The sequence below is a fragment of the Mycobacterium sp. ML4 genome, from assembly GCF_054515735.1.
Map to the genome: position 1 here is coordinate 1 of NZ_JBTNSY010000005.1, position 57671 is coordinate 57671.

Consider the following 57671-nt stretch of genomic DNA (forward strand, 5'->3'; position numbering starts at 1 on the left):
AGCGCGGCGCAGCCGGGCGCTGCGGGTCATCACCATCCGACCTGATGTTCGCCAATATCGGTTGGGGGGAGATGCTCGTCCTCGTCGTGGTCGGGCTGGTAGTGCTCGGACCCGAGCGGCTTCCCGGTGCAATTCGCTGGACGGCAGGCGCGCTGCGGCAGGCGCGGGATTACCTCAGCGGCGTGACGAGCCAGCTCCGCGAGGACATCGGTCCTGAGTTCGACGACATCCGCGGCCAGCTGAGCGAACTGCAGAAGTTGCGCGGGATGACGCCGCGGGCCGCGCTGACCAAGCACCTGCTCGACGGCGACGACTCGATCTTCACCGGCAACTTCGATACGCCCGCCGCCGAACCGCCGGTCAGCAAGCCGCCGGAGCCGCCGAGCGCCCCTGAGCGCACCCCATTCGACACCGACGCCACCTGAGTTCGGGACCTCAGGCTGGCTGAGCAGACACGAAATCGCGGTGGAGCAGCTGCTCCGGTGCGATTTTGTGTCTGCCCGCGGGGGGACCTCAGCGGCGGGTCGGGTCCAGACCCAGCGACATGCCCGCTAGCCCGCGTCGACGCGACGACAGACCGTCGGCGATGCGACGCAGCTCCTTACCCACCGCGGAGTCCGGTGTGCTCAGCACCACGGGTACGCCCGCATCACCGGCGGCTACCAGTGCCGGGTCCAGCGGAATCTGACCCAGTAGCGGCACGTCGGCGCCCACGGCACGCGACAGTCGCTCGGCGACTTGACGGCCGCCGCCCTCGCCGAACACCTGCATGGTGGTGCCGTCCGGCAGCGTGAGACCGGACATGTTCTCGACCACGCCCGCGAGGCGCTGACGTGTCTGTAACGCGATACTGCCGGCTCGTTCGGCCACCTCCGCCGCGGCCAGCTGAGGTGTCGTCACCACCAGAATTTCGGCGTTGGGCAGCAGTTGCGCCAGCGAGATGGCAACGTCGCCGGTGCCTGGCGGCAAATCGAGCAACAGTACGTCCAGGTCGCCCCAGTACACGTCCGCCAGGAACTGCTGCAGCGCGCGGTGCAGCATTGGCCCGCGCCACACCACCGGGGTGTTGTCCTTGGTGAACTGCGCGATGGAGATGACCTTCACCTCATGAGCGATGGGCGGCAGGATCATCGACTCGACCTGGGTGGGCCGGTCGGTGGTGCCCATCATGCGGGGAATGGAATGACCGTGGATGTCGGCGTCCAGCAGTCCCACGGACAGGCCCCGCGCGGCCATCGCCGCGGCCAGGTTGACCGTGACAGTGGACTTTCCGACGCCACCTTTGCCGGATGCGACCGCGTAGACCCGGGTCAATGAGCTCGGTTGGGCGAATGGAATGACCGGTTCAGCGGCGTCGCCGCGCAGCTTCTTGCGGAGCTCGGTGCGTTGCTCGTCGCTCATCACATCCAGGCTGACCCGCACTGCGCCGGTGCCGGGGACGTCGGCGACGGCCTGGGTCACCCGGGCGCTGATCTCGGACTTCTTCGGGCAGGCGGCGGTGGTCAGGTAGATCTCGACATGCACGCTGTTGTCGGAACTAACGTCAATGTTCTTGATCATCCCGAGCTCGGTGATCGGGCGCCGTAATTCGGGGTCGATCACTTTGGCCAGCGCGGAGCGGATAGCCGTGGTCAGTTCGGTTGCGTCATCTGGCGTTGCGGACATCAACGCCGAGTGTAGGCGGCGTGGACGCCAGTGGACCGAACGGTCAGCTGACCGGAGTGAGCGCGGGTTCGCCGGGCGCGGGCGGGCTGGGTTGCTGCGGACCCGCAGGCTTGGGCGCGGGGGCAGTGGGAGCGCGCGAGGCCGGGGCTGCCGGGGCCGCCGGGGCGGGGGCGGCCGGGGGCGCGGGCAGAGCCGGCGGGGCCGCCGGGGGCGCAGCGAAGGGGTCGGGGAATGCCGGCGCGGCGGGCGGAGCCGGGGGCGCTGCGGGGGCAATGACGATCCCGCCGTTGGGGATGGGTCCGGCCCCCGGCGGCACGGAGTCAGGGGTCTGTGAGCTGATGCAGATCAGCGTGCACCCCGGCGTCGCTACCGGCGCGGGCTGCTGCAGCTGAGCCGGTGGCAACCACGGCCACATCGACGTCTGAGGGTTAGGTAGCAGTGAGTTGGGGAACTGGGAGATGATCTGCGGCTGCCCGAAGTCGATCAGCGGCATGTGTTGCCCCATCGGGTCGCCGACACCCAGGCCGGTGACATTGAGTGGCAAATTGGGCCCGAGCCCCTCTGGGTGTTCGAGGTGCGCGTCGCCGATCGGAGGCGGTGGGCCGGTGATCGGCGGCAGGTCGACGGGAACGACGCCGGTGGCGTACGCGGCGGCCCAACCCAGTACGTTCTGTGCGTACGACATCGAGTTGTTGTACCGCAGGATCGACGCCATCACCTGCGACGGGTCCCGCAGGTTGAGTCCGCCGCTGCATAGGTACCGGGCGGCGGCCAGCGTGGCGTCGAACAGGTTCTGCGGGTCGGGTATGCCGTCGCCGTCACCATCGACGGCATAGCGCGCCCAGGTGCCGGGCAGGAACTGCATAGGGCCCATGGCGCGCGCGTATGTCACGCGGTTGCCCTGGTCCCTCTGCATGATGACCTCGTTGCCAGGCAGCGTGCCGTCCAGGGCCGGACCGTAGATCGGATTGGTCGCGGTGCCGCGGGCATCGACAGCACCGCCGCCCGCATGCCCGGACTCGATGCGCCCGATGCCGGCCAGCAGGTTCCAGCTGACCCCGCAGGCCGGTTGCGCAACGGCCATCTTCTGCTCGGCGTTCCGGTAGGCCGACAGCGCCATGAGCGGAATCCCCAGCGCGCCCGGCGTATTCACGACGGTCGGGGGCGGGGGCGCGGAACTTGTCGCCGCAGCGACGTGGAAGCTGGTGGGCACACGCTGGATGGAGATGACCGTAGGACCGGACAGATCGATGTGGGGCGTCGGACCGATCGCGGCGACCGGTGTGATGGCGGCGCGTAACGGTTGGTGTTTTCCATGAAGCGAGGGCGCCGCGGCGCCGACCGCACTGGCGAAGATCAACGGGGAGATCATGACGACGCCGAAGACCGGAGCCCGTGTGACGCGAAGTGCCGTCTGCCGCACCTTCGCGACGGCCGGGTAGTCGCCCCAGCCTGCCCCTATGCGCACCTCGACCGTCCTCGAATGATGTGAGCCGCCGGGAAACTGACATTGTTAGCTTCGTGAACTAGATCACCATACATAACTCTCGTCACGGGAGTAGCGCAATGCCCGGTTTCATTCTCAGCCGGATTTCTTAGTGCGGCGTTCAGTGCCGTCCGAAGCCCGGGTCCCGGTTTCTGCAGCGGCCGGCTGCCATTCCGCCAGCAGCGTGCGCAGGCTTTCCAGCTCGTGTCGCAGGTAGTCGCGAGTCGCGACCTCACCTATCGCCAGGCGCAGTGCTGCCAGCTCGCGGGCGAGGTACTCGGTGTCGGCCTTGGTTTGTGCCGCGCGGCGACGATCCTCTTCGAGCGCGACCCGGTCACGGTTCTCCTGCCGATTCTGGGCGAGCAGGATCAGTGGTGCTGCGTACGCGGCCTGGGTTGAGAACGCCAGGTTGAGCAGGATGAAGGGATAGGGATCCCATTGCCACTGGATGGCGATCATGTTGATCGCGATCCACACGATTACTACGAGCGTCTGCATCAGCAGGTAGCGGCCCGTTCCGAAAAATCTGGCGATGGATTCGGTGATCTGCCCCACCGTTTCGGGGTCCACGCGCGGCGTGTAGCGGCGCGAAGTCCGCGGGGTGTACAGCCGCCGCGGTGTCTGTGACTTGCTCACGAGGAATCTCCGGTCCTGGGGGGCCTGCCGGCGGGATCAAGCTGCTGGACATCCACGCGCCAGTCGTGCGGCAGCAGATGGTCCAGCAGGTCATCCACCGTCACTGCGCCCAAGAGGTGGTTCTGATCGTCGACCACCGGACCGCACACCAGGTTGTAGGCAGCGAAATACCGGGTGACCGCGCCCAACTGGGTCTCCGGCGACAGGGTGAGCAGATCGGTGTCGACGAGGCCGCCGACCAGCTCGGCCGGCGGGTCGCGAAGCAGCCGCTGCAGGTGCACGCAACCCAGGTAGTGGCCGGTGGGGGTGGCTGTCGGTGGGCGCGCCACGAACACCATCGACGCGAGCGCGGGGGTCAGGTCGGGATCGCGGAGCCGGGCCAGCGCCTCGGCGACCGAGGTGTCCGGGGTGAGCACGACCGGATCGGACGTCATCAAACCGCCGGCCGTGTCCGGAGAGTGCGTCAGCAGCCGTCGCACCGGGTCGGAGTCGTCGGGATCCATTCGAGTCAGCAGCATCTCGGCGTCGGTCGGATTGAGCACACCCAGTACATCGGCGGCGTCGTCGGGATCCATCTCCTCGAGCACGTCGGCCGCGCGCTCGGTACCCAGATGCGTCAGGACCTCGGCCTGGTCGAGTTCCGGCAGCTCCTGCAGGATGTCGGCCAGGCGGTTGTCGTCGAGTGCCTTGAACACCTCATAGCGGCGCTTGGTCGGCAGACCGCGGATGGCGTCGGCGACATCGACCGCGCGACGTCCCTCAAACTGATCGAGCAGCTGCGCCACGCCTTGACCCGGCATGGCCAGGGCCGACGGAGTCAGCCCCTGTACGTTCTGCCAGTCCACGACGTGCACCGGTCCGCGCCGTCCCAGCCGCCGCTGCGTGCGAACCGCCACCCTGGTCACCACCCAATCGCGGGTACGCGTTTGCTCTATGCCCAGATCGGTGACGACGACATCCACACCCGCCAGGTCAGGCAGGTCGGGGTCATTGACCCTGACCTGTGTGTCGAGCACCTGGCCCATCGCCAGTACCTCGCCAGGGCGCTGCTCGAAGTGGCGCAGCGACACGTTGCCGCTGCTCAGCGTCACGGCATCGGGCTCGATCGCCGCGACCCGCAAGATCGGTATAAAGATGCTGCGCCGCGTCGCGAGATCGACGACGAGGCCCAGCACGCGAGGTTGCTGGCGGACGATGCTGATGCTGATCACCACGTCGCGGACGCGCCCGAAGGATTCGCCGAGTGGCCCGAGCACCATCATCCGCGGCAGCCGTGCCACGTACACCCTGTTGACCGAGCCCATAGGACAGAGCGTAGGCAGGGCACCGCGGAGCGGCGGGTGGGGGCGGTGGCTTGCGGCGCTCGCCGCTGTCATGTCCGGTGGCGTGTGCCGGGCGCGACGGGTCGCCACCGAAACGCCCTAGTGCGAGCCGATGCTGAACATGACCGCGATGAAATACACCAACATGGTTGCCACACTGATCACGATGCCGGCCACGGCGAGACCGAAGCCTTCTTCGTGGGTCTGCTTGATCTGGTTGATTCCGACGATCCCGCACACGACGCCCACGATCGCACCGATACAGCAGAAGACGCCGACGATGGCCGAGACCAGCGAAACGATCGCCATGGTGTTGGTGCCGGCCTGCATCGCGCCGTAGCCGCCGCCATAGCTCAGGTCCGGGTAGTACCCAACAGGCGGTGAGCCGTAAGGGCCCGGCATCGGTGCGGGCGGCGGATAGGCGGCGGCGTTGCCGTAGCCGGGGAGACCCGGGGGTGTGACGCCGTATGGCTGGTATCCCGGGGGCGTGTAGCCCAACGGCGGATTCGGCGGTGGGTAGCCGGCCGCGGGGGAAGGTGGGTAGCCGGCCGGGGGCGGCGCCTGGGAGGGTTGATAGCCGGGCAGGGGCGCTGCCTGGGTGGGTGGGTAGTCCACCGCAGGCGGGTAGTCCTCCATCGGAGCCGACGACGGCGATGCCCACGGAGCTTCGGAAACCGGCTGCTCAGGGGGCTGCCCGTCGCCGGGCGGAGCTGCGGGTGAGCGATCGCTGTCCTCGCCGGAGGAGTCGCCGGGAGCTGTCATGGTGATGAACGTAGCGTATGGGAGGACAACGGGCCGGACAGCGCGGTCGGCCGTTTCGGCGGGACGGGCCAGGCCGGGGGTTGCGGTTCGCGTGGCGGGGGAACAGCTTGCGGGACCGCGAATAGTGCGTCCCGACTGCCGAGATGGAACGATGGCTTCCGTAGAGGCGGGCAGGAGGAGAATGAGGACCGATGACTAGCCCATTCCAACCCGGACAACCACCCGCCGGTGGCGCCGCGGGCCGGCGTAATGTGCCCCCCTTGCCGACTCCGCCCAAAGGTTGGCCGGTCGGCTCGTATCCCACCTATGCCGAGGCCCAGCGAGCCGTGGACTACCTTTCCGATCAGCAGTTCCCGGTTCAGCAGGTGACCATCGTCGGCGTAGACCTGATGCAGGTGGAACGCGTGACCGGCCGGTTGACCTGGGGCAAGGTGCTCGGGGGCGGAGTGCTCAGCGGCGCTTGGCTGGGCTTGTTCATCGGCCTGGTTCTCGGCTTTTTCAGTCCCAACCCGTGGGGTGCGCTGATCACCGGACTGGTCGCCGGAGTTTTCTTCGGCCTGATCACCTCGGCCGTACCGTACGCGATGGCACGTGGTACCAGGGACTTCAGTTCCACCATGCAATTGGTGGCAGGCCGATACGACGTGCTCTGCGACCCGCAGAACGCCGAGAAAGCGCGAGATTTGTTGGCGCGTCTGGCGATCTGACCGGTGAACCGTCGCGTGCGGCGGTGGGCGGCGGCCATGCTGGCGGCGTTGACCACCGGGTCACTGCTCTCGGCCTGCGGTTCGGGCGGGCAGAAGCTGGTCATCAGTTTCTATACGCCGGCCACGGATGGGGCGACATTCAGCGCCGTGGCCCAGCGCTGCACGCAACAGGCCGGTGGCCGCTACAGCATCGGGCACGTGAGCCTGGCCAGATCCCCCGATCAGCAACGACTGCAACTGTCCCGGCGATTGACCGGGCACGATGACACGTTGGACGTGATGGCGCTCGATGTGGTGTGGACCGCGGAGTTCGCCGAAGCAGGGTGGGCGCTCCCGTTGTCCGACGACCCGTCCGGACTGAGCGAGTCCGACGCTACCGTTGATACCCTGCCCGGTCCGCTCATGACGGCCACCTGGAAGCACCGGCTATACGGTGCGCCCATCACCACCAACACCCAAATGCTCTGGTATCGGGCTGATTTGGTACGTCAACCACCGCGTGACTGGGCTGCCATGGTGGCTGAGGCGGCCCGCTTGCAGGCGGCCGGGGAGCCGAGCTGGATCGCCGTGCAGGCCAATGAGGCCGAAGGGCTGGTGGTGTGGTTCAACACGCTGCTGGTCAGCGCGGGAGGTCAGGTGCTCTCCGAGGACGGCAAGCGTGTCACCCTGACCGATACCCCACAACATCGCGCGGCGACCGTTGCGGCGTTGACGATCTTGAGATCGGTGGCGACCGCACCCGGGGCCGACCCGTCGATCACCCGCAGCGACGAAGGATCCGCCCGCTTGGCGCTCGAGCAGGGTAAGTCGGCGCTTGAGGTGAATTGGCCCTATGTGTTCGCATCCATGCTGGAGAACGCGGTCAAAGGCGGTGTGGCGTTTTTGCCGCTGAATCGGGAGCCGGAACTGGCAGGAAGCATCAACAGCATTGGCACGTTCGCGCCGACCGATGAGCAGTTCAGCCGTGCGTACGCAGCCAGCCAGCAAGTGTTCGGTTTCGCACGCTACCCCGGCGTGGTGGCCGGGCAGCCGGCCAAGGTGACGATCGGTGGGCTGAATCTCGCGGTGGCCAGCACGACCCGTCATCGCCGCGAAGCGTTCGAAGCGGTCCGTTGCCTGCGTAATCTGCAGAACCAGAAGTACGTCGCCATCGAAGGCGGACTGCCGCCGGTGCGGACTTCGCTCTATTCCGATCCTCAATTCCAGGCCAAGTATCCGATGTATGGCACCATCCGTCAGCAACTCACCGATGCCGCGGTTCGACCCGCGACCCCGGCCTATCAGGCGCTGTCCATTCGGCTGGCCTCAGCGCTGAGCCCGATCACCGCGATAGACCCCGAACACACGGCCGACGAGCTCGCGGTACAGGCCCAAAAGGCCATTGACGGCAAGGGGTTGCTGCCGTGACCGAGCGGCGACTGGCCTACCTTCTCGTCGCGCCCGCGGTGACGTTGATGCTGGCGGTGACCGCCTATCCGATCGGGTACGCCATGTGGTTGAGCATGCAGCGCAACAACCTCGCCTCTCCCAACGACTCCGCCTTCATCGGACTGGGCAACTACCAAACGATTCTGAACGACCGTTACTGGTGGACGGCATTGGCCGTGACGACCGGGATCACGGTGGTATCGGTGACCATCGAGTTCGTGCTCGGCCTGTCACTGGCTTTGGTGATGCACCGCACCATGATCGGCCGCGGACTGGTACGCACCGCGGTGCTTATCCCGTACGGAATCGTCACGGTTGTCGCCTCGTACAGCTGGTACTACGCCTGGACGCCGGGCACCGGGTATCTGGCCAACCTGCTGCCCGACGGGAGCGCGCCACTGACGCAACAGATTCCGTCGCTGGGTGTGGTGGTGCTGGCCGAGGTTTGGAAGACCACACCATTCATGGCGTTGCTGCTGCTGGCCGGACTCGCGCTGGTCCCGGAGGATCTGCTGAAAGCGGCGCAGGTCGACGGTGCGGATGCCTGGCGGCGATTGATCAGGGTCACGCTGCCGATCATCAAGCCGGCGGTGGTGGTGGCGTTGCTGTTCCGGACCCTGGACACGTTCCGTGTCTTTGACAACATCTACGTGCTGACCGCCGGCGCCAACAACACCGGCTCGGTGTCGATCCTGGGCTACGACAACCTGTTCAAAGGCTTCAACCTGGGTCTGGGCTCGGCGATCAGCGTGCTGATCTTCCTGTGCGTGGGCATGATCGCGCTTGTCTTCATCAAGGTGTTCGGCGTATCGGCGCCCGGGAGTGACATCGATGCCGGGTGACCCGATGAGGCGCGCGATGTTCTGGGTTGTGATCGACATTCTGGTGATCGGGTATGCGTTGCTGCCGGTGCTGTGGATCCTCAGCCTGTCGCTCAAGCCGCCGTCAATGGTCAAGGACGGCAGGCTTATTCCCTCGTCGGTGACGCTGGACAACTATCGCGGCATCTTCCGCGGTGATTTCTTCAGCTCGGCGCTGATCAACTCCATCGGAATCGGGTTGACCACCACCGTGATCGCGGTGGTGTTCGGTGCCATGGCCGCCTATGCGGTAGCGCGGCTGAGCTTTCCGGGTAAGCGGGTCCTGGTCGGTATGACCCTGTTGATCTCAATGTTTCCCGCCATCTCCATGGTTTCGCCGCTGTTCGACATCGAACGCGCCGTCGGATTGTTCGATACCTGGCCCGGGCTGATTCTGCCTTACATCGCCTTCGCGCTGCCGCTGGCCATCTACACACTCTCGGCGTTCTTTCGAGAAATCCCCTGGGATCTGGAGAAGGCGGCCAAGATGGACGGCGCCACACCGGCTCAAGCGTTTGCCAAAGTCATTGTTCCTCTGGCGGCTCCGGGTTTGGTGACGGCGGCGATTCTGGTGTTCATCTTCGCCTGGAACGACCTGCTGCTGGCGCTGTCGTTGACCGCTACCCAGGCGGCGATCACCGCGCCGGTCGCGATCGCGAATTTCACTGGCAGTTCGCAATTCGAGGAGCCGACCGGATCCATCGCCGCCGGCGCGATCGTGATCACCATTCCGATCATCGTTTTTGTTCTCATCTTCCAACGACGCATCGTCGCGGGGTTGACTTCTGGGGCTGTGAAGGGATAACGCGATGGCCGATATTGTGCTGGAACACGTCAACAAGAGTTATCCCGACGGTCACCCGGCGGTGCAGGATCTGAGTATCACCATCGCCGACGGTGAGTTCCTGATCCTGGTGGGCCCGTCCGGCTGCGGCAAGACCACCACGCTGAACATGATTGCCGGCCTTGAAAGCATCTCGTCGGGCGAGCTGCGCATCGGTGGCGAACGCGTCAACGAGAAGGCGCCCAAGGACCGCGACATCGCGATGGTCTTCCAGTCTTATGCTCTCTACCCGCACATGACGGTTCGGCAGAACATCGCATTCCCGCTGACGCTGGCAAAGATGAAGAAAGCCGACATCGCCAAGAAGGTCGAGGAGACCGCGAAGATCCTGGACCTGACCGAACTGCTGGAACGTCGCCCGTCCCAGCTGTCGGGCGGTCAGCGCCAGCGGGTGGCGATGGGCAGGGCAATTGTGCGACAGCCCAAGGCATTTCTGATGGACGAGCCGCTGTCGAACCTGGACGCGAAACTGCGGGTGCAGATGCGGGGCGAGATCGCACGCCTGCAGAAGCGACTGGGCACCACCACCGTCTACGTCACACATGACCAGACCGAGGCCATGACGCTGGGTGACCGGGTGGTGGTGATGCATGGCGGCGTTGCGCAACAGATCGGCACTCCCACCGAGCTTTACGAGCGACCCGCGAATCTCTTTGTGGCGGGCTTCATCGGTTCGCCGGCGATGAACTTCTTCCCGGCCACTCCGACGTCATTCGGACTGACCCTTTCGTTCGGTGAGGTGACGTTGACCCAGGAGGTGCAGCAGGTGATCGCCGGACACCCTAAACCGGAGAACATCATCGTGGGTCTGCGGCCCGAGCACATCCACGATGCGGCGTTACTCGACGGCTACCAGCGGATCAGCTCGTTGGTATTCGAAGTCACGGTCGACCTGGTGGAATCGTTGGGCTCCGACAAGTATGTGTATTTCACCACGACGGGGCCCGAGGTGCACTCGGCTCGTCTGGACGAGGTGGCAGCGGAATCGGAAGTGAATGAAAACCGCTTCGTGGCACGTGTTCCCACCGAGTGCCAGGCGGTGACCGGGCAACCGATCGAGTTCGCTTTCGACCCGGGCAAACTCGCGGTCTTCGATGCCGACTCCGGTGTGAACCTCACGGTGCCGGCGGCGCAGTGATTCTCGACAGCGTCCGCGCGTACCTGCGCGGCCATTTCGGTATTGAGCCTGACTCGGCGAGTGTGACCTTTCTCGGCGCAGAACCGATCGAGGTGTTGCGATTCCGGAATCAGCCGGTGGTGCACTATGTTTCGCTGGGCTGCTCGCGCTATCCGATGACCGATCCGACCGAGATGGTCACCGATCACCTACGCGGGCCGCGCGCCGAAGTGGTTCTCGCCCTGCGTGATCCCGGTCCCATCGCCGGTTTGGCACGCACCATGGCAATCCTGGCGGCCACGCCCGCGGTGGACGGTCTGGTGCTGGTCCCCGACGCGCTGATCGACGTGGGCGCGCCGCTGTGGAAACCGGCTCCGTTCACGGCCGTGTTGTTGGGGCACAGCGACATTCCCGACCTGCCACTGGACGCGCCGCGCGACCCCGTACGGTTTCTGTCCGCCACACCCATCACGGCCAACGAGGCGGCCTGGGTGCGGCTCAAGGGGGCCGAGGCGATGCGGGAGGCATGGCTCAATGACGGGGTGGACGTCCTGGACCCGAATCGGCCGGCGGCGCAACCGAGTTGAGTGGGGGGGTAGTGCCGAGTGTGGATTTCACGACGCGACACGCCGCCGGAGCGTCGTGAGATCCACACTCGCCGGGCTGGGAGCCGGCCTCGCCCGGCGGGTCGGGAGCCAGGCCGGGCCGCGCCGGGAGCTACAGCCAGTCGCGGCGGCGGAAACTGAAGTAGAGGGCGACACAGATCACCACCATGGCGGCGATCACCGTGGGATAGCCCCACCGCGAATCGAGTTCCGGCATGAAGTGGAAGTTCATGCCGTAGATTCCGGCCACCATCGTGGGCACGGCGATGATACCGGCCCACGCCGAGATCTTGCGCATGTCCATGTTCTGCTGCATCCCCACCCGGGCCAGCGCGGCCTGCACCAGGGAGTTGAGCATGTCGTCGTAGCTGGCGATCTGTTCGGCGGCCTGGGTCTGGTGGTCGGCGACGTCGCGCAGATAGCGGCGCACTTCTTTGTTGATCAGGTCCTTGTTCTCAACCTGCATCCGGTGGAACGCACCCGAAAGCGGCGCCACACACCGGCGCAATTCCACCACTTCACGCTTGAGCAGATAGATCGGTTCGACGTCGATCTTTCTTCCGGGTGCGAAGGCGACCACCTCGATGGCGTCGACGTCGTCTTCCATCAGGCCGGTGACGCCGAGGTAGTGGTCCACCACGTAGTCGGCGATGGCGTGCATCACCGCGTAGGGCCCCAGCCGCAGATGATCGGGATTGCAGTCCATCCGCTTACGGACCTCGTGCAGCCCGCCGTGCTCGCCGTGTCGGACCGTGACGACGAAGTCGGCGCCGACGAAGATCATGATCTCCCCGGTTTCGACGAGCTCGCGGGCCAACACCACCGACTCGTGCGGAACGTAGTTGACCGTCTTGAGCACCAGGAACAGCGAGTCGTCGTAGCGTTCCAGCTTGGGCCGCTGATGGGCGACCACGGCGTCCTCCACCGCCAGGGGGTGCAGACCGTAGGCGTCGGCAACCTCTTGCATCTGCGTCTCGCCGGGCTCGTGCAGCCCAATCCAGGCGAACGCCTCCTGCCCGTTCTGCTCGATGTCGCGGACCTTGGCCAGCGCGTCGTTGGGGGTGTATTTGCCGGGCAGTCGATGTCCGTCGACATAGACACCGCAATCCACCAGCGTCTGGTCCGGCGGGTTGGGAACGGGGTGTACGTGCTGCTGGCGTGCCCGCGCGACGGGTCGAAGAGCTTCCGGCAATGCGTCAAACCCTGGGAACATCTCCACCTCCAATCGCGGCGCCGGTCTGCAGGCGGTGTCATGGTACGCGTCCCTGCCTAACAAAAAGAGACGTAACGACGCTGTCAGCAGCTAATTCCCAGCTGCGCGCCGGACCGGCGGTCCCGCAACTCCGGCGGTGCGCTAGTTTCGACGCGAACCCGTCTTACTAAGGAGCAGAACCGACGTGAGCGCAAGTCCTCTCAAGGTCGCCGTCACAGGTGCCGCCGGGCAGATCGGCTACAGCCTGTTGTTCCGCCTGGCCAGCGGCTCGCTGCTGGGACCCGACCACCCGATCGAACTGCGTCTACTGGAGATCGAGCCGGCACTCAAGGCGCTCGAAGGCGTCGTGATGGAGCTCGATGACTGCGCGTTCCCGCTGCTGGCCGGCGTGGAAATCGGCGCGGACGCCAACAAGATCTTCGACGGCGTGAACCTGGCCCTGCTGGTCGGCGCCCGGCCGCGTGGCCCGGGCATGGAGCGCGGCGACCTGCTGGAGGCCAACGGCGCGATTTTCACCGCTCAGGGCAAGGCGTTGAACTCGGTTGCCGCCGACGACGTGCGCATCGGCGTCACCGGTAATCCGGCCAACACGAACGCGCTGATCGCGATGACCAACGCCCCCGACATCCCCAAGGAGCGGTTCTCCGCGCTGACCCGCCTCGACCACAACCGGGCGATCTCCCAGCTGGCCCGGAAGACGGGCGCCAAGGTCACCGACATCAAGAAGATGACCATCTGGGGTAATCACTCCGCCACCCAGTACCCGGACATCTTCCATGCCGAAGTCGGCGGCAAGAACGCCGCCGAGGTCGTCAACGACCAGGACTGGATCGAGAACGACTTCATCCCGACCGTCGCCAAACGCGGCGCGGCGATCATCGATGCCCGTGGCGCCTCGTCGGCAGCATCGGCCGCCTCGGCGACCATCGACGCGGCGCGGTCGTGGCTGCAGGGCACCCCGGACGGTGACTGGGTCTCGATGGCCGTCATCTCCGACGGTTCCTACGGCGTGCCGGACGGCCTGATCTCGTCGTTCCCGGTCACCACCAAGGACGGCAACTGGTCGATCGTGCAGGGCCTGGAGATCGATGACTTCTCCCGTGCCCGGATCGACAAGTCCACCGCGGAGCTGGCCGACGAGCGCAACGCCGTCACCGAGCTCAAGCTGATCTAGCGGTCTCGCAATTAGGGCCAGCAGGGGCCGCGCAGTACCCTGAGGGCCGTGTCCGAAACGCTTGACATGGTGAAAAGCCTTCCCGAGCAGAGCCCCAACGTCGTCATCACCGACGAGGAAATATTCGAGGCACACGTCGGCGGCAAGCTGTCGGTAGATCTGACAGCGCCGCTGGATAGCCAGCGTTCGCTGTCGATCGCGTATACCCCGGGTGTGGCGCAGGTCAGCCGGGCTATCGCCACCGATCGCACCCTGGCCGCCCGCTACACCTGGGCCAGCCGGCTGGTCGCGGTGGTCAGCGACGGCACCGCGGTACTCGGCCTCGGCGACATCGGCCCGGCCGCTTCGCTGCCGGTGATGGAAGGCAAATGCGCGCTGTTCAAGGAATACGGCGGCTTGAACGCGATCCCGATCGTGCTGGACACCAAGGACCCCGACGAGATCGTGGAAACCCTGGTCCGGCTGCGGCCGACGTTCGGCGCCGTCAACCTCGAGGACATCTCGGCCCCGCGCTGCTTCGAGATCGAACGGCGCGTCGTCGAAGCGCTGGACTGCCCGGTGATGCACGACGACCAGCACGGCACCGCGGTGGTGTCGCTGGCGGCGTTGATGGGTGCCACCAAGGTGCTGGGCCGGGACATGACCTCGCTGCGCGTGGTGGTCTCGGGCGCCGGAGCGGCAGGCATCGCATGCACGAATCTGCTTCTGGCCATGGGTGTTTCAGACATCACCGTGCTGGACTCGCGGGGCATCGTGCACAGCGGACGTGACGACATGAACAGCGTCAAGGTGGAGTTGTCGCGGCGCACCAATCCCGGCGGTCGCACCGGCGGATTGGTCGAAGCGCTCGATGGCGCCGACGTCTTCCTCGGGGTGTCCGGCGGCCTGGTGCCAGAAGAGCTGATCGCGACCATGGCGCCCGACGGGATTGTGTTCGCGCTGTCCAATCCGGACCCGGAGATTCATCCAGACGTCGCGGCCAAGTACGCGGCGATCGTGGCCACCGGTCGCAGTGACTTCCCGAACCAGATCAACAATGTGCTGGCGTTCCCCGGGATCTTCCGCGGTGCCTTGGACGTCGGGGCGCGGCGGATCACCGAGAAGATGATGGTGGCCGCGGCCGAGGCGATCTATTCGGTGGCCAGCGAAGACCTTGCGGTCGACCGGATCGTACCGAGCCCGCTGGACCGTCGCGTCGGGGAAGCCGTCGCTACCGCGGTCGCGCTGGCCGCAGAAGACTCCAACTGGGTGTGAGCATCAGCAGGCTGGCCACGCTGCTGCTCGGCCTGGTGTTGATCGTTGCCGGCTGTTCGGGCCGTGACGGCCCCCGGCACCCTGATCTGGTAGTCGGATCGGCCCTGGACGGCGACTCGAAACTGCTTGCGGCGCTCTATGTTTCGGCATTGCGTTCGTACGGCTTCGCCTCGCACTCCGAGGCTGCCGCCGACCCGATGGCCAAGTTGGACGCCGGCGCGTTCACCGTCGTTCCCGGCTACACCGGACGGGTGTTGCGGAGCCTGCAGCCCAGCGCCTCGGAGCTGTCGGACAAGCGCGTGTACCAGGCCATGAACGCTGCACTGCCCGAAGGGGTGGCAGCCGGCGACTACGCCACCGCGGCCGAGGACAAACCGACGCTGATCGTGACGCCGGCGACATCAGCGGCATGGGGCGGCAGCGATCTGACTTTATTGCTCAGGCACTGCGAGGGACTCGCGGTCGGCGCTGTCACCGGACGGTCGGTGCCCTCGTCGGTGGGCACGTGCAAGTTGCCGCGCCCCCGCGAATTCCCGGACGACGCAACGATGTTCGCGGCACTGCGGACTGGCGAGGCGACGGCCGCGTGGGCCACCTCCGCCGATCCCAGCATTCCGGCGGACCTGATCGCATTGGCCGACAGCAGCAAAGACTCGCTGATTCAGGCCGAGAACGTCGTGCCGTTGTATCGGCGCAACGCGTTGAACACCCGACAGTTGTTGGCGGTCAACGAAATTGCCGGGGTGCTCGACACCGCCGCGCTGGCCGACATGCGCCGCAGAGTGGCCGCCGGCGCCGACCCGCAGGCGGTGGCCGACGGGTGGTTGGGGGAGCACCCGCTGGGGCGCTGAGCTTCACCACGGTGGCTTCGACAGGTCGGCGGTGGGGCAAGTTTGCGCACGGAGTTCCAGTCTTGCCATTGTGATATGTCAGAAGTATATTAGTGAAATATCACAGAGGATTCCGCAGGCAACCGGGAGTTGGCGCCATGACAGGACGAAGCGACAGTCGCTACCCCTTCCACAAGGGGCTGCTCGACCTCGGCGACGGGCTCTACACGTTTCTCTCCGGCAGCGAGGCATTCGGGTTGTCCAATGCTGGTCTGGTCACCAGCAACGACGAGACCCTGGTGATCGACACGCTCTACGACCTCAAACATGCCCAGGAGCTGGTTGACGCGATCGCCCCGATCACGGCGTCGGCACCCGTGCGATACGTGTTCAACACCCATAGCGATGGCGACCACATTTTCGGTAACCAGTTGTTCCCCGCCGACGCCGAGATAGTGGCGACAGAGGCAGCGAGCACGATAATGACCCAGGATCAGGCAGACTTGACCGCCTCGTTGTTCGACGAGAGCCAGCAGCCGGACTCACCGTTGCACCCGCTGGCGGCGTTCGGTCTGGCAAAGCCGTTTGACTTCCACCCGATACGGGTGCGCCCGCCAGATGCGACGTTCTCCGGGGAGCGCCTGCTCAAGGTGGGTGCGCTGGAAGTAGAGCTGCACGAACTAGGACCCGCCCACACCGTCGGAGACGCGATCGCCTACATCCCCGAACAGCGGGTGCTCTTCGCCGGCGATCTGCTGACCGACAACATCGTCAAGATCGTCTGGTCGGGCTCGATCGCCAACTGGATCACCGCACTGGACAGAATTCGCGCGTTCGGCGCCAATGTCGTTGTGGCCGGCCACGGGCCAGTGCTCAGTGGCGATGGCATCAACGCCGCACTGGACCGAAACAGAGAATTCTGGTCGTATCTGCACGAACAGGCCTGTGCGCTCTTCGACCGGGGAGTACCTGTCAACGAAGCCGCGGCCCGAATCGATGTGGACCGCTACCCCGACGCCGTCCCGACCCTTCCGACCGTCATCGCGGCGATCTACCACGAACGGGACTCGGCTGTCCCCTTTCAATCCCTTCCCGAGACGTTCGCATCGATAGCCACGCAGATCGCCGAACTCATCCGGAGGTATGCATGAGCATCGACTCCGGGGCCGAACAGGTCCGGCGCGCCCGATTCGAACGAGGCGCCGAGGTTCTCGAAAATCTCAGCGGAATCGCGGGAGCGGGCCAGGCCCTGTATGACGGGCTGGCCGATATCGCACCCGCACTGGCCGAGGATGTCGTCGCGCACGGGTACGGAGACGTGTACGCACAGACATGCTTGGCCCCGCCGCAGCGGCAACTGGTCACCATCGGAATCCTCACTGCGCTCGGTGGATGCGAATCCCAGCTCGAGATGCACCTCAACATCGCCCTCAACGTCGGCCTCACTCCCACCGAGATCATCGAAAGCATTCGTCACGCAGCGGTCTACTCCGGAATGCCCAAGGCCCTCAACGCTCTCACCGTCGCCAGGAACGTCTTCGCCCACCGAGACCTGCTTCCGGTCACGGCGGAGTCGTAGATCGTGATGAAACGCTCGGAGGTCGCATTCCAATCCGGCGACGCGACCTGCCGCGCCTGGCTCTATCTGCCCGCCACCGCAGCGCCCCACCCGGTCATCGTGATGGCTCACGGCCTAGGCGGTGTGCGCGGCATGCGTCTTGACGCCTACGCCGAACAATTCAGCGCAGCCGGGTACGCCTGCCTGGTATTCGACTACCGTCATTTCGGCGACAGCGGCGGCCAGCCGCGTCAACTGCTCGACATCAGGGAACAGTTGGCCGACTGGTCAGCGGCAGTCGCCTTCGCCCGCAGCCGCTCTGAGATCGACCCCACTCGGATCGTGTTGTGGGGCACCTCATTCGGCGGCGGTCATGTCATCGTGACCGCGGCCCGCGACACCACGATCGCCGCGGTCATCGCCCAGTGCCCGTTCACCGACGGCATCGCCTCAACGCTGGCGATGGGCCCGGTGTCCGCGCTCAAGGTCGCCACCCGAGCGATTGCCGATCTCGCTGCCGCCCGCCTGGGCCGCAACCCGGTGATGGTGGCCCTGGCCGGTCCACCCAACTCCGCGGCGCTGATGACCGCACCCGATGCCCTCGCCGGCTACCTGCATCTGGTGCCCGATGATTCGACGCACCGCAACGAAGTCGCTGCCCGGGTCGGCCTGCACATCCCCAGACACCGCCCAGGACGTCACGTCGCCCGGATAACCTGCCCGATCCTGTTGTGTGTCTGCGAAACCGACACTGTCGCACCTGCCGCAGCCACACTGCGCCACGCTCGGACGGCACGGCGCGGCGAGGTGCGCTGCTACCCGGAAGGCCACTTCGACATCTACGTCGGCGTTGCATTCGATCGTGTCGTCGCCGACCAGATTGCTTTCCTGCATCAGCACGTGCCGGCCGTTCGCCCGAACCCCGTCCCCGGGCGCACTCCATGACAAACTGGGTTGTCCCTGGCCGAACGAACAAAGGACAGAACTACGGTGCCCGAGCTGGACGACGTCGAGTTGCCGCTCGGGGAAGCCGCATACCGTCGACTGCGGGCCGATATCGTGGCCTGTCGGCTGAGCCCCGGCGAGCGGCTGACCGAGCGGGGACTGGCGTCCCAACTCGGAATAGGTATCTCACCGATCCGTGAGGCACTGACCCGCCTGGACCACGAGGGACTGGTGCGGACCATCCCGCGGAAGGGCTATCAGGTGATGCCCCTCACCATTCAGTCCGTCAACGAACTCTTCGATTTCTGGGCCATGATCGGGCCCGAACTGGTTCGGCGCGGTGTCGCCGGAGCCAGCAGCGAACAGTTCGATCGGGCCCACGCCCTGGCAGCCGGGTTCTCACAGCTGACCCGGCAGGGCGACGCTGACGCCCGGCAGCTGGCGTTGGCGAATGTGGACGCCATCAGCCAGTTCTTCGATCTCCTCGCGGAGGCCACCGGCAACAGGTACCTCATTGCCGCACACCGGCAGATCATCGGCGAAGTACTGCGGGTGTGGACGCTGGTCATCGAATCGGAACTAGTCGACCTCGGGAGCAGGGTCGCCGCACTCGACGACATCGGCGACGCGATGGCCCGCCGGGAGGCCGACCTCGCTGCCGAGCTCATCCGTCGCCACATCGCGCGATCCCACACCCGTGTGCTGGACGTCCTCGCCCGCTGGCCATCGGTGGTCAACGCCGAAGTCATCTAGCTGGGGATGATCCGACCCGTCACCAGTTCGACGATCCGCTGGTAGTTCGAGCCGGTCACCCGCACCAGCAGGTCCAGCGCGACGGCGTCCGGCCCGACGAGCACGCGGGCCTTGTTCTTGCGCACCGCGTTCAGGATGATCTTGGCGGCCTTCCCGGGGCTGGTATTGGCCAGCCGCTTGTCGAACAACTCGGCCAGTTCGTCGCGGTCGAGTCCTTCGGCCACGGTGGCGTTACGGGCGATCGCCGTCTTGATGCCGCCCGGATGGACCGTGGTGACCCCGACGCGGTGCCCGCTCTGCCGCATCTCCTGGCGCAACGCCTCGGTGTAACCGCGGACGGCGAATTTGGCGGCGTTGTAAGCGGAATAGCCAGGCACCGAGAACAGGCCGAACACGCTGGAGATGTTGATGACGTGGCCGTCGCCGGAAGCTATCAGGTGCGGCAGGAATGCCTTGGTGCCGTTGACCACGCCCCAGAAGTCGACATCCATCACTCGTTCGATGTCCTTGAACTGCTCGACCTCGACGGTGCCGGTGTGACCGATGCCGGCGTTGTTGTAGATCTGGTTGACCTTGCCGAAGTGCTCTTTGACCTCGTCGGCATAGAGCAGGAAGCTCTCTCGCTCGGTGACGTTGAGCCGGTCGGCCTTGACCTGCACGCCGATCGCCTTGAGCTGTTCCTCGGTGTCGGCCAGACCCTCGGTGTCGATGTCGCAGATCGCCAGGCTGGCGCCCGAGCGGCCCAATTCGATGGCCAGCGCCTGCCCGATGCCCGATCCCGCGCCGGTGACCACGGCTACTTTTCCGGCAAACCCCTCCATGAGCACCCTCCCTCGTCCGAAGCTCAGCGTCGAGATTAGCCGCTACCTGGGGTACCGCTTAGCGGCGGGCCTTAGGTGCTCGGTCAAAGCCACCCCTGTGAAGCGCGCAAGCCGTACCGTGGGTATTAATTCGGACTCCGCCGATGACTACTGGTTAGGAATTGGCAATGTCTTTTGTGATGGCAGTCCCGGAGGCGCTTGAAGCGGCCGCGACGCAGTTGGCGAGCATCGGATCGGAAATTGAGGCGGCGACTGCTGCTGCCGCGGCATCGACCACCGGGCTGCTGCCGGCAGCTGCCGATGACATATCGGCGGCGATCGCGGCGGCGTTCAGCGGGCACGCCCAGGGCTTCCAAACGCTCAGTGCGCAGGCGGCGGCATTTCACGCCCAGTTCGTGACGGCGACCCAGGCCAGTGCGGGCGCTTACGCTAGCGCCGAGACCGTCAACGCCGGTCCTCTGCAGCCCGTGCGCGACCTGATCAATGCGCCCACCCAGGCGCTGCTGGGGCGCCCGCTGATCGGCGACGGCGCCACCGGGACGGCAACCACTCCCAACGGTGGGGCCGGTGGGATCCTGGCCGGCAACGGCGGCACCGGTTTCACACAAACGGCCAGCGGCGTGGGCGGGGGCACTGGCGGAAGCGCGGGCCTGTTCGGTAATGGCGGCGCCGGCGGTGGCGCGGGGGCCGGCGCCAGTGGCGGGACCGGCGGCGCCGGCGGACTGTTGTACGGCAACGGTGGCACCGGCGGCTTGGGCGGCGCAGCGCTGGCAGGGGTGAATGGTGGCAACCCCGGCGCCGGCGGTGCGGGAGGCAGCGCGCTTCTCTTCGGCGCTGGTGGGGCGGGCGGCCAAGGCGGCGCGGGTCTTCCGGGCGTCGACGCTGTCACCCCCATCAGCGGCACGGCGGCCACCGGCAGCACCGGCCTGGCCGCCGGTAACGTCGGCGGACCCGGTGGCGCTGGCAGCAATGGGACTGTAGGGCAGATCGGCGGGACCGGCGGGGCGGGCTACGGCCCCACCGTCCCAAACTCAAATGCCGATGCCCAGGGCGGCACTGGCGGCATTGGCGGTGTCGGGGGCGGTGGCGGCAATGCCGGCGGTGCAGGCGGGGGCGGTACCGGCGGCGTCGGCGGGCTGGGCGGCAACGGCGGGCTGCTGTTCGGTAGCGGTGGGGCAGGTGGGCACGGCGGCACGGGCGGCACGGGCGGCGCCGGCGGCGCAGCCGCGAACGGCGGGCTGGGCGGCAACGGCGGTACCGCCACCACTTCCGGCAATAACAACATCAACGCAGTCGGCGGCGGCGGCGGCTACGGCGGCATCGGGGACGTCGGCGGTACCGGGGGTGTCGGCGGTACCGGGGGTGTCGGGGGTGGCGGAGGTCGCGGCGGAATGCTGTTCGGCGCGGGCGGTGCGGCCGGCACTGGGGGCACCGGCGGTGTCGGCGGCGCCGCTGGTTCGGGTGGCGGGGGCGGAATCGGCGGCAACGGTGGCAGTGCGTACGCAATCAGCGTTGGCAGCGAGTTCGGTATCGGTGGCAACGGGGGCGTCGGCGGCGACGGCGGCGTCGGCGGCAGGGGCGGGCAAGGCGGGTCCGGCGGGGCCGCCGGAACGGCGGGGCAGGGCGGCTTGTTCGGCCAGGCGGGTGCCGGCGGCACCACGGGGGCGGGCGGCGCAGGCGGCACCGGCGGGGACGGCGGCGCGGGCGGCGGCGGGGGCTCCGGCGGCGTCACGGACAAGTTACCCGGGGGCACTAAGGATCCCATCGGTCCCTTCGGTACCGCCGGCCCGCAGGGCAGTGGCGGCGGCGGGGGCGCCGGCGGCGCGGGCGGGTCGGGCTCAATTACCGGCGCGACAGGCAACAACGGCGCTACGGATGGCGCCTAGCGCAATAGGCTCACCTCACGAGCGCGCGCAAAATGCCACCCAATGCGGCGTGTCGTCGTACAGACACGCGCGCTCGCGGCACAAGGGTCACGCGAACGCCGTGTCGATGATCTCCTGCTGCTCGACGGCGTGCACCTTCGACGACCCTGACGACGGCGCGGACATCGCCCGCCGCGAGATCCGCTTGATGCCGCTGAACCGGTCGGGCAACACCTCCGGCAACGTCAAACCCAACGACGGCCAGGCGCCCTGATTGGCCGGCTCTTCCTGCACCCAGAAGTACTGCTTGACGTTCTCGTAGCGGTTCAGCGTCTCGTCGAGGCGGCGTCTCGGCAGCGGGGCTAGCTGCTCGAGCCGCACGATCGCAATGTCGTCGCGCTTGTCCTTGGTCTTGCGCGCCGCCAGTTCGTAGTACAGCTTGCCGCTGGTCAGCAGGATCCGGGTGACCTTGCTGCGGTCGCCGGTGCCCTCTTCGTAGGTTGGTTCCTCGAGCACCGAACGGAACTTCATCTCGGTGAAGTCCTTGATGTCGCTGACGGCGGCCTTATTGCGCAGCATCGACTTCGGCGTGAACACGATCAACGGTCGCATCACGCCGTCCATCGCGTGCCTGCGCAGCAGGTGGAAGTAGTTGGCCGGCGTCGACGGCATGGCGATCGTCATCGAACCCTCGGCCCACAGCTGCAGGAAGCGCTCGATGCGGCCGGAGGTGTGGTCGGGACCCTGCCCCTCGTGCCCGTGCGGCAGCAGCAGCACCACAGTGGACAGCTGACCCCACTTGGCCTCGCCGGAGCTGATGAACTCGTCGATGATCGACTGCGCGCCGTTGACGAAGTCGCCGAACTGCGCCTCCCACAGCACCACCGCTTCGGGGTTACCGACGGTGTACCCGTATTCGAATCCCACGGCCGCGTACTCCGACAGGGGCGAGTCGTAGACCAGGAACTTGCCGCCGGTGGGAGTCCCGTCCTTGTTGACCGCCAGCAGCTGAAGCGGCGTGAACTCCGTCCCGGTGTTTCGGTCGATGATGACCGAGTGCCGCTGCGAGAAGGTGCCGCGGCGGGTGTCCTGCCCGGAGAATCGCACCAGCTTGCCCTCGGCCACCAGCGAACCCAACGCCAGCAGCTCGCCGAACGCCCAGTCGATCTTGCCCTCGTAGGCCATCTCGCGCCGTCTGTCCAGCACCGGTTGCACGCGCGGGTGCGTGGTGAACCCTTCCGGTACCGCCTTGAAGGCGTCACCGATGCGGGCCAGCAGCGCTTTATCCACCGAGGTGTCCAGCCCGGCCGGGATCATTTGATCTGCTTCCACCGACTCGCTGGGCTGGGCGCCGTGCTTCTCCAGCTCCTTGACCTCGTTGAACACCCGCTCCAGCTGCCCCTGGTAGTCGCGCAACGCGTCCTCGGCCTCTTTGAGCGAGATGTCGCCGCGGCCGATCAGCGCTTCGGTGTAGCTCTTGCGGACGCCGCGCTTGTTGTCGACGACGTCGTACATGTACGGGTTCGTCATCGACGGGTCGTCGCCCTCGTTGTGGCCGCGCCGGCGGTAGCACAGCATGTCGATGATGACGTCTTTGTGGAACCGCTGCCGGAAGTCGACGGCCAGCTGGGCCACCCACACGCACGCCTCGGGGTCGTCGCCGTTGACGTGGAAGATCGGCGCGCCGATCATCTTGGCGACGTCGGTGCAGTACTCGCTGGAGCGGGAGTACTCGGGCGCGGTGGTGAAACCGATCTGGTTGTTGACGATGATGTGGATGGTGCCGCCGACCCGGTAACCGGGCAGGTGCGCCAGGTTCAGCGTCTCGGCGACCACGCCCTGGCCGGCGAAGGCCGCGTCGCCGTGCAGCATCATCGGCACCACCGAGAAGGCCTTTTCGCCCTCGCTGTCGGTGTCACCGTGGTTCAGCAGATCCTGCTTGGCGCGCACCAGGCCTTCCAGCACCGGGTCGACGGCTTCCAGGTGCGACGGGTTGGCGGTGAGCGACACTTGAATGTCGTTGTCGCCGAACATCTGTAGGTAAACGCCGGTCGCGCCGAGGTGGTACTTGACGTCACCGGAGCCGTGCGCCTGGGACGGGTTCAGGTTGCCCTCGAACTCGCTGAAGATCTGCGAGTAGGGTTTGCCGACGATGTTGGCCAGCACGTTGAGCCGACCCCGGTGCGGCATTGCGATGACCACCTCGTCCAGGCCGTGCTCGGCGCACTGGTCGATGGCGGCGTCCATCATCGGGATGACGCTTTCGGCGCCCTCCAGCGAGAACCGCTTCTGGCCGACGTACTTGGTCTGCAGGAACGTCTCGAAGGCCTCGGCGGCGTTGAGCCGGCTCAAGATGTATTTCTGTTGCGCCACAGTCGGTTTGACGTGCTTGGTCTCGACCCGCTCTTCCAGCCAGCGCAGCTGTTCGGGGTCGAGGATGTGGGTGTACTCGACGCCGATGTGGCGGCAGTACGCGTCGCGCAACAGCCCCAGCACGTCGCGCAGCTTCTTGTACTCCGCTCCGGCGAATCCGTTGACCTTGAACACCCGGTCCAGGTCCCACAGCGTCAGGCCGTGGGTCAGCACTTCGAGGTCGGGGTGACTGCGGAACCGGGTCTTGTCCAGCCGCAGCGGGTCGGTGTCGGCCATCAGGTGGCCGCGGTTGCGGTACGCCGCGATCAGGTTCATCACGCGGGCGTTCTTGTCGACGATCGAGTCCGGGTTGTCGGTGCTCCAGCGCACCGGCAGGTAGGGGATGCTCAGCTCGCGGAAGATCTCGTCCCAGAAGTCGTCGGAGAGCAGCATCTGGTGGATGGCGCGCAGGAAGTCACCGGATTCGGCGCCCTGGATGATCCGGTGGTCGTAGGTCGAGGTCAGGGTGATCAGCTTGCCGATGCCCAGGTCGGCGATGCGTTCTTCGCTGGCCCCCTGAAACTCGGCCGGGTATTCCATGGCCCCGACGCCGATGATGGCGCCCTGGCCGGCCATCAGCCGCGGCACCGAGTGCACGGTGCCGATGGTTCCGGGGTTGGTCAGCGAAATCGTCACGCCGCCGAAATCTTCGGCGGTCAGCTTGCCGTCGCGGGCTCGACGCACGATGTCTTCGTAAGCCGAGACGAATTCGGCGAAGCGTAGTTCTTCGCAGCGCTTGATGCCGGCCACTACCAGGGAACGCTTGCCGTCCTTGCCCTGCAGGTCGATCGCCAGGCCCAGGTTTGTATGCGCTGGTGTCACGGCATTCGGTTTGCCGTCGACCTCGGTGTAGTGGCGGTTCATGTTCGGGAATTGCTTGACCGCCTGCACCAGCGCGTAGCCCAGCAGATGGGTGAACGAGATCTTGCCGCCGCGGGTCCGCTTCAACTGGTTGTTGATGACGATCCGGTTGTCGATCAGCAGCTTGGCCGGAATGGCCCGCACGCTGGTGGCCGTGGGCACGTCCAGCGACGCCGACATGTTCTTGACGACGGCGGCGGCGGCGCCGCGCAGCACCTGCACCTCGTCGCCTTCGGCGGGCGGGGGAGGCGCGGCTTTCGGAGCCGCCGCCGGGGCAAGCGTCGGTGCGCCGTTGCCGGATGCGCCCGCGGCGGTGGACTTGGCCGGCTTGACGGGCTCTGGGGCGGGCTTCACCGGGGCGGCCGGCTTGGTGTCCGCGGGTTGGGGTGCGGCGGACTTGGTCTCGGCGGGCTTCGGGGCCGGGGCGTCCTGGCTCGTCTCGCTGGACGACTCGGGGTTGTAGTCAACCAGGAATTCGTGCCAGCTCTCGTCGACCGAGGAGGGGTCCTCGCGGAACTTGCGGTACATCTCCTCGACCAACCACTCGTTTTGCCCGAATGGTGAACTTATGTTGGCCACGGCCGCTGTTCGCCTCAATTCTTGTGTCCTGCAAGCGCTTAATGAACGCCTGCGACTCCTGGCGCCCCGGGGTGGCGTGGGCACCTCACACCCCTCGGTGGTCGGTGACGGGTCCCGACCGTTTCTGACCCATAAAGGCTAGCGCTTTGCCCACGATCCGCGAGAGAGACCAAGCGCTTTAGCCGGCATTCGCCTCAGCTGGCATCCCGGACGGGCGGCAGGACGTGCAGCGTGACGGGCCACCGTTCGGGCGCCGGGCCGAAGGCCGAGCGTGAGTTGCGGACCAGCTTCTTGCCCACCATCCGGTTGCCGATGGCACCGATGATCGCACCGATGCCGACGGGTAGCAGCTTGCCGAACATCAGTGCACCGCGCTTGAGCGCGAACCGTTTGACGAAGCGCTTGAGCAGGCTGTTGTTGAGCTTCGATACGGCCGGCAGCGGCAAGGAGGCCATGCTCTCGGACACCCAGCCGCCGCTGGTCCGTCCGCCGCCGATCACCTCCGCCACGGCGGCCTTGCTGTTGTCACCGACCAGCACGGCCAGCACCAGGGCGCGACGACGTTCCCGATGGTCGAGGGGGATGCCGTGCACCGACGCCAGCGCCAGCACCAGCAGCGCGGTGGCTTCCAGGAACACCGCGGTCTCTCCGGCGGCGGCCGACAACGCGGCCAAGGTGCCGATTCCGGGCAACGTCGCGGCCGCACCCACCGCCGCGCCGCTGGCAGTCACCGCGGCCACAAAGCGTTTCTCCAGCTTCGTCACGATCTCGGCGGGGCTGGCGCCCGGGTGCGCCCGGCGCAGGCGCGCCACATACGCCTCGGCGGCCGGGCCCTGGATGCGCGAACTTCGTTCGATGATCCGGGCCAATGCCCTGCTGGATGCCTTCGGCCGGCCTCCGGAACCTCCGTTGCCGGCGAGCTGCTGGTCCGGTACCGACTTGCTTCGTCGAAAGCTCATAGTGCCTCTCTTCGGGACGGCTTCTCCTCAGGCTAACGCGCGTCCAGCAAAATGAGTGCCGGGCGCAAAAGCCGCACATATTCCGCAGCCGGGTCTCGGGCTTGGCCCGAGAGCGAGGCGGGCAACGCAGCGGGAATAATGCGGGCTGGACTTCGCGTGACGCGACGCGGGAGCCGAAACGAGGTGCGATAGATGAGCACGGCAACGAGGCGGCTGGTGGGGGGCGGCCTCGCCGGGAACCCCTGGGCCGCGCTGTGGGCGATGATGCTCGGCTTCTTCATGATCATGCTCGACTCGACAATCGTCGCGGTGGCCAATCCGACGATCATGGCCGCGCTGCACATCGACTACGCGACTGTGGTCTGGGTGACCAGCGCTTACCTGCTGGGATATGCGGTGGTGTTGTTGGTTGCCGGCCGGCTCGGAGACCGGTTCGGCCCGAAGAACCTTTACGTGATCGGCCTGGTGATCTTCACCTTCGCGTCGGTGTGGTGCGGACTGTCCGGCAGCGCCGCCATGTTGATCGCGGCCCGCGTCGTGCAGGGTGTAGGTGCCGGAGTGCTCACCCCGCAGACGTTGTCGACGATCACTCGCATCTTCCCGGCGCAGGGGCGTGGGTCCGCGATGAGCATGTGGGGCGCGACTGCCGGGGTCGCCAGCCTGATCGGCCCGCTCGCCGGAGGAATGCTGGTCGACGGCCTGGGCTGGCAATGGATCTTCTTCGTCAATGTGCCGGTCGGGGTCATCGCCCTGGCGTTGGCGATCTGGCTGGTTCCGGTCCTGCCGGTCCGCACTAAGCGGTTCGATCTGATCGGCGTCGCGTTGTCCGGGGCGGGCATGTTCCTGTTGGTGTTCGGACTGCAGGAAGGGCAATCGGCTGACTGGAAGCCGTGGATCTGGGCGGTGCTGGTGGCCGGCGTCGGCTTCATCTCCGCGTTCGTCTATTGGCAGTCGATCAACCGGCGCGCGCCTTTGGTTCCCCTGCGCATGTTCGCTGACCGGGACTTCAGTCTGTGCAACATCGGAGTGGCCATCATCTCGTTCGCGTCGACGGCGATGATGCTGCCGTTGACTTTCTACGCCCAGTCGGTGTGCGGCTTGTCGCCCACGCGTTCGGCCTTGTTGATCGCGCCGGTGGCTATCACCAGCGGCCTGCTTGCGCCGGTCGTCGGCCTCGTCATCGACAAGACGCACCCCGTGCCGTTGCTGGGCTTCGGTTTCTCGGCAGTGGCGATCTCGATGACCTGGCTGGCCCTGGAATTGCAGCCCGAAACACCGGTCTGGCGGTTGCTGCTGCCGTTCATCGGCCTCGGGGTGGGGATGGCTTTCGTGTGGTCACCACTGGCCGCTAACGCGACCCGAAACCTGCCGCCGGACCAGGCCGGCGCAGGCTCGGGGGTTTACAACGCCACCCGCCAACTCGGCGCGGTACTCGGCAGCGCGGGCATGGCCGCGTTCATGACGTGGCGGATTAGCGCCGAGCTGCCCGAGGGCGCTGGCGCGCCGGCAACCGAGGACGGCGCGTTGCGATTGCCCGCTTTCGTACGGGAGCCGTTCTCAGCCGCGATGTCCCAGTCGATGCTGCTGCCGGCGTTCATCGCGCTGTTCGGAATCATCGCGGCGTTGTTCCTGGTCGGTGTGTTGACCTCGGCGAGCGGCGCCCGGCGCGACCTCGAGGACCTGGCCGGCTATGCGCTGGCGGACCACCCCGACGATGACGACGACGACGGCTACGTCGAATACATACTGCGTCGGGAACCCACCGCGGACGACGGGTATGACGTCGCCGCGCGACCAGGGCTGGCCCTGCCCCGGCGCGACGGCATTCCCAGGGGCGGCGTGCGTTCCGTCCCCGACTACGCGCGTCAGCGAGATCCGGATGACCCGGTCGCCGGCCGACGCTGACGGTCACGCCCCTCGGTGAGTGCCAGAAAGGCGCCCAACTCCAGCAGCCCGGCCGGGGTGGCCGGCAGATACTGGGTCAACAACTCCGAGCGCACGATGATCGCCGCATACTGCGCGCGGCTGATGGCGACGTTGAGCCGATTCCGGTTGAGCAGGAACGACATTCCGCGCGGCACCTCGTCAACGGATGAGGCCGTCATCGAGATGAACACGACCGGCGCCTGACCGCCCTGGAATTTGTCGACGGTGCCGACCCGGATTCCTGGCAGGCGGGCTTCCGAGAGCTGGCGGCGGATCAGGGCGACCTGGGCGTTGTACGGAGCAAGCACCAGCACATCCGAGTGTTTCAACGGCCTAGTGCCGTGCTCATCGGTCCACGGCCGGCCGATCATGCGACCGATCTCGTCCACGATCGCCGCCGCCTCTGCGGGGCTCTCGAGCGAATTACCTTGATGGCCAACCGGTAGCACGTGTACGCCCGGATCCTGACCGCCCAGGCGGCGCGCGGCGGTGCGCTGCGTGTGTGAACGAAGCCGGCCTTCGTAGGACAGCGCCGAGACGGCCGCGCACACATCCGGATGCATCCGGTAGGACAGGTCGAGAAAGTAACCGCGCTCGTCGGGCAGCGTCTGCTGCCCGTCGACCAGCCATTCCAGCGCGGAGACGTCAACCTTCTCCGGGTGGGTGCCTTGACTGACCTGTGGCAGTTGTTGCGGGTCGCCGAGCAGTAGCAGGTTGTTGGCCGACGGTGCCACCGCGATGGTGTTGGCCAGACAGAATTGGCCCGCCTCGTCGATCACCAGCAGATCCAGGCAACCGGGCGGTACGCGCTGCGCATTGGCGAAATCCCAAGCCGTGCCGCCGATCACGCAGCCCGCGTGGTCGGCGATGAAACTACGGTACTGGCTCGCGTCGACCTGCTGCCAGCGCGCGGCGGCGTCGCCTTTCTTGGCTACCAGCCCCGGATCGAGGCCGGCGTCGATCACGCAGTTCAATACGTTCTCCACCGCGGCGTGTGATTGCGCGACCACGCCGATGCGCCAGCGGTGTTCGGTGACCAGGGTCTTGATCACCCGGGCCGCGGTGTGCGTCTTGCCCGTGCCGGGTGGCCCGTGCACCGCCAGGTACGACGAATCGAGGCTCAGCGTCGCGGCCGTGATGTCGGCGACGGAGTCGGCGCTGCGCGGCAGCGCGCCGTGGGTGCGCGGTGGGTGCCGGAGCAGTAAGTCGATGAGTGCGGTGCGGGGCAGGCTCGGCAACGCCATTGCGACGGTTTGCGCCGTCGACGCGATGGACTCGCGCAGCGCGGTCGTCTTGACCGGCGGCCCGGGCGTCAGCGCGAACGGCGTCTGGTGAAAGGTGTTGCCGTCCTTGCCGGTTCGTTCGATTATGGTCGCCTCGGCGGGCAGGCTGGGGTCGTCGACTCCGACGACCTGTGCGCGGGCCGCCCCCCGGCGGTCAGGATCCTCGGCCATGCCGGCCGGTGCCGGCGGTTCGTAGAGCGCGAACACCTCTTGGTTGAGGTCGCCCCGGGCGAGCTCACCTTTCAGCAGCACCCGGCGCTGCGGCTTGCGGGCTCGCGGCGGCGTGTGCCAGTCGGTGACGATGGATGCGGAGTCGACGACGAAAACGTCTGTGTTGTCCGACCATTCGTCGACGGGGTAGTTGAGCCGGTCGAAGTGCGACCACCAGAACGGCTTGTCCTCGCGTTGGTGATATCCGCGGGCGGCGGCTATCAGGGCGACGGCCGTCTGCTCAGGAGTGCGGTCACCCGCCGTGGCGTCGCCGGTGTACTTCGCCAGTATCGTCGCGAGCTGATCGTGGTCTTTGATGCCGTCGCGTTCCAGGACCGGCTGAATGCCTGTCGGTGTGACGCCCGATTCCCAGGCCAACATCAACAGCCAGTCTCGCAGCTTGCGGGTGGAAAGGCAGTCGTAGTGGTTGTACTCCTCGATCTCTTTGAGCACCGTCGCCGCCTCGTCGGCGCGACCGCCGGCCACCAGCTCGCAGTACCGTGCGTAGGAGGTGATCGAGTCGGCAGCGGTGGTGACGTCGCCCGTGCGCAACTGGGAACCCATGTACAACGGCTCGAGGGCTTTGAGGCTCAGACTCTCCGCGCCCACTCGAATGCTCTTGCGCACCAACGGATAGAGGTCCAAGAGCACGCCGTTGCGCAACAAGTCGTCGACCTCGTCCTCACCAACACCGTAGCGTCCGGCCAGTCGCAGTAACGCCGTCCGCTCGTAGGCCGCGTAATGATATATGTGCATGTGCGGGTAGCGCGTGCGGCGCTTGGCCACCAAGGCCAGAAAACGCTTCAGTGCCTCTCGCTCATCGCTGCGGTCGTGCGCCCAGAGCGGACGGAATTTGCCGGCCGGGCCGGCTTCCAGGACGCCGAACAGGTACTCCAGTCCCCACAAGGTGCCGTCCGCGGTCCACAGCGGGTCGCCTTCGAAGTCGAAGAACAAGTCGCCCGGGCTCGGTTCCGGCAGCAGTGCCAGCGGCTGCGGATCGGCCACCTCGAACTGCGCGGCTCCGGTCTCGCGCTGCCGGATCTGCAAGGCGGCTTGGGCGGCCAACTTGCCGAGGGCAGGCGCGGCCAGGCCGGGCACCGGACGGGTGCGGCCGGCGAGTTCGCCGATGGTGGTGATTCCGGCGTCAATCAGCTTCTCGCGCTGGCTGACTCGCATACCGGCGACCAGCAGCAGGTCGTCGACGGCGCGTAGCTGTTCGGTGCACAGCGGACACCGGAAGCAGACCTGAACCCCGGCGTCGTCCCAGCGCACCGCGCGGCCCGCGGCGTGATGCTCGTCGAGCAGCTTTTGCAGCTGTGCCCGTTGGGTTCGGTAGACCGGCATCAGGTCGCTGAGGCGGTAGCGGACCACCGTGCCGTCGCCGAGTTCGAGCTCGGCATCCGGGGCAATCGGCACCCCGGCCGCCGTCAGCGCGTCGGCATACGCAGCCAATTGCAGCAGCGCGGTGACCTTCGGCGAGCGGGCCAGCTTGGTGTCGGTGACCCGGTACCGCTCGCGGTCGCGGATCAGGAAGTCCGCGAAGCCGACGAAGCGGCCGTCGAACATGGCTGCCTGATAGACGACCGGGGCGCCGGCGGCGATGGCGCGCCGGGTGGCCTCTGCTGCGGCGGTGAGTCCGGCGTGCGTGTAGGCGGGACGGCCGATCACGGCGATCTTGTCCTCGAATTGTGCGCGCAGCCGGTCCAGCCTGCGGCGCTCGTGGTCATCGCCGAGAACGGCCGTGCGCGCCAGCAATTCATCCTCGACCGATACGACCGGGCCGCGCCCGAGCTTGGCGTCAAGATCTCTGAGCAGCGCGTACTCGCATCGCGCGGCGGACGCGAGATCCGATGCGCTGTAGACGATGTTGCCGCCGGTGACGAACACAGCTGTAACGGTAGGCGAGGGGGCCGACACCGCAGTCGCGACGCTTGCGTTGCGTGGCATAACTCCTTCGAAAATCTCTGCTAGACCAGCGTTTCGACCGCTGCCTAACGTTTTGTGACGCGAATCACAAACTTTCCCGGTGATTGCGTTGACACCTTGGGGGTGGCGACGGCGATGACGCAGCCAGCTGGGCGACACGTCGCATCGTCAACGTCGCGAGGTGTCGCAGGCGACAACGAATTCCGCGCCCCGTGGGCGACCCTCGGGGCCATGCTGATCGGCCGTTTCATGATCCTGGTCGACTCCACGGCCGTTGTGGTGGCCAACCCGAGCATCATGGCTGAGTTGCACACCACTTACGACACGGTGATCTGGGTAACCAGCGCCTACCTGCTCGCGTTCGCGGTACCGCTGCTGGTCGCCGGGCGCCTCGGTGATCGCTTCGGCCAGAGAAATCTCTACGTGCTGGGCCTGGCAGTTTTCGTCGGCGCTTCGGTGTGCTGCGGCCTGGCCCGCACGGTCGGCATACTGATCGCCGCACGCGCGGTCCAGGGCATCGGGGCAGCACTACTCGCCCCGCAGATATTGTCCACGCTCACCCGTCTCTTCCCGCCGCAGCGCCGCGGTGCCGCGATGAGCGTGTGGGGGGTCACCGCCGCGGTCGCGACGTTGGTTGGCCCGTTGGCCAGTGGTGTACTGGTCGACAGCCTGGGCTGGGAGTGGATTTTCATTATCAATCTGCCTGTTGGCGTCGTAGGCCTGGCGTTGGCGGTCTGGTTGATCCCGTCGCTGCCCACCCAGCGTCACCAGTTCGACTGGGTCGGCGTGGGGTTGTCTGCGACCGGGGTGTTCCTGATCGTCTTCGGGCTGCAGCAGGGCCAGTCCGCCGAGTGGCCACCCTGGATTGTGGCGATGATCGTCGCCGGGGCCGGCTTCATGTCGCTATTTCTTTACTGGCAGTCGCTCAACCGTCGCGAGCCGTTGGTCCCGCTGCGCATCTTCGCTGATCGGGCCTTCAGCTCGTGCATCGTTGGTGTGGCGGCAATGTCGTTCACCATGACGTCGATGACGTTACCGGTGATGTATTACGCGCAGGCGGTGTGTGGCCTCTCGCCGAGCCGCGCGGCGCTGCTGACGACGTCGATGGCGATCGTCAGCGGCTTACTGGCACCCAGGGTCGGCAAGATCGTCGACAGATCCAACCCGCGGCGAGTCATCGGGTTCGGCTTCTCGATGCTGACGGTCGGGCTGGCCTGGCTCGCGCTCGAGATGTCTCCGGCGACGCCGCTGTTTCGACTGGCGGCGCCCTTTCTCGCCATGGGTGTCGGGGTGGCGTTCGTCTGGTCTCCGTTGGCTGCCACCGCGACCCGGGGTGTGCCGCCCGAGCTGGCTGGTGCGAGTTCGGGTGTTTACGACGCGACCAGACAACTGGGGGCGGTACTGGGCAGCGCCGGAATGGCCGCGTTGATGACGTCGCGGATCACTGCCGAGGTGTCCGTGCTTGCCGGCGGCAGTCCTCATCCGATGGCGCCGACGCGGGCCGCCGACGCCAGCCTGCTGCTACCTGAGCTGCTGCGCGAACCGTTCTGCGCGGCGGTCTCACAGTCGATGTGGTTGCCCGCCACCGTCGCCCTGTTCGGGATAGCTGCGGCACAATTCATGGCCGGCTATGCCGCACGGCCCGGCATACCGACACACGCCGAGGCCGACGCCGCCATCGCAGGCCGCACTTCGTAGCCGATTCGGTGGCGTGTGACGACGGCCGGTCTGTCACGCGGATCGACGGTTATGATCCGTAGAACACGGGCGGAGCGTCCGCTCAGCGGCCCGCAGTGTTACCGATGATCTCCACCCCGCTGCCGTTCCAATGGAACTTCACCGTGGCGGCCAGACCGACCCCGTTGGCGTACGTCAGCGCTACGGTGTCCCCGGTGCTCTGCGCAGCGTCAATCCCGTTGAAGCCGTAGGTGTCTGGCACACCCTGCGGTATGAACTTGCCGAGGTGAAACAGCACCGCCCGGGTGGTCGGGCTGTCGCCGTTGGTGTTGGCCTTGATGATCACCGCGGACAGCTGCGCGCATTCGTTGTAGTTGCCGGCCAACGGTTCTGGATTCCAGGCTTGCTGACTGCGCGGATCGCGGGGCAACTCCGATACGACTTTGGCGATGGTGGGCGAGCTGAGATTGACCGCGCAGGGATCTGCCGGGGTTTCACTGCTGCTGGGCGGTGCGGCCGTGGCCGGCGGTGCATTCGAAGGACCCACCACGCCCGTCGTGGCCGCCGCGGAAGGCTTGCTGGCCTGCGGTGTCTTGGCGACCGTCGAGTCACCCGAACCGCATCCGGTCAAAGTCGTTGCGAGAACCACGGCGGCAGCAAGGACTGTCGGGGCTTCGGCTCGCTCGGCTATGGACCACACACCGCGAACCGTACCGGCAATGCGTCGCAACCCGCGTCAGGTGAGGCCGAACCGGGCACCGCGTGCGGGCCGAGCGGGCACGGCCCGGGCACCGATTAGTACCTCTGGCTAGGGCATTCAATAGATCTTCGACTAACCCTTCATCCCGACCGGATATCTATTCGAGGATCCGGTTGGGCACGTCGTATCGAAGGGGCTTCGAACCATGTCGTTTCTCACCGCGGCACCTGAGGCACTGCTGTCGACCGTGGGCGACCTGAGGTGGATAGGTTGCACCGTCACCACCGCCAATGCCGCCGCGGCGATGAGGACCACCAATCTCTTGGCCGCCGCGCAGGACGAGGTGTCGACAGCGCTGGCCGCTCTGTTCGACTCCCACGCGCATGCCTATCTGGCGATCAGTGCGCAAGTGTCGGTCTTCCACGACCGGTTCGTATCAGGAATGCACGCCGGGGCCGGCGCCTACGCAACCGCCGAGGCCGTCAACGCAGCAGCATTGAAGCCGGTTCTCGAGGTGATCAACGCGCCCACGATGGCGGCGGTGAACCGCCCGCTGATCGGCAATGGCGCCATTGGCGCACCGGGGACCGGAGCCGACGGAGCACCCGGAGGGTTGCTGATCGGCAACGGCGGCGCTGGTGGCTCGGGGGGTGCCAACCACCTGGCCGGCGGTAACGGCGGCGCCGGCGGGCTGTTCGGTAGCGGCGGCGCGGGCGGGGCGGGCTACCTCTCCGGTGCGGGCGGCAGCGGCGGGGCGGCCGGATTGTTCGGCAACGGCGGCGCAGGCGGGACCGGGGGTTTCAACACCGCTGGTGTCGGCGGGCGTGGCGGTGACGGCGGTACGGGAGGCATCTTCGGTGTGGGGGGTCCCGGCGGGGTGGGAGGTAATGGAGTGGTGTTCGGCGGTGCCGGCGGCAACGGCGGGAACGCCGGTGAATTCGGTACCGGAGGTATCGGCGGCAACGGCGGCTTCGGCAGCAACAGCACGATCGGCGCAGGTGACGGCACCGGCGGCGCCGGCGGGGCAGGTGGCCACGTCACTGGCCAATTCGGCTTCGGAGGTGCCGGCGGCGTCGGCGGGGGAGGCGGCGCCACCGGGGGTTCCGGCGGGGCCGGCGGCAGCGGCGGCGGCCTCTACGGCGACGGCGGAGCCGGCGGCACGGGCGGATACGGAAACTTCCGGGGAGGTGCCGGCGGCAACGGAGGTAGTGCCGGATCAGCCTTCGGCTTCGGCGGTGCCGGGGGCGAAGGCGGGTTTGCCGGCGGGTCACCCGGCTTCGGTGGGCACGGAGGTAACGGCGGGGCCGGCTCGATGATCGGCACCGCCGGCAACGGGGGCAACGGCGGCTTGGGCCTTACCGGCGTCGGCGACTCCGGCTCCGGCGGACTCATCCTCCAGGGCTCGCTGCAGCAGACGCTCGCACCGCTCAATGCGCCGGCCGAGGCCATGTTCGGCCGCCCACTGATAGGCAACGGCGCCAACGCGGCGCCCGGGACCGGGGCAGCCGGTTCGGTCGGCGGGCTCCTCATGGGCTCCGGCGGTGCGGGTGGCTCCGGCGCGTATGGGCCTCGCGGCGCGGGTCAGGCGGGCGGCAACGGCGGAGCGGGCGGGCTGTTCGGCAGCGGCGGTGCCGGCGGGAGTGGTGGCTACGGTTATGCGGGTCTGGGCGGTGCCGGCGGTGCCGGCGGTGCCGGCGGCCTGTTCGGTCTGGGCGGCAACGGCGGGAACGGCGGCAATTCCAGCGGTGTCGGGAACCTTGCCGGCGTCGCGGGGACCGGCGGCAACGGCGGGGCCGGCGGGTTGTTCGGCAGCGGCGGGTCGGGTGGGACCGGCGGGATCGGCACCAGCATCGGCGGAGCCGGGGGTAACGGCGGGCTCGGCGGGCAGTTCGCGCCCGGAGGGGGCGGAGGCACCGGCGGTAGTGGCATCCGAACGGGCGGGGCCGGTGGCGCCGGCGGCGACGCCGGCGGGCCGGTAGGAAGCGGTGGACATGGCGGTGCCGGTGGCTATTCCGCACGAGGCACCGGCGGGGTGGGTGGCGCGGGCGGTGACGCCGGCTCGCAGTTCGGCTTCGGCGGTAGCGGCGGCGCGGGCGGTGTGGGTGTCACCGGTGGCGACGGCGGGGACGCTGGTAACGCCGGCCAATACGGCAACGGCGGCGACGGCGGCGCGGGAGGCGCCGCACTGAACGGCACCGGCCAGGGCGGCACGGGTGGCACGGGCGGCGACGCCGGTCAAGTCGGCAACGGCGGCAACGGAGGTAATGGCGGTTACGGCACCACCAACGGCGCCGGTGGAGCCGGCGGCGCCGCCGGACAGCAGACCGGGAAGGCGGGGCGACACGGCTTGACGTAGCCGACGACCGCTGCGCGACGACTGCGGGTGTGCACGCGCTGCACTTGGCTAGACTCCACTGTCAAATGGAACTCCCGGCGAATTCTCCCCCCGAAACCTTTGCCGACCTGCAGATTCACCCCGACGTTGTACGGGCGATCGCTGACGTCGGCTATGAATCACCGACCGGGATTCAGGCCGCGACGATACCGGCGCTGATGGCGGGCTCAGATGTGGTGGGCCTGGCGCAGACCGGCACCGGCAAGACCGCGGCCTTCGCGCTGCCGATCCTTTCCAAGATCGACACCACCAGCAAAACCACTCAGGCCCTGGTACTGGCGCCTACCCGGGAGTTGGCGCTGCAGGTCGCCGAGGCGTTCAGCCGTTATGGGGCTCACGTCGGGCATCTCAACGTGCTCCCGATCTACGGCGGGTCGTCCTACACCGTGCAACTGGCCGGGCTGCGACGCGGTGCGCAGGTGGTGGTCGGGACCCCAGGCCGGGTCATCGACCACCTGGAACGCGGGACGCTGGACCTGTCCCGGGTGGACTACCTGGTGCTCGACGAGGCCGACGAGATGCTCGCGATGGGCTTCGCCGACGAAGTCGACCGCATCCTGTCCGAAACCCCGGAATACAAGCAGGTTGCCCTGTTCTCTGCGACCATGCCGCCGGCGATCCGCAAGATCACCGCCAAGTACCTGCACGATCCGCTGGAAGTCACCTCAAAAGCGAAAACGGCCACGGCCGATAACATTTCGCAGCGCTACATCCAGGTGGCCGGCCCACGCAAGATGGACGCTCTGACGCGGGTGCTCGAGGTCGAGCAGTTCGAAGCCATGATCGTCTTCGTCAGGACCAAGCAGGCGACCGAGGAGGTCGCCGAAAAGTTGCGCGCCCGAGGGTTTTCCGCGGCCGCGATCAACGGCGACATCCCACAGGGACAGCGGGAGCGAACCATCACCGCCCTCAAGGACGGCACCATCGACATCCTGGTCGCCACCGATGTCGCGGCCCGCGGGCTGGACGTGGACCGCATCTCGCATGTGCTCAACTACGACATACCGCATGACACCGAGTCGTATGTGCACCGTATCGGGCGCACCGGCCGGGCTGGGCGTTCCGGGGCAGCGCTGCTGTTCGTGTCGCCGCGCGAGCGGCATCTGCTGAAGGCGATCGAAAAGGCTACGCGGCAAACACTGACCGAGGCGGAGTTGCCGACCGTCGAGGACGTCAACGCCCAACGGGTAGCTAAGTTCGCCGACTCGATCACCGATGCACTCGGTTCCCCGAGCATCGAACTCTTTCGCCGACTGGTCGAGGATTACGAACGCGAACACGACGTGCCGATGGCAGATATCGCCGCCGCGCTGGCGCTGCAATCCCGGGACGGGGAGGCGTTTCTGCTGGCACCCGAACCCCCACCGGAGCGCCGGGACCAGCGCAGCCGCCAGGACGGACCCGAACGGCCAAGGCAGACAAAGCCGTTCATCACCTATCGCATCGACGTCGGCAAGCGCCACCGGATCGGCCCGGGTGCAATCGTGGGAGCCATTGCCAACGAAGGCGGCTTGCATCGCAGCGATTTCGGCCACATCGCCATCGGCCCCGACTTCTCCATGGTCGAACTTCCGGCGAAATTGCCCCGGGCGACGCTGAAAAAGCTTGAGCAAACTCGGATTTCGGGGGTGCTGATCAACCTGCGACCGGACCGGCGCTCCGATAAAGCCCGGACACCACGGCAACCCGCCGGCAAAGGCAAGCCGAGCCGGAAGCCCGGCGCATGACGGTATCGGAGGCCGAGGACGCTCAGGGCGGTCTCGAGCAGACCGTTGGCGTCGACCGGGTTGCATCGCTCACCGGCGTGCGCGCGGTCGCCGCCCTTCTGGTTGTCGGCACCCATGCGGCCTACACCACCGGCAAGTACACACACGGTTATTGGGGCCTGGTCGGCGCCCGCATGGAGATCGGCGTGCCGATGTTCTTCGTGTTGTCCGGATTCCTGCTGTTCCGGCCATGGGTCAAGTCGGCTGCCACCGGCAGTCCATGGCCCTCGCTGAGCCGCTACGCGCGCAACCGGGTTCGCCGGATCATGCCCGCCTACGTCGTCACCGTCCTGATCGCCTACGTGCTCTATCACTATCGCGAAGCGGGCCCGAACCCCGGTCACAGCTGGCTGGGGCTGATCCGAAACCTCACGCTGACACAGATTTACACCGACGGCTATCTCGGTAAGTACCTGCACCAGGGCCTTACCCAGATGTGGAGCCTGGCGGTCGAAGCGGCGTTCTACGTCACGCTACCGCTGCTGGCCTACCTGCTGCTGGTGGTGCTGTGTCGTCGACGGTGGCGGCCCAGGCTGGTGCTGGCGGCGCTGGCCGGGCTCACGCTGATCAGTCCGGGGTGGCTGGTGCTGGTGCACGTCGACCGGTTCTTTCCCGACGGCGCCCGGCTGTGGCTACCGACCTACCTGGCCTGGTTTCTGGGCGGGATGATGCTGACCGTGCTGCAACAGATGGGGGCGCGCTGCTATGCGTTCGCCGCCATCCCTCTGGCGCTCATCTGCTACTTCATCGTCTCCACGCCGATCGGGGGTGCCCCGACCACCTCACCGGCCTCGCTGCCCGAAGCGCTGTGGAAGACGATGTTCTACGCGGTGATCGCCACCCTGGCGGTGGCTCCGTTGGCGCTGGGCGATCAGGGTTGGTATTCGCAGCTGTTAGCCAGCCGGCCGATGGTGTGGCTCGGCGAGATCTCCTACGAGATCTTCCTGATCCACCTGATCACCATGGAATTCGCCATGGTCTACATCGTGCGGGCGCACGTCTATACCGGTCCGATGTTGAATCTCTTCATCGCGACCATGGTGGTGACCATCCCGCTGGCCTGGCTGTTGCACAGGTTCACCCGGGTCCGGGCGAATTAGGGTAGGTTACCCTGTCCTAATGAGCGAACACCGCGCGTCTCGAGGTTTCGCCGGCGCTGTGCTCAAGCTGCTTCGAGCGGGGGACTACCGGCTCACGGTGACCGGCCGAACCGAAATCAGCCCCCACTACCTGCGGCTCAGCTTCCTGGCCGGTGGACTGTTCGATGCGCACCCGGTGCATCCGACCCAGTGGGTCCGGTTGTGGTTCAACGACGGCGACAAGTTGCACCAGCGCGGTTACACACTGGTCAACCCCGATCCGGCGGCCGACACCGTCGACATCGAGTTCGCGCTGCACGACGGCATCGCATCCGCCTGGGCGCGGTCGGCGCAACCCGGCGACACCATCGAGGCGACCGTGCTGGGCAGCAAGTTCGCGATCCCCGAGCCGCCCCCGGCCGGGTACGTCATCGTCGGCGACAGTGCGTCCCTGCCCGCTATCAACTCGTTGCTGACCGCTATCGGCGACGCTCCGGCGCAGGTCTTCCTCGAAGCTGGTTACGCCGACGACAAGCACCTGCCGGTCGCGCGCGACGTCGGCGTCACCTGGGTTGACCGCAAGGGTGAGGGCAAGGCGCTGGTTGAGGCGGTGCGATCGGCCGCTGTCGAGGGCGGTAGCCATTTCGGTTGGGTGGCCTGTGACAGCCGAACCACGCGTTCGGTCGTCAAGGTGCTGCGCGAGGACTTCGGGATTCCGCGCGAATCGATTAAGTCGCAGGCTTACTGGGTGGCCTGAGGACCTACGGACGGCCTAGTGACGGCCCAAGTATCGGAGACGTCGCCCGCGCAGTGTTAAGGCTATTGCGGATTGAGGCGTTGAAGCGGCTCGAACCTGGAACTACCATGTGCCAGTGGCAGCCCCGCACGCGAGCTGCAACGTCGACGGGAACTGAGCTATGACTAGCCCGACCTCACCAACTATCGCTCCTCTTGGTGATCGATTCCCGTGCACCCCAATCAGTTCCGTACGAAGCTACGTCCTTTGTGCGGCACTTGCGCTCGGCGTGGCGGTCGTGGCGATGAACCAGGCAATGGTGGTGCCCGCGTTACCGGCGATCGTGCAGGACCTAGGCGATTCCGGTCAGCAGTCGTGGGCTGTTGCCGCCTATCTTCTTGGCGGCATCGTCGTTGTCCCGGCAGCCGGCAAGCTCGGCGACCTGCTGGGCCGTAAACGGGTGCTGGGAAGTGCCGTCGTGGTTTTCTTGGTCGGCTCGGTGTTGTGCGGGTTGTCCGAAACAATGGGCATGTTGGCAGGCGCCCGCATGCTGCAGGGTATTGGCGCGGGTGCATTCTCGGTCAGCGCCTCGACGCTGGTCGGCGAGGTGCTACCCCTCCGCAGCCGCGGCAGCTATCAGGGCGCCCTGGGGGCGATCTTCGGGGTCGGCACGGTCGCCGGTCCGCTACTCGGGGGCCTTTTCACCGACTATCTCAACTGGCGCTGGGCGTTCTGGATCAACGTGCCCCTTTCTATAACGGTTCTCGCGGTATCCGCCGCAGCCATCCCCGCGTTGGCCCGACGCCCAAGGCCGGCTATCGACTATGTCGGGATCCTGGTGATCGGCGTCGCCAGCACCGCCCTGATCATGGCAACGAGTTGGGGCGGGACCACCTACGCCTGGAGCTCGTTGCCAGTTGTCGCTCTGTTTGCCGGCGCCGCCGTGGCGCTTGTCCTCTTCGTTTGGGTGGAGAGTCGAGCCGCCGCGGGTATCTTGCCGCCGCGGCTGTTTCGCAGCCCGGTGTTCTCGGTGTGTTCCGTGCTGTCGTTGCTGGTCGGATTCGCGATGCTGGGCGCGCTGACCTTCGTGCCCATGTATCTGCGCTACGTCGACGGCGTCTCGGCGACCACCTCCGGTCTGCGCACGTTGCCCATGGTGGTCGGGCTGCTGATCACCTCGTTGGCCGCTGGAATTCTGGTCGGCCGGACCGGCCGGTACAAGATTTTTCCGCTGGCCGGGACGGCGCTGATGACTGTCGGCTTTTTGCTGCTGGCGCGAATGGACGAGTCGACACCGTGGCCAGTGCAGTCCTGCTACCTCGTCATCCTGGGTGCCGGGATCGGGTTTTCCATGCAGGTGCTCATCCTGATCGTGCAGAACACCGCCTGTTTCCAAGACCTCGGCGTCGCCACCTCGGGTGTGACGTTTTTCCGTCTGGTCGGCGGCGCTTTCGGCGCCGCCATATTCGGTGCGTTGTTCGCAAACTTTCTCGGGCGGCGAGTGGGTTCGGTGTTGACGTCCAACGGCCTGGCCGCCGAGGTTGTGCATTCGCCCGCGGCCGTACGTCAACTCCCGGAGCATGTCGCGTCCTTGATTGTTCGGGCGTATGCCGGGTCATTGGCGCAAGTGTTTTTCTGCGCGGCTTTTGTCGCCTTGGCCGGGTTTGTTTTCGCGCTGTTTCTGCGCGAGGCACCCCTCACCGGGGTTCACGACAGCCCCACCTGCCTGGGGGACGGGTTTGCGGTGCCGAGAACGAAAACGCCAGAAGACGTGTTGGAAATCGCTGTCGGAAACTTGCTGGCCGAGGGGCCCACAGTGCAGTTGGCGGATATCGCCCAGCAGCCCGATTGTGAACTGGACGCCGCGGGGCTGTGGGGAATATTGCGGATTTATCAGGACGAGCGGTGTCAGGAGACCGCGCGACTCTCCGACATCGCCAGGCATTTCCACTTACCCCATCAGGTTTTCGAACCCGTCTTCGACCGCCTGGTTGCGCTGGGTTATGTGTCTCGCGACGGCGACCAACTATCGCTTACCGCCGACGGGCTGCGCCAGGTCGACTCCGTGTCTGCTCTCATCCGACGGTGGGTTGTCGACAACTTAACCCTGCCATCCGGCTTCGCCGAGCAGGCCGACCAGGAATTCGACGCTGCACTACAACGGATCGCGGATAGCGTGCTGATACAACGTGATTGGTATCAAGATTTGGACGAGCTAACCGAGCCGGGGCACCTTGCCGCCGCGCGGTAGCTCGTCGGTGTCAACAAGGAGGCCCGTTTCCAGCCAGTTGGCACACTGCGCCCAGCTTGTGGGCAGCAACTTGGTCGAAGCGTGCAACCTGCTCCGCCGTAAGCTCGCTGCGGTAATCGCGCGTGGGCCCTTTGTGAAAAAAGGCTTGTGGGCTGGACATGTGTTGACCGTTGAACGGGGCCATCTTGTCCGCTCGGCTGCGCATGTAGTCGAACGAACAATGCTGTGCAATGACGTCGAGATTCAGCGATGCGGGATCGATGCCGATGAATTCCGCGATCCGGGCGATTTGACCCGGTAAGTCGTCTGTGAGTTGCCGGTAGTGCAACCGCAGCACGTTGGGCTCGCCGCGCAGGTCCCACCAGGACTTCACGAGGTCGAACAGATTCCCACAGCCATTGCCACCGGTGTCGAGCCACAGATCGAAAAACGTCTGCATGTCCGCGGGAATCCCCAACGGCGTCAGGCTGCCCGACCACGCGGCGTGGATCTGGTTGATCTTCGCCATCGTCGATTCCGAATAGTTGGAGAGCATGTTGTGGAAGCTGATTCCCGAGTCTTTACCGTTTCTGCCGACAAACACGTACCGCGCTTCCTGGGCAAGAGGCAGGGCATCCGCGGTCAAATGTGACTTGATGACCCGCCGGCTACCGGCCGCGCGCTGGCGCCGGAGCACATCAAGCATTTCTGCGTGTTCACCCCAACTGGAGTCGAGCCATGGTGACGTGTCGGAAAGACTGCCGTCGTTCTCTGCTCCGTTGCGCAGAATCTGCTGGATTATCCGCTGCGTCCACGTGGTGCCGGACTTGACCGGCGTGACGATCAGGATATCGCCGTCGACGAAACCGCCTTGGGCCAGAAAGTCATTCCACACCAACGAATTACACAAATAGTCCCGCATAACGCGGGTCGCGGCGATCAGCGGTTTCGTCATGGCAAACCCTGCTTTCTGCCGTACATGTCCCGGTGCACGTACGCCTGTCGCGCAGGATACTAGTGACCGCGCTTCAACTACAGGCCGCAACCGGCGTCACCACTGGGCGGACGAACTCTTCGTCCGGGGATCGCGTCTTTCGCGCCACACAGCATCGCGACGGGCGAGCATGGTCGCGGTTGCCACCGCGTCTCGGTCCACCCGAACGCGGAACCGGGTTCAGCCATTGGTGCCGGGACTGCCGTTCCCGCCCTTGGTGCCGCCGGGGAGTCCGCCGGCCCCGCCGGTGCCGCCGCCTCCGCCGAAGCCGCCGGGCGTGCCGCCGTTGCCGCCGTTGCCGCCGAAGCCACCAGTGCCGCTGATGCCGGCCACGGCGCTGCCGTCGCCTCGGTCTCCGCCGAAGCCGCCGTTGCCGCCGTTGCCGCCGTTGCCGCCGTTGCCGCCACTGGTTGCGTTGCCGCCATTACCGCCAGCCGCGCCGTTGCCGCCCACGCCGCCGTTGCCGCCAACGCCGCCGCCAGCCTTGCTGGGGGCGGCGCCGCCAAAGCCGCCCGTTCTGCCGGCGCCGCCAGCGCCGCCGGCCCCGCCGTTGCCGCCGCCGGTTGCTGCGCCGCCGGCCCCGCCGACGCCCCCGGTACCGCCGGTGCCGCCCGCGCCCGCGACGCCGTTTTCCTCAATTGCGACGCCGCCGGGCCCGCCGAAGCCACCGATCCCGCCGTTGCCGCCGCCCCCGCCGTTGCCGCCGCCGGTTGCGGCGCCGCCGGCCCCGCCGGCGCCGCCGAAGCCACCGTTGCCGCCGTTGCCGCCGACCGAAAGGCCATTGCCACCCTGGCCGGAAATCTGAATCCCACCACCGTTGCCCCCGTTGCCGCCCGCGCCGCCGGCCCCACCGTTGCCGCCGCCGGTTGCGGCGCCTCCGTTGCCGCCGGCGCCGCCGGTGCCGCCGTTGCCGCCGGTGCCGCCGTTGCCGCCCTCCTTGCCGCCAGCGTTGCCCGGGTCGCCACCGAGGCCGCCGTTGCCGCCGGCCCCGCCTTTGCCGCCATCGATGGCCGCCCCGCCGGTGCCACCGGCGCCGCCGGCGCCGCCATCGCCGCCATCGCCGTTCGCGCCGCTAGACGGACTAAAACCGCCGCCGCCCGCGCCGCCGTTACCGCCGGCGCCGCCCGCGCCGCCGTTGCCGCCGTGAACGCCGCCGATACCCGCCCCGCCGGCCCCACCCTGGCCGCCGGCCCCAGCGTCACCCCCAGCGCCACCATCAGGGCTGGTGGTTGAGGTGCCAGCGGCGCCGGCCTTCCCGGCCCCGCCGTCGCCGCCCCGGCCGCCGTTGCCGCCGAAGCCATCGGCCCCGGACGCCCCGCCAGTGCCCCCGGCGCCGGCCGCTCCCCCCGCACCGGCCGCGCCGCCGGCGCCGCCGGTGCCTCCGGCGGTGGCGTTGTTTGTGCCGTCGTCGGCAAAGCCGATACCGCCCTGGCCACCGGCTCCGCCGGTGCCGCCGGCCCCACCCGAGCCGTTCACGCCGCCGTTGCCGGCACCGCCCTGGCCGCCGGCACCACCCGCTCCGCCGGCAAAGCCGGTCCCGCCGGCCTTGCCGATGCTGCCGGCGGTGCCGGTGTCACCGATGCCGCCGGTACCGCCTTGTCCACCGGCCCCGCCACCAGTCACACCGCCCGCCAGGCCGGGGGTCCCGAACATGAATCCAGCCGCGCCGCCGGCGCCCGCGGCCCCGGCGGCTCCGCCGATGCCGCCGGCCCCGCCGTCGCCGCCGACCGTGCCAAATCCCACCCCGGTGCCGCCGGTCCCGCCAGCCGCGCCCGCCCCGCCGGCTCCGCCGTCGCCGCCGGCCCCGGCGGCGCCGAACAGCGCACCGGCGCCCAGCAGCCCGGGAGCAGCCCCGCCGGCCCCGCCGGCCCCGCCCGCCCCGCCGGCCCCGCCGGTCCCACCGGTCCCACCGGGGCTGCCCGTAGTGCCCAGCCCGCCGGCGCCGCCGACCCCGCCGACCCCGCCGGCCCCTCCGGTCGAGCCCACCAACGCCCGATTCAGTCCACCGGCGCCGCCGACGCCGCCGTTGCCGCCGGCCGCTCCGGCTCCACCGGCTCCGCCGGCCCCGCCGACCCCGCCTGGCCCCCCGTTGCCGCCCAGCCAGCCTCCGGCCCCACCCGCACCGCCGTTGCCCCCGGCTGCGCCGGCCGTACCCGTCCCGCCGGCGCCGCCGGCCCCGCCGTTTCCGAACAGTCCGGCCTCACCGCCGGCACCCCCGGCCTGGCCGAGCCCCCCGGACCCACCGTTGCCGCCATCGCCGAACAAGATCCCTCCCGGCCCGCCGGGCTGGCCGGTGCCTGGCGCGCCGTTGGTGCCAGGGCCAATCAGCGGGCGCCCCAACAGGACATTGGTGGGCGCATTGATCAGCCCCAAGAGGTTTTGTTCCAGCGCCTGCAGCGGCGCCACACTGGCGGCCTCGGCGCCGACATAGCCGCCAGCAGCCGCGGTCAGCGTCTGCATAAACCGGTCATGGAACGCCGCCGCTTGCGCGCTGAGCGCCCGGTACTGCTGCCCGTAGCTGCCGAACACCGCCGCGATCGCCGCCGACACCTCATCCCCGCCGGCGGCGAGCACCTGCGTGGTCTGAGTCGCTGCTGCCGCGTTCGCGGTGCTGATCGCTGAGGCGACCCTGGTCAAATCCGCCGTCGCCGCGGCCAACAGTTCTGGTGACACGATGACAAAAGGCACCATCGGAGGCTCCAGTCGCATCTCGGAGCAATATGATGCCGCGCAATATACGCGCAGGTATCCCACGAGGCGAGTGGGTTGGCCGGAGGTTTACCCGCTGTTCGGTAGCGGGTGCTGTGGAGGCGAGATTTGCGCTTCAGCTCCGGGCCGAAACCGGCGTCACCACCGGGACGACGAACGCCTCGATCATCGCCTTCTCATCGTCCTCGTCGCGGCCGGGGAACATCAGCATAGAGATGATCACCCGTACCGCCCACCGCGCGCGGCGTTCGATGGCGTCCGGGTCGTCGGATCCCAGCGAGCTGACGAATCCGGAGGCCAGGGCGGTAATCACCTGCGACTGTCCGGCCAGTTCGCCACCGATCGGCAATCGGCCAGAGCCGAACCATGCTGCCAGTGCCGGGTTTTCGCGAACCATCCGCAACGTGGCGGTGAAGCTGGCGATCAGCCGTGCCCGCGGGTTCTCGATGGCCTGGATCAAGGCGAGGATCTCGCGTCCCAGGCGGCGGGTCTCGCGGTGCACATAGGCGGTGCGCAACGACTCCCGGCTGTCGAAATACCGGTACAGCGTTGCGCGGGAACAGCCCGCGGCCCTGGCGATTTCGTTCATTCCGACCGACGCCGGGTCGCGCTCGGTGAACAGCCGTTCGGCGGCGTCGAGGATCCGGTCCGCGGCAACTTCGGTGCGGCGTTCGCCTAGCCAGTCGCCCGCCATCAGGCCCGCACCCGGATCGGGACCGACAACGGACGTCGTACATAGCTGCCGCCCGACCACACAATGTTGGCCGCGTCAACCGCGAATTGCGGGCAACGGCTCAGCAATTCGCCAAGGGCGATCCGCGATTGCATTCGCGCTGCCGCCGACCCCAGACAGTGGTGCGCGCCGTGGCTGAAGGTCAGGATGTTGCGTGGCCGGCGCTTGACGTCGAGTTCGCCTGCGTTGTCGCCATATTGACGCTCGTCGCGGTTGGCCGACCCGTAGAGCAGCAGCACCCGGCGTCCGGCCGGGATGGTGGTGCCTTCGATCGTGACGTCACGGGTGGCGGTGCGGGCCAGGCCTTGTACCGGTGAGGTGAGCCGCAGCAATTCTTCGATCGCGTCGGGGATGAGGTCAGGCTCGTCGATCAGCAGCTGACGCTGGTCGGGCCGCTCCTGCAGCAACGGCATTGAGCCACCAAGCATTCCGGTCACGGTGTCGTTGCCGCCGGTGACCATGGTGAAGGTGAATCCCAGGATCGAGAGGATGCCGGAGATGTCGCCGTCGATCCCCAGTCCGGCGGCAACCAGGTGCGAAATCGTGTCATCCTCGGGCTCCGTTCGCCGTCGCTCGATGAGCGCGGTGAAGTAGGCCATCATCGTCCCGACCGCGTCCCCGACGGTTTCCAGCGCGCCGGCGATGCCGCCCTCGGCGGTGTTGGCCGCGACGATGGCTTGCGTCCAGCCGTCGAACTGGACCCAATCCTGTTCTGGCACACCGAGATAGTGCGCGACCACCATCGAGGGCAGCGGCTTGAACAGCTCGGCGACGATGTCGCCTTCGCCGCGCGCACGGATCGTCTCGATGCGCTCGATGACGAACTTGCGCACCTTGGGTTCGACGGCCTCGACCTGGCGCGGGGTGAAACCGCGGGACACCAGCTTGCGGAATTGGGTGTGCACCGGCGGATCCTGCATGACCATCGGCGGGTTGTCCCGTAGCCCGATCATGTCCAGATCGCCGTAGTTGACGGTCAGGCCCTCTGCTGAGGAGAACGTCTCGTGATCGCGGGCGGCCGCCCACACGTCGGAGTGCCGGGACAGCACGTAGTAGTCGTGCTCGGGATGACCGGCCGGTACGACGTGGTGCACGGGGTCGTGGTCGCGCAGCGCCCGGTACATCGGCCAGGGGTTGGACCAGCTTTCGGCGGTGGCGAGCACGAACCCCGCAGGAGCCTGGTGAGACATAACCGCAGTCATGTCTTATTGGTACGACATCCGGGGCAGCGTGTCAACGATTTCAGGCGCGCGAGCGTGAGGCTGGTTTCACGTTCGATGTCGAGCGTGAAGCCAGTTTCACGCTCGGCGGGCGAGAGGGCCTCAGATGCCCGAGCCGGGGTTGAGGATGCCGTCCGGGTCCAGGGCAGCCTTGATCCGCCGGTTCAAATCCATGACGTCGGGTCCCAGGTAGTCGGCCAGCCACGGACGCTTCAAGCGGCCCACGCCGTGCTCGCCGGTGATCGTGCCGCCCAGCCCGACGGCCAGGTCCATAATCTCGCCGTAGGCCAGCTGCGCACGCTCGGCCATCGCCGCATCGTCGGGGTCGAACACCAGTAGAGGATGAGTATTGCCGTCGCCTGCGTGCGCGATCACCGAGATCATCAGGTCCCGCTGCTCGGCGATCCGGGCGATCCCGGTCACCAGCGCGCCCAAGGCCGGCAGCGGTACCCCGACGTCTTCGAGCAGCAGCGATCCCTTGGCCTCCACGGCCGGGATGCAGAACCGGCGGGCGGCGACGAACGCCTCACCCTCGTCTGGATCGTCGGTCGAAAACACTTCGGTCGCGCCATTTTCCGCGAAGACCGCGGCCATCACCTCGGCGTCCTCGGTGCCGCCGCGTCCGCGTTCGTCCGAACCGGCGACCAGCATGGCGGCCGCCGTACGGTCCAGGTCCATGCGCAGGGTGTCCTCGACGGCGTTGATCGCCACCTGGTCCATGAACTCCAGCATCGACGGGCGAAGGCGCGCGCTCACCCCGAGCACCGCGTCCACGGCCGACTCCACCGAGGCGAAACTGGCCACCACGATGCTCGACGCGTTCTGCGCCGGCAGCAGCCGCAGCGTCACTTCCGTGACGATGCCCAGTGTTCCCTCGCTGCCGACGAACAGTTTCGTCAACGAAAGCCCCGCAACGTCTTTCAGCCGGGGACCGCCCAGCCGGACGGCCGTCCCGTCGGCGAGCACCACCTGCATGCCCAGCACGTAATCGGTGGTGACTCCGTACTTCACGCAGCACAGGCCCCCGGCGTTGGTGGCGATGTTGCCGCCGATGCTGCAGATCTCGTACGACGACGGATCCGGCGGATACCACAAACCGTACGAGGCCGCCGCCTTCTTCACCTCGGCGTTGAATAGTCCGGGCTGGCACACCGCGGTGCGGGTCACCGGGTCGATGGTGATGTCGCGCATTTTCTCCATCGACAACACGATGCCGTTGTCCACCGCCGTGGCGCCGCCGGACAGACCGCTGCCGGCACCGCGGGTCACCACCGGCACCCGGTGGGCCGCGGCCCACCGCAGCACGGTCTGCACCTCGTCGGTGTGTCGTGGCCGGACCACGGCCAGCGGCTTGCCTGCCGAGGGGTCCAGCGCCCGGTCTTGCCGGTAGCCCTCGGTGACGGCGGGATCGGTGACCACCATTCCCTCGGGCAATTCGGCGATCAGCGCCTCCAGCAAACCGGTGCTCACCGGATCGATCCTACGGCCGCGCGAGCACAGTCAAGCCGGCAGTCAATCGGCGTACATTTGAGCGGTCCCGCACCGCGCTACGGATGGGTGTCTTCATTTGTTCGGACAGCGAAAGCTCAGCAAAGTCGGCGTCCGCGCCTTCGCGGACGTCCTCAATGCCGAACAGTCGATCATCTCCGTCACCGTCGGCAATCCCAACCTGGTCAGCAATACTGAAGTGCGCTGGACCCTGCGGCTGCGCGTCACACCGGAGCGCGAACCTTCCTTCGAAGCGACCCTGAACACCCTGCTGCCGCAATCGATGCGGCCGCGCCCCGGCACCCGGCTGGCGGTGATCTATGACCCCAGAGACCACAGCCGCATCCAGTTGGACCAGCAATCGCCGGCCGAGACGGCGATCGATGCCATCACCGCGGCCCGCCCGGATCTCAGCGGCGCCTCCGTGATGGGGATGCCGATGGGTGACGTGATCCGGCAAGCCATGTCCGATCCCAGTGGGTTCCGAACCGAAATGATGCGCCGGGCGGCCGAGATGCAGGACCAGGCGCTGCAGGCCATGCAGCCGCAGGCGCCGGCCCGGGACCACGACGTGCTTGATCGCCTGGAACGGCTGGCCGCGCTCAAAGACCGCGGCGTGCTCACCGACAACGAGTTCGAGGAGCAGAAGCGGCGGATCCTCGGCACTTAGACGGGCGAAGGCACCCGGTCCAGCTCCCGCAACGACGGCAGCCGCACACAGAACGCACCAGTGACCAGGATGGGCAGTGCCAGCGCGAGAAACGCCACGTGCAAACCGGCGGCATCGGTCAATGGGCCGGCCAACAACAGCCCCAGCGGGCCCGCGGCGTAGGCCAGCGACGTCATGACGCCGACCGCCCGGCCCCGCAGATGCGCCGGCGCCCGGGTCTGGATCATGTAGGCGTAGATCGGCTGAATCGGCCCGTAGACCAGGCCCACCAATCCGACCAGCACCAGGATCACCGGCAACGGTGGCAACAAGGCGATGACGGCCGCCGCGACACCCAGCGTGAGCACCGCGGTCACCATGATGGTGCGGCGCGACAACCGCTTCACCAGCCCGACGTAACCCAGCGCACCGACCAGACCGCCGAGCGACAGCGCCATCAGCACCGACCCGAGTTGTCCGGGTTGGTGGCGGTCGCTGAAGTACTTGGGGAACAGCACGCTCTCCATCGGCAGATAAAGCGCCGTGACGGTGAGGTCGATCAATGCCAGGGTGCGCAGCACCCGCAGGCTCCAGACGAAGCGGATCCCCTCGGAGATCCCCGACAGCAGCCCGTCGGGCCGGGCGGCGTGTACCGGCTTGCCGGCGCCGTTCAGCCGCAGTAGGGCGATCGCCACGATCGACAGCGCGAACGCGCCTGAGGTGATCCACATGGTGTTGACGCCGCCGACCGTGGCGATCATCAGGCCGCCCACCCCGGGACCGACCATGAACGCCAGATTCTGCATCGCCTCGTACACGCTGTTCACCCGGTCCAACGACCAGCCTGCCCGGGCGGCCGCCTCCGGCAGCATCGACTGGCGAGCGGTGATCCCGGCCGGGTCGAAGGCGGCCGCGCACGCACCCAACCCCGCCAGCACCGCCACATTGACCGCCTCCGTGCCGTACGCCCAGGCGATCACCGGGACGGCGGCCACTGCCGCTCCCGACAGCGTGTCGGCGACCATCGACACCCGCCGACGGCCGAAGTAGTCCACCGCGGTGCCGGCCAGCAGCGTGGAGAACAACAGCGGCAGCGTCGTCGCCCCGGCCACGATCGACGCCTGTCCCGCGCTGCCCTGCCGTTGCAGCACCAGCCAGGGAAACGCCACTATCGAGATGCCGTCACCAGCGCACGCCATCAGAGTGGCGAACAGAAGCAGAAATGCCGGGCCGCGGCTCCTGTTAGTCATGGGATATCGCGGCTGAATCTAACGCCAAAGGCGTCGCCCAAACCACTGATTTTCCCTGCCGTGCAGGATGGTCGTGTGCTCATGCATCCCAATACCGGGCAGAGTTACGCCTCTCCGGTACCGCCTGGCTCTGGGTGGCCGGGTGACCCGGCGACGCCGCGGACACCCGTGGCCGCCGATGCCGCTAACGTCGCCGCGCTGGCGAACGCTGTCCGATCAATCGCCGAACTCGATGCCGCGATCAGCGTGTGCCGGGCCTGCCCCCGGTTGGTCACCTGGCGCGAGGACGTCGCCCTCACCAAGCGGCGCGCCTTCGCCGACCAGCCCTATTGGGGCCGTCCGGTGCCGGGCTGGGGGTCCGAGCGTCCGCGATTGCTCATCGTCGGGCTGGCTCCCGCCGCGCACGGCGCAAACCGGACCGGCCGGATGTTCACCGGCGATCGGTCCGGCGACCAGCTGTACGCGGCTCTGCACCGGGCCGGACTGGTGAACCAGCCCACCAGCGTCGATGCTGCGGACGGGTTGCAGGCCAAAGCCATTCGCATCGCGGCGCCGGTTCGGTGCGCGCCTCCGGCCAACGCCCCGACGCCTGCGGAACGGGACACCTGTGCGCCGTGGCTGGATGCCGAGTGGCGGTTGGTGGCTCCCCATGTCCGAGTGCTCGTCGCGCTGGGCGGGTTCGCCTGGCAGATCGCGCTACGCCTGACGGGCGGGTCGCTGAAGCCGAAGTTCGGCCACGGCGTCGTCGCCGAGCTGCCGTCGGGGCTGCGGGTGCTGGGCTGCTACCACCCGAGCCAGCAGAACATGTTCACGGGTAGGTTGACTCCGGCAATGCTCGATGAGGTGTTCAAGGACGCGAAGAAGCTGGCGGGAATCAAGTAATGGTCGAATCGGTTCTGGTCTCCGGCGCCAGTGTGGCCGGGCTCACTGCCGCGTACTGGCTGCAGCGCAACGGCTACGCCGTGACCGTGGTGGAGCGCTATCCAGGCCTGCGGCCGGGCGGCCAGGCGATCGACGTGCGCGGCCCGGCCCTCGAAGTGCTGGACCGGATGGGTCTGCGGGCCGCCGCCGAGGACTGCAAAACGAACATCCGAGGGTCCTCGGTGGTCGACCAGGACGGCAACGAACTGTCGTCAGACACCGAGTCGACGCCGACGGGTGGGCCGATCAACAATCCGGACATTGAGCTGCTGCGCGACGATTTGGTCGGATTGCTGTACGACGAAACGAAATTGAGTACCGAGTTTCTGTTCGACGACAGCATCGCCACGCTGGAGAACCTCGGCCCGGCGGTCAACGTCACTTTCGACAACGCAGATCCGCGCAGCTTCGATCTGGTGGTCGGTGCCGACGGGCTGCATTCCACTGTGCGGAGCCTGGTTTTCGGGCCTGAGGAGCGATTCATCAAGCGGCTCGGCACTTTTGCGGCGATCTTCACCGTGCCCAATTTCCTGGACCTGGACTACTGGCAGAAGTGGCATTACGGAGACGCCAGCATGGCCGGGATCTACAGTGCGCGCGGCAACTCCGAAGCGCGGGCCATGTTGGGGTTCATGGATCCCGAACTGCGAATCGACTACCGCGACACCGAAGCTCAGTTCGCCGAACTGGAACGCCGGATGGCCGACGACGGCTGGGTCCGACCGCAGCTGCTGAAGCTCATGCGCTCAGCGCCGGATTTCTACTTCGACGAGATGTCGCAGATCGTGATGGACCACTGGTCAATTGGCCGGGTTGCGCTGGTGGGTGACGCAGCGTACTGCGCCTCCCCGTTGTCGGGCCAGGGGACCAGCCTTGCCTTGCTGGGGGCAACGGTGTTGGCGGGCGAACTCAAACTGGCCCGCACCGATCACGGGCTCGGATTCGCCAACTACTTCAAGCGCTTTCACGCCTACACGCAGCGCACCCAGTTCCTGGCCAGCGACAGTGTCCCCGGCGGTGCGCCCATTTCCCAGGAGCAGTTCGACCTCATCGTCAACTCCTTCACGCTGCTGAACTACTGAACCAGGGAACATCTCCCCACCTGCACGCGTTGTGCCGACCGTGCGTCTTTCCGTCCTCGACCTGGTCCCGGTGCGTAGTGACCAGTCCACCGGCGACGCTCTTGCCGCCACGGTGTCGCTGGCGCAGACCGCCGACCGGCTGGGCTTCACCCGCTTTTGGGTCGCCGAACACCACAACATGCCGTCGGTGGGCGCCACCAGCCCGCCGGTCCTGATCGCCTACCTCGCCGCGCAGACTGAGCAGCTGCGCCTGGGCTCGGGCGGGGTGATGCTACCCAACCACGCGCCGCTGACGGTGGCAGAGCAGTTCGCGCTGCTGGAGGCTGCCGCGCCCGGGCGTATCGACCTGGGCATCGGCCGTGCGCCCGGTTCCGATCCCGTCACGTCGTACGCCCTGCGCGCCGGCCGTGACGATCGCGACATCGAGAACTTCCCGGATTACCTCGACGACGTGGTCGCGCTGATGAGCCCCCGCGGCGTGCGGGTGCCGCTGCGCTCAGGGGATTACACCCTCAGGGCCACCCCGGCAGCGGCCGGCGAACCGCGACTGTGGCTGCTGGGGTCGTCGATGTACTCGGCGCGCCTTGCCGCAGCCAAGGGGCTGCCGTACGTGTTCGCGCACCACTTCTCCGGCCAAGGCACCGAAGAGGCGTTGGATTACTACCGCGGGCATTTCCGGCCCAGCGACCTGGCGTCGCAGCCGGCCACCTTCCTGACGGTGAACGCCGTGGTGGCCGAAACACGCGATGAGGCAATGGAGTTGATGTTGCCCAACCTGCAGATGATGGCCCGGCTTCGCACCGGGCAGCAGCTGGGTCCGGTGCAACTCGTCGAAGAGGCGCACCAGGCCACCCTGACGCCGCAACAGCGGCACATCGTGGACAGCGGGATGCGGCGAGCCGTCGTCGGTTCACCGGCGCAGGCCGCCGATCAGGTGCGGGCGCTGGCCGAACGGTTCGACGTCGACGAGGTGATGGTCCACCCGGTGGCGTCGGCTCGTCGCGGCACCGATCCCCGGACCGCGCCCGCACGGGTGGCCACGCTCGAGCTGCTCGCCAAGGAGCTGTTCTAGTCCGCGACACCGGCCTGTTCGGGTTTACCGGGCGCCGGGGCGGGTGCGTGTGCGGCAATCCAGTGCAGCAGGTCGCCGGCCGGCAACGGCGGAGTGTGCACGAAACCCTGCGTGATCGTGCAGCCGTACTGCCGCAGCCCCCGCAATGTCACCTCGTCCTCGACGCCCTCGGCGACCAGGTCTGCACCGAGGCTTTCGGCCAGGGCCACCGTCGAGCGCACGATGGCCACCGAGCGCGGGTCCTGGGCCAAACGTGCCACGAACACCCGGTCGAGCTTCAGCTCGTCGACTGAGACGTCCTGCAGCCGGGCCAGCGACGACCATCCGGTGCCGTAGTCGTCCAGCGAGATCCGCACCCCGAGGCGCTGCAGCGCGGCGACGGTGTTTCGGGACCGCGCCGAGTCGACGAGCGTGCTTTCGGTGATCTCGATGATGAGCTCGTCGGCCGGCAGACCATGGGTCTGCAGGAGTTGTTCGATGGTGCCGACCAGATCGAGGTCGAGCAGGTTGGTGGTCGAGAGGTTGACCGCGATGGTCAGCGGCACACCCTGTTCACGCCAGGAGCGGGCCTGCGCCAGGGCGAGGTTGACGGTGCGGTTGGCCACTTTGCGCATCAGACCCGCGCGTTCGGCGGCCGGCAGGAACTCTTCGGGTAGCAGCAGGCCGCGGTGGGGATGGTGCCAGCGCAGCAGCGCTTCGACGCTGTGCACGCTTCCGTCGCTGGCGTTGATCTTGGGCTGGTAATGGCAGGTCAGCTGCTCGTTGCCGTCGGCCAGCGCGGCACGCAGCTCCCCGATGAGATTGGGGTCGTTCTCCCGGTACAGCTCATACGCCGCGTCGTAGACCGCGATCTTGCTCTTGGCGGACCGGGCGTGCGGCATGGCGATCTCGGCGCGGTTGAGCAGTTCCTGCGGATGGTCGCAGTGGTCGGGGAACAGTGCGATGGCGATGCGCGCATCGACCTGCAGGGTCATCGGATCCAGCGTGAACGGTTCGTTGAGGGCTTCCAGTAACCGGCCGGCCTGCGCTCGCGCGCAGACGAGGTCGGCACCCTCGGCCAGCAGGATCGCGAATTCGTCATCGCCGACGCGCGCGAGCAAGTCTTCCCGACGTACGTTCTGGGTCAGGCGATTGGCGATCTGGCACATCAGGTCGTCGCCGAAATGGCGTCCTAACGATTCGGCGATCTCGTCGAACTCGTGCAGCTGCAGGAGCAGCAGCGCCCGACCGGCCGGGCGCCTGGTGCCCGGTGCAGGCCCGAGTCCCGGTGGCGGCGAGATCGGTACCGCGGTCAGCGCCGTCGCCAGGCAGCGGCGGTTGGGCAGTGCGGTCAAATCGTCGGTCATGGCCTGCTTGTGGCTTTCGGCCATGATGCTGACGTCCCGGAACGTCACCGAGAAGCGTGCGGCGATCGCGATCAGGCTCAACGCGGCCAGTGTCGCCGCGACCCGCGACGGATGGCTTACCGCGGTGACCGTGAGCGCCACGAAGGTGCACGCCACCGGCGCGACGAAGGAACCCAGCCCGCGTTTGGGCACCGGCGGCGTCGACGACCACGCCGTCCAGCTGGCGAGCGCGATCAGGAAGAAGGAGGCGGGCCAGAACGCGTCCAGCATGGTGCCGACCCGGTATGAGTTCGCCGAGGTCTCGAAGAGGTATGCAGTGTCGGCGGCGGTGAACAGCACGAATCCGAGGACGAGCAGGCCCCAACGAAATTCGTTGCGCAAGCCGAGGATTGGTAGGATCCCGGCCGCCAGGGCCACCAGCACCAGATCCAGCCAGGGATAGATCAGTCCCACCAGCACGGTGGCCGGGGCCTTTGTCGCGGCCGTGTGAATCGGTCCCGCGGTCAGGGCGGCGGCCACCGATGCCATGACCAACCCGCACACCACCGAATCGAGCCGGACCGGGACGGGCACGCCTTTGAGCCGGGCCCGCATCAGCAACAACAGGCCGGCGTAGACGAACGGGTAGAAAGCCAGGTAGGCCGGGTCGGCGATGGATGGTGACTGTCCGTCGGGCACCCACTTGGTGTAGATGACATCGCCTGTCGCCGAGATCGCCATCCCGACTGCGATCAGGGTCCACGCCAGCCGGTCGGCCTTGGCCCGATGCGCCCGAAGTGAAACCAGGATGGCCGCAGCGAAATTCAGTGCCGGGTAGAAGACGTTGGCGAAGAACGGCGAGTGTCGGGCGTGCGGATCGGGCAGACACGACGACGCGAAGGCGAGTACGCCCATCCCCAGGACCCACAAACTGATTCGTATGGGCCGTGGCGGCCAGCGGAGGCTGCCGGATGCCTCTGAGGGTGACTTGGTAAGGGTGGCAAGCGGTTTGCTCGTACTCGCGAACGCCGTTGCGTATGGGGAGGCGTCGGCGGCGCCGCGATAGGGACGGCCGCCGTCGAATCCGTGCTCCAGGCTGCTCTTGAGGGCAAGCATCGACTCGGCGTTGAGCTCGGGCAACGCGTACGGCAGCGGCAGATCCGGCACGAAGCTGCGGATGCACTGGCCGCCTTCGCGTTTGGCGGCATACATGGCCAGATCGGAATGGCGCAGCAGTTCGTCGACGGTGTAATTCGATTCCGCCGCGGCTACGGTGAAACCGATGCTTGGGCGGACCGCCAGCGGAACGCCGTCAATGACGATCGCCGTATTGAAGGATTGCAGAACCCGTTGCGCTGCGGCGTGCGATTCCTCGATCGGCCCTTCGATGAGGACCGCGAATTCGTCACCCCCCAGGCGCGCGACGGTGCCCTGGTCGCCCAGGGCCGTGGTGAGCCGGCCGGCGACCCGAACCAGAAGCTCATCGCCGGCCGGATGGCCGAGTGCATCGTTGACGGACTTGAAGTTGTCGAGGTCCAGGCACATGACCGCGATGGGCACGGAGTCCCGATCGCGGCGGGCAACGGCCTGCTCCAGCCTGCGCCGGAAGTTCGGGCGGTTGGCCAACCCGGTCAGGCTGTCCCG

The 57671-nt window shown here is 67.3% G+C and carries 43 protein-coding genes and 1 pseudogene (1 of these 44 running past the window's edge); 26 read left to right on the forward strand and 18 right to left on the reverse strand.

Annotated elements, in window-relative coordinates; all coding sequences use genetic code 11:
- Nucleotides 1-44: 44 nt before the first annotated feature.
- Nucleotides 45-425, forward strand: coding sequence for a Sec-independent protein translocase protein TatB (tatB, locus tag ACX9NE_RS06460; protein ID WP_459361105.1), 381 nt, complete (start codon nucleotides 45-47; stop codon nucleotides 423-425).
- 88 nt (nucleotides 426-513) lie between these two features.
- Here the strand turns inward: tatB and ACX9NE_RS06465 are convergent, their stop codons facing one another.
- The 5 genes from ACX9NE_RS06465 to ACX9NE_RS06485 all read right to left on the reverse strand — a co-directional run bounded on the left by ACX9NE_RS06465 (nucleotide 514) and on the right by ACX9NE_RS06485 (nucleotide 5871).
- Entirely contained in the window at nucleotides 514-1665 is a 1152-nt protein-coding gene (locus ACX9NE_RS06465; RefSeq protein WP_459360873.1) for an Mrp/NBP35 family ATP-binding protein, read from the reverse strand.
- A gap of 43 nt (nucleotides 1666-1708) precedes the next feature.
- On the reverse strand, nucleotides 1709-3133 hold the full coding sequence (locus tag ACX9NE_RS06470) for a lytic transglycosylase domain-containing protein (RefSeq protein WP_459360874.1): 1425 nt from the start codon (nucleotides 3131-3133) through the stop codon (nucleotides 1709-1711).
- A gap of 114 nt (nucleotides 3134-3247) precedes the next feature.
- Nucleotides 3248-3787, reverse strand: coding sequence for a DUF1003 domain-containing protein (locus tag ACX9NE_RS06475; protein ID WP_459360875.1), 540 nt, complete (start codon nucleotides 3785-3787; stop codon nucleotides 3248-3250).
- Nucleotides 3784-5091, reverse strand: a complete 1308-nt coding sequence (locus ACX9NE_RS06480) for a magnesium transporter MgtE N-terminal domain-containing protein (RefSeq protein WP_459360876.1) — start codon at nucleotides 5089-5091, stop codon at nucleotides 3784-3786. Before ACX9NE_RS06480 ends, ACX9NE_RS06475 begins: the two co-directional genes overlap by 4 nt.
- Before the next feature lie 117 nt (nucleotides 5092-5208).
- A complete protein-coding gene (locus tag ACX9NE_RS06485; RefSeq protein WP_459360877.1) occupies nucleotides 5209-5871 on the reverse strand; it encodes a DUF4190 domain-containing protein in 663 nt (220 codons plus the stop codon).
- Between the two features lie 191 nt (nucleotides 5872-6062).
- On the opposite strand from ACX9NE_RS06485, the gene ACX9NE_RS06490 reads away from it, so the two are divergent.
- From ACX9NE_RS06490 to ACX9NE_RS06515, 6 genes are read left to right on the forward strand one after another with little or no spacing between them, the layout of a single operon-like run.
- Nucleotides 6063-6578, forward strand: a complete 516-nt coding sequence (locus ACX9NE_RS06490; protein WP_459360878.1) for a general stress protein — start codon at nucleotides 6063-6065, stop codon at nucleotides 6576-6578.
- Between the two features lie 36 nt (nucleotides 6579-6614).
- Nucleotides 6615-7985, forward strand: a complete 1371-nt coding sequence (locus ACX9NE_RS06495; protein ID WP_459361106.1) for an extracellular solute-binding protein — start codon at nucleotides 6615-6617, stop codon at nucleotides 7983-7985.
- Entirely contained in the window at nucleotides 7982-8848 is an 867-nt protein-coding gene (locus tag ACX9NE_RS06500) for a carbohydrate ABC transporter permease (protein ID WP_459360879.1), read from the forward strand. Before ACX9NE_RS06495 ends, ACX9NE_RS06500 begins: the two co-directional genes overlap by 4 nt.
- 4 nt (nucleotides 8849-8852) lie before the next feature.
- Entirely contained in the window at nucleotides 8853-9671 is an 819-nt protein-coding gene (locus ACX9NE_RS06505) for a carbohydrate ABC transporter permease (protein WP_459360880.1), read from the forward strand.
- Nucleotides 9672-9675: 4 nt separating this feature from the next.
- Nucleotides 9676-10848, forward strand: coding sequence for an ABC transporter ATP-binding protein (locus tag ACX9NE_RS06510; RefSeq protein ID WP_459360881.1), 1173 nt, complete (start codon nucleotides 9676-9678; stop codon nucleotides 10846-10848).
- Nucleotides 10845-11414, forward strand: a complete 570-nt coding sequence (locus ACX9NE_RS06515; RefSeq protein WP_459360882.1) for a suppressor of fused domain protein — start codon at nucleotides 10845-10847, stop codon at nucleotides 11412-11414. Before ACX9NE_RS06510 ends, ACX9NE_RS06515 begins: the two co-directional genes overlap by 4 nt.
- A 130-nt stretch (nucleotides 11415-11544) precedes the next feature.
- On the opposite strand, the gene corA is transcribed toward ACX9NE_RS06515, so the two are convergent.
- The gene (corA, locus tag ACX9NE_RS06520) at nucleotides 11545-12645 is read right to left on the reverse strand and encodes a magnesium/cobalt transporter CorA (protein WP_459360883.1); all 1101 of its coding nucleotides are present in this window, start codon (nucleotides 12643-12645) and stop codon (nucleotides 11545-11547) included.
- Nucleotides 12646-12829: 184 nt separating this feature from the next.
- Here corA and ACX9NE_RS06525 point away from each other — a divergent pair, with 184 nt between their 5' ends.
- The 7 genes from ACX9NE_RS06525 to ACX9NE_RS06555 all read left to right on the forward strand — a co-directional run bounded on the left by ACX9NE_RS06525 (nucleotide 12830) and on the right by ACX9NE_RS06555 (nucleotide 19159).
- Nucleotides 12830-13819 carry a malate dehydrogenase gene (locus ACX9NE_RS06525; RefSeq protein ID WP_459360884.1) on the forward strand — a complete coding sequence of 330 codons (990 nt, stop codon included), beginning with the start codon at nucleotides 12830-12832 and terminating at the stop codon, nucleotides 13817-13819.
- A gap of 66 nt (nucleotides 13820-13885) precedes the next feature.
- The gene (locus tag ACX9NE_RS06530) at nucleotides 13886-15073 is read left to right on the forward strand and encodes an NAD(P)-dependent malic enzyme (RefSeq protein ID WP_459361107.1); all 1188 of its coding nucleotides are present in this window, start codon (nucleotides 13886-13888) and stop codon (nucleotides 15071-15073) included.
- Complete coding sequence (locus tag ACX9NE_RS06535) at nucleotides 15070-15924, forward strand: glycine betaine ABC transporter substrate-binding protein (protein WP_459360885.1); 855 nt, start codon at nucleotides 15070-15072, stop codon at nucleotides 15922-15924. The genes ACX9NE_RS06530 and ACX9NE_RS06535 overlap by 4 nt, the downstream gene beginning before the upstream one ends.
- A 137-nt stretch (nucleotides 15925-16061) precedes the next feature.
- Nucleotides 16062-17054 (forward strand): MBL fold metallo-hydrolase, encoded by a 993-nt coding sequence (locus ACX9NE_RS06540; RefSeq protein WP_459360886.1) that lies wholly within the window; start codon nucleotides 16062-16064, stop codon nucleotides 17052-17054.
- Nucleotides 17051-17482 (forward strand): carboxymuconolactone decarboxylase family protein, encoded by a 432-nt coding sequence (locus ACX9NE_RS06545; protein ID WP_459360887.1) that lies wholly within the window; start codon nucleotides 17051-17053, stop codon nucleotides 17480-17482. The genes ACX9NE_RS06540 and ACX9NE_RS06545 overlap by 4 nt, the downstream gene beginning before the upstream one ends.
- 3 nt (nucleotides 17483-17485) lie before the next feature.
- Nucleotides 17486-18406: an alpha/beta hydrolase gene (locus ACX9NE_RS06550; protein WP_459360888.1), complete on the forward strand. Its 921-nt coding sequence runs from the start codon at nucleotides 17486-17488 to the stop codon at nucleotides 18404-18406.
- 45 nt (nucleotides 18407-18451) lie between these two features.
- Nucleotides 18452-19159 carry a GntR family transcriptional regulator gene (locus ACX9NE_RS06555; protein ID WP_459360889.1) on the forward strand — a complete coding sequence of 236 codons (708 nt, stop codon included), beginning with the start codon at nucleotides 18452-18454 and terminating at the stop codon, nucleotides 19157-19159.
- On the opposite strand, the gene ACX9NE_RS06560 is transcribed toward ACX9NE_RS06555, so the two are convergent.
- Nucleotides 19156-19980 (reverse strand): SDR family NAD(P)-dependent oxidoreductase, encoded by an 825-nt coding sequence (locus ACX9NE_RS06560; RefSeq protein WP_459360890.1) that lies wholly within the window; start codon nucleotides 19978-19980, stop codon nucleotides 19156-19158. The two genes, ACX9NE_RS06555 and ACX9NE_RS06560, sit on opposite strands and share 4 nt — an antisense overlap.
- Nucleotides 19981-20147: 167 nt before the next feature.
- On the opposite strand from ACX9NE_RS06560, the gene ACX9NE_RS06565 reads away from it, so the two are divergent.
- Entirely contained in the window at nucleotides 20148-21866 is a 1719-nt protein-coding gene (locus ACX9NE_RS06565) for a PE family protein (protein ID WP_459360891.1), read from the forward strand.
- A gap of 87 nt (nucleotides 21867-21953) precedes the next feature.
- On the opposite strand, the gene ACX9NE_RS06570 is transcribed toward ACX9NE_RS06565, so the two are convergent.
- On the reverse strand, nucleotides 21954-25697 hold the full coding sequence (locus ACX9NE_RS06570) for a multifunctional oxoglutarate decarboxylase/oxoglutarate dehydrogenase thiamine pyrophosphate-binding subunit/dihydrolipoyllysine-residue succinyltransferase subunit (protein WP_459360892.1): 3744 nt from the start codon (nucleotides 25695-25697) through the stop codon (nucleotides 21954-21956).
- A gap of 194 nt (nucleotides 25698-25891) precedes the next feature.
- Nucleotides 25892-26656, reverse strand: coding sequence for a hypothetical protein (locus ACX9NE_RS06575; RefSeq protein WP_459360893.1), 765 nt, complete (start codon nucleotides 26654-26656; stop codon nucleotides 25892-25894).
- A 192-nt stretch (nucleotides 26657-26848) separates the two neighbouring features.
- Between ACX9NE_RS06575 and ACX9NE_RS06580 the strand changes: the two genes are divergently transcribed.
- Nucleotides 26849-28561, forward strand: a complete 1713-nt coding sequence (locus ACX9NE_RS06580; RefSeq protein ID WP_459360894.1) for an MFS transporter — start codon at nucleotides 26849-26851, stop codon at nucleotides 28559-28561.
- On the opposite strand, the gene ACX9NE_RS06585 is transcribed toward ACX9NE_RS06580, so the two are convergent.
- On the reverse strand, nucleotides 28522-31962 hold the full coding sequence (locus ACX9NE_RS06585) for a TM0106 family RecB-like putative nuclease (protein ID WP_459361108.1): 3441 nt from the start codon (nucleotides 31960-31962) through the stop codon (nucleotides 28522-28524). The genes ACX9NE_RS06580 and ACX9NE_RS06585 overlap by 40 nt on opposite strands.
- Before the next feature lie 270 nt (nucleotides 31963-32232).
- Between ACX9NE_RS06585 and ACX9NE_RS06590 the strand changes: the two are divergent.
- Nucleotides 32233-33636, forward strand: a pseudogene (locus tag ACX9NE_RS06590) (MFS transporter); the annotation flags it as partial.
- A 145-nt stretch (nucleotides 33637-33781) separates the two neighbouring features.
- Here ACX9NE_RS06590 and ACX9NE_RS06595 read toward each other — a convergent pair.
- Nucleotides 33782-34378, reverse strand: coding sequence for an LppP/LprE family lipoprotein (locus tag ACX9NE_RS06595; RefSeq protein ID WP_459360895.1), 597 nt, complete (start codon nucleotides 34376-34378; stop codon nucleotides 33782-33784).
- 205 nt (nucleotides 34379-34583) lie between these two features.
- Here ACX9NE_RS06595 and ACX9NE_RS06600 point away from each other — a divergent pair, with 205 nt between their 5' ends.
- From ACX9NE_RS06600 to ACX9NE_RS06620, 5 genes are all read left to right on the forward strand, one after another.
- On the forward strand, nucleotides 34584-36734 hold the full coding sequence (locus ACX9NE_RS06600) for a PE family protein (protein ID WP_459360896.1): 2151 nt from the start codon (nucleotides 34584-34586) through the stop codon (nucleotides 36732-36734).
- Between the two features lie 65 nt (nucleotides 36735-36799).
- Nucleotides 36800-38500 (forward strand): DEAD/DEAH box helicase, encoded by a 1701-nt coding sequence (locus ACX9NE_RS06605; protein ID WP_459360897.1) that lies wholly within the window; start codon nucleotides 36800-36802, stop codon nucleotides 38498-38500.
- Nucleotides 38497-39639 (forward strand): acyltransferase family protein, encoded by a 1143-nt coding sequence (locus ACX9NE_RS06610; protein WP_459360898.1) that lies wholly within the window; start codon nucleotides 38497-38499, stop codon nucleotides 39637-39639. Before ACX9NE_RS06605 ends, ACX9NE_RS06610 begins: the two co-directional genes overlap by 4 nt.
- A 19-nt stretch (nucleotides 39640-39658) precedes the next feature.
- Complete coding sequence (locus ACX9NE_RS06615; RefSeq protein ID WP_459360899.1) at nucleotides 39659-40375, forward strand: siderophore-interacting protein; 717 nt, start codon at nucleotides 39659-39661, stop codon at nucleotides 40373-40375.
- A gap of 160 nt (nucleotides 40376-40535) precedes the next feature.
- Nucleotides 40536-42605 carry an MDR family MFS transporter gene (locus ACX9NE_RS06620; protein WP_459360900.1) on the forward strand — a complete coding sequence of 690 codons (2070 nt, stop codon included), beginning with the start codon at nucleotides 40536-40538 and terminating at the stop codon, nucleotides 42603-42605.
- Between the two features lie 10 nt (nucleotides 42606-42615).
- On the opposite strand, the gene ACX9NE_RS06625 is transcribed toward ACX9NE_RS06620, so the two are convergent.
- From ACX9NE_RS06625 to ACX9NE_RS06645, 5 genes are all read right to left on the reverse strand, one after another.
- Nucleotides 42616-43539, reverse strand: a complete 924-nt coding sequence (locus ACX9NE_RS06625) for a sulfotransferase domain-containing protein (RefSeq protein ID WP_459360901.1) — start codon at nucleotides 43537-43539, stop codon at nucleotides 42616-42618.
- 219 nt (nucleotides 43540-43758) lie between these two features.
- Complete coding sequence (locus ACX9NE_RS06630) at nucleotides 43759-46266, reverse strand: PE family protein (RefSeq protein WP_459360902.1); 2508 nt, start codon at nucleotides 46264-46266, stop codon at nucleotides 43759-43761.
- Between the two features lie 136 nt (nucleotides 46267-46402).
- Nucleotides 46403-46981: a TetR/AcrR family transcriptional regulator gene (locus tag ACX9NE_RS06635; protein ID WP_459360903.1), complete on the reverse strand. Its 579-nt coding sequence runs from the start codon at nucleotides 46979-46981 to the stop codon at nucleotides 46403-46405.
- On the reverse strand, nucleotides 46981-48222 hold the full coding sequence (locus ACX9NE_RS06640; protein ID WP_459360904.1) for a cytochrome P450: 1242 nt from the start codon (nucleotides 48220-48222) through the stop codon (nucleotides 46981-46983). The genes ACX9NE_RS06635 and ACX9NE_RS06640 overlap by 1 nt, the downstream gene beginning before the upstream one ends.
- Nucleotides 48223-48342: 120 nt before the next feature.
- A complete protein-coding gene (locus ACX9NE_RS06645) occupies nucleotides 48343-49662 on the reverse strand; it encodes an FAD-binding oxidoreductase (protein ID WP_459361109.1) in 1320 nt (439 codons plus the stop codon).
- Between the two features lie 145 nt (nucleotides 49663-49807).
- On the opposite strand from ACX9NE_RS06645, the gene ACX9NE_RS06650 reads away from it, so the two are divergent.
- A complete protein-coding gene (locus ACX9NE_RS06650; RefSeq protein WP_459360905.1) occupies nucleotides 49808-50398 on the forward strand; it encodes an SHOCT domain-containing protein in 591 nt (196 codons plus the stop codon).
- Here ACX9NE_RS06650 and tap read toward each other — a convergent pair.
- Entirely contained in the window at nucleotides 50395-51627 is a 1233-nt protein-coding gene (gene tap, locus ACX9NE_RS06655; RefSeq protein ID WP_459360906.1) for a multidrug efflux MFS transporter Tap, read from the reverse strand. The genes ACX9NE_RS06650 and tap overlap by 4 nt on opposite strands.
- A gap of 60 nt (nucleotides 51628-51687) precedes the next feature.
- Here tap and ACX9NE_RS06660 point away from each other — a divergent pair, with 60 nt between their 5' ends.
- Genes ACX9NE_RS06660 through ACX9NE_RS06670 form a run of 3 tightly spaced genes read left to right on the forward strand, consistent with a single transcriptional unit; the run spans nucleotide 51688 to nucleotide 54702 of the window.
- Complete coding sequence (locus ACX9NE_RS06660; RefSeq protein WP_459360907.1) at nucleotides 51688-52509, forward strand: uracil-DNA glycosylase; 822 nt, start codon at nucleotides 51688-51690, stop codon at nucleotides 52507-52509.
- Complete coding sequence (locus ACX9NE_RS06665; protein WP_459360908.1) at nucleotides 52509-53630, forward strand: FAD-binding protein; 1122 nt, start codon at nucleotides 52509-52511, stop codon at nucleotides 53628-53630. Before ACX9NE_RS06660 ends, ACX9NE_RS06665 begins: the two co-directional genes overlap by 1 nt.
- Nucleotides 53631-53670: 40 nt before the next feature.
- A complete protein-coding gene (locus tag ACX9NE_RS06670; RefSeq protein ID WP_459360909.1) occupies nucleotides 53671-54702 on the forward strand; it encodes an LLM class flavin-dependent oxidoreductase in 1032 nt (343 codons plus the stop codon).
- Here ACX9NE_RS06670 and ACX9NE_RS06675 read toward each other — a convergent pair.
- On the reverse strand, nucleotides 54699-57671 hold the 3' portion of the coding sequence (locus ACX9NE_RS06675) for a diguanylate cyclase domain-containing protein (protein WP_459360910.1). The gene runs 1014 nt beyond the window's last position; only the last 2973 of its 3987 coding nucleotides appear in the window; the start codon falls outside the window, past its right edge; it ends in the stop codon at nucleotides 54699-54701. The genes ACX9NE_RS06670 and ACX9NE_RS06675 overlap by 4 nt on opposite strands.

What these genes read in the sequence shown, in the direction of transcription:
- ACX9NE_RS06615 (WP_459360899.1), top strand. Translation starts at nt 39,659, where the DNA reads ATGAGCGAACACCGCGCGTCTCGAGGTTTCGCCGGCGCTGTGCTCAAG.
- ACX9NE_RS06485 (WP_459360877.1), bottom strand. Translation starts at nt 5,871, where the DNA reads ATGACAGCTCCCGGCGACTCCTCCGGCGAGGACAGCGATCGCTCACCC.
- ACX9NE_RS06665 (WP_459360908.1), top strand. Translation starts at nt 52,509, where the DNA reads ATGGTCGAATCGGTTCTGGTCTCCGGCGCCAGTGTGGCCGGGCTCACT.
- tap (WP_459360906.1), bottom strand. Translation starts at nt 51,627, where the DNA reads ATGACTAACAGGAGCCGCGGCCCGGCATTTCTGCTTCTGTTCGCCACT.
- ACX9NE_RS06580 (WP_459360894.1), top strand. Translation starts at nt 26,849, where the DNA reads ATGAGCACGGCAACGAGGCGGCTGGTGGGGGGCGGCCTCGCCGGGAAC.
- ACX9NE_RS06495 (WP_459361106.1), top strand. Translation starts at nt 6,615, where the DNA reads ATGCTGGCGGCGTTGACCACCGGGTCACTGCTCTCGGCCTGCGGTTCG.
- ACX9NE_RS06530 (WP_459361107.1), top strand. Translation starts at nt 13,886, where the DNA reads ATGGTGAAAAGCCTTCCCGAGCAGAGCCCCAACGTCGTCATCACCGAC.
- ACX9NE_RS06640 (WP_459360904.1), bottom strand. Translation starts at nt 48,222, where the DNA reads ATGACTGCGGTTATGTCTCACCAGGCTCCTGCGGGGTTCGTGCTCGCC.
- ACX9NE_RS06545 (WP_459360887.1), top strand. Translation starts at nt 17,051, where the DNA reads ATGAGCATCGACTCCGGGGCCGAACAGGTCCGGCGCGCCCGATTCGAA.
- ACX9NE_RS06635 (WP_459360903.1), bottom strand. Translation starts at nt 46,981, where the DNA reads ATGGCGGGCGACTGGCTAGGCGAACGCCGCACCGAAGTTGCCGCGGAC.
- ACX9NE_RS06465 (WP_459360873.1), bottom strand. Translation starts at nt 1,665, where the DNA reads ATGTCCGCAACGCCAGATGACGCAACCGAACTGACCACGGCTATCCGC.
- ACX9NE_RS06490 (WP_459360878.1), top strand. Translation starts at nt 6,063, where the DNA reads ATGACTAGCCCATTCCAACCCGGACAACCACCCGCCGGTGGCGCCGCG.
- tatB (WP_459361105.1), top strand. Translation starts at nt 45, where the DNA reads ATGTTCGCCAATATCGGTTGGGGGGAGATGCTCGTCCTCGTCGTGGTC.
- ACX9NE_RS06605 (WP_459360897.1), top strand. Translation starts at nt 36,800, where the DNA reads ATGGAACTCCCGGCGAATTCTCCCCCCGAAACCTTTGCCGACCTGCAG.
- ACX9NE_RS06600 (WP_459360896.1), top strand. Translation starts at nt 34,584, where the DNA reads ATGTCGTTTCTCACCGCGGCACCTGAGGCACTGCTGTCGACCGTGGGC.
- ACX9NE_RS06575 (WP_459360893.1), bottom strand. Translation starts at nt 26,656, where the DNA reads ATGAGCTTTCGACGAAGCAAGTCGGTACCGGACCAGCAGCTCGCCGGC.
- ACX9NE_RS06610 (WP_459360898.1), top strand. Translation starts at nt 38,497, where the DNA reads ATGACGGTATCGGAGGCCGAGGACGCTCAGGGCGGTCTCGAGCAGACC.
- ACX9NE_RS06625 (WP_459360901.1), bottom strand. Translation starts at nt 43,539, where the DNA reads ATGACGAAACCGCTGATCGCCGCGACCCGCGTTATGCGGGACTATTTG.
- ACX9NE_RS06480 (WP_459360876.1), bottom strand. Translation starts at nt 5,091, where the DNA reads ATGGGCTCGGTCAACAGGGTGTACGTGGCACGGCTGCCGCGGATGATG.
- ACX9NE_RS06560 (WP_459360890.1), bottom strand. Translation starts at nt 19,980, where the DNA reads ATGGAGGGGTTTGCCGGAAAAGTAGCCGTGGTCACCGGCGCGGGATCG.
- ACX9NE_RS06620 (WP_459360900.1), top strand. Translation starts at nt 40,536, where the DNA reads ATGACTAGCCCGACCTCACCAACTATCGCTCCTCTTGGTGATCGATTC.
- ACX9NE_RS06505 (WP_459360880.1), top strand. Translation starts at nt 8,853, where the DNA reads ATGAGGCGCGCGATGTTCTGGGTTGTGATCGACATTCTGGTGATCGGG.
- ACX9NE_RS06645 (WP_459361109.1), bottom strand. Translation starts at nt 49,662, where the DNA reads ATGGTGGTCACCGATCCCGCCGTCACCGAGGGCTACCGGCAAGACCGG.
- ACX9NE_RS06565 (WP_459360891.1), top strand. Translation starts at nt 20,148, where the DNA reads ATGTCTTTTGTGATGGCAGTCCCGGAGGCGCTTGAAGCGGCCGCGACG.
- ACX9NE_RS06540 (WP_459360886.1), top strand. Translation starts at nt 16,062, where the DNA reads ATGACAGGACGAAGCGACAGTCGCTACCCCTTCCACAAGGGGCTGCTC.
- ACX9NE_RS06510 (WP_459360881.1), top strand. Translation starts at nt 9,676, where the DNA reads ATGGCCGATATTGTGCTGGAACACGTCAACAAGAGTTATCCCGACGGT.
- corA (WP_459360883.1), bottom strand. Translation starts at nt 12,645, where the DNA reads ATGTTCCCAGGGTTTGACGCATTGCCGGAAGCTCTTCGACCCGTCGCG.